The following is a 56,471-nucleotide window of genomic DNA, read 5'->3' on the forward strand; positions in this document are numbered from 1 at the left end:
GGGACTGGGAGAGGTTGGGGATAAAACAAACGCAGTTTGTGTCAAAACAGTCCGGGGGACTGTGAGAGGTTGGGGATGGGGGAAAACAGAGTTTTCCTCAATGTAGGAGCTTTTTGGAGTCTAAAAGACGAACAAAGTTGAGACTTGCTTTGCAAGTCCTATCCGAACCTCAAAGCAGTGATTTGAGCTGCCTGCGGCTCGTTTTCTAGTCTGTTCTTTGATTTTCATTGAGCAGCAATGAGACTATTATAGCATTTTTCTGAGCTGAAAACTATGATTTCCTCCTGCCTCATCTTCAAAAATTCTCTAGCCTTAAAATTGAAAAATCAGTCAGAATCTGCTATAATAAGCGTATTTTAAAAGCTCACTGCCGGTTCTTATTGCAGCGAAGGAGGAGCCATGAACAATCACCCATCTAAGAATCTCAAACTGGCTGAGCGGGGAGCCATCTTGGCTATCCTGACCTATCTGATCCTCTCCTCTGCCAAGCTGATTGCCGGAGCCAGCCTCCAGTCCTCCAGTTTGACAGCCGACGGTTTTAACAACATCTCGGACATCGTAGCCAATATTGCCGTCCTCATCGGCCTGCGTATGGCCCGCAAACCGGCCGACAGGGACCACCGATTCGGCCATTGGAAAATGGAAGATTTGGCCAGTCTGATCACTTCTTTCATTATGTTTTTTGTTGGTTTTGATGTTTTGATGGAGACTATCCAGAAGATTATTTCCAATCAGGAAACGCGGATTGACCCCCTCGGTGCCATCGTTGGACTCCTTTCTGCTATCGTCATGTTTGGGGTTTATTTTTACAATAAAGCTCTGGCCAAACGAGCCCATTCCAAGGCTCTGGATGCCGCTGCCAAGGACAATCTGTCCGATGCCCTGACCTCACTGGGGACCTCAGTCGCCATCATCGCCAGCGCCCTTAATTTCCCTCTGGTTGATAAGATTGTCGCTATCATTATCACCTTCTTTATCCTCAAGACCGCCTATGATATTTTCATGGAATCCTCCTTCAGCCTGTCCGATGGCTTTGATGAAAACCTGCTGGAAGACTATAAAAAGGCCATTCTGCAAATCCCTAAGATTACTTCTGTCAAATCCCAGCGGGGCCGAACCTACGGCAGCAATATCTATCTGGATCTGATTCTGGAAATGAATCCCGACCTGTCCGTCTATGAAAGCCACGAAATCTGCGACCAGGTCGAAGAAATGCTGCAGGAACGCTTCGGCGTCTTTGACACCGATATTCACATCGAGCCAGCCCCCCTGCCAGAGGAAGAGAGGCTGGACAATGTCGCCCAAAACCTGCTCATGCGTGAGCAGCTGGTAGATCAAGGCAGCCAGCTGGATAGCCTGCTCGCTTCGGAATTTATCTACATTTCCCAAGACGGCCGTGAGCTGGACAAGGCAGAGTTTCAGGCAGAAAGAACCGAGCAGACGCCTATCCAGAACTTCGAGCTCCTCTCAATCAGCCAAAAAACCAAGCTGATACGCTATGAAATGGACGGTATCATCCATACCAGTCTCTGGCGCCGCCACGAAAGCTGGAAAAATATCTTTCATCAGGAAACAAAAAAAGACAACTAGTCACAAAAAGGACCTGTTGTCTTTTTATTTGTCAGATTTTATTATATTTATTACTTGACTCTGTAATAGCCTCTCTAACCGCCGTTGACCATTGACCTTTTATGGCACTATCCAAAGTATCATTCACTCCTTGCAGGGCGGACTCCCCTTCTTTTGCAATTTTACTAATTTCTTGCTTTGATTTAGATTTAATAGAGTCACGCTTTTGAAGAGCATGCGGAGCATAGACATTTGTAATTAAAGTTTTCTCGATCTGTCTTTTGATGTCATTCAGACGAGCACCTAAATCATCTAATCCTCCGTTTGTAAAAACATCCGTAATATTTTCAAGCATTGTCTTTACCATTTTATATCACTTCCTTAATCTACCGCTCTTGATTTTCTTGATCAGCTGCTAAACGTCTGCGTCTAAATGCTTCATCCAAATCCTGATCCAGCTGCTTTCTTTTCTTTCGAAAAACTTTCTCCTCTTCTGAAACTTCTATCTCTAAGTCTCTTCGTGCCTGTACCAATGCCTCTTCCGACATCATTTGATAAGCTCCTATTTCTCTATTAAGAACTTCGTAAAAGCTCTGATCAGCATCCGTAGCCCTCAAATAGTACAACGTTTCCTCATATTTTTCATCAAGAAGTCCTTGTATTGACTGCCAAGCAGTTTGAAAATAGTCACTTTTAGCATCAAATTCTTTCAGTTTGGCTTGATGATAGTCTTCCAAGTCATCTAATTCTCTACTCTTCTTTTCAATTTCCCGCTGTGCTAATTCAAATTTGTCCATTGATTAAATTCTCCTGCTAAAGCCGCATCTTCCTCAAGTCGCTTATTAATACCAGCTACTATTTGTTCTTTCAATCGAGTTATTTCGTCTAAAATTTGACTAGCTTCATGACGCTTCTTTTCCAAAGAGTTTTCAACATTTTTCACGATAGTTTCATAACTCACTCCTCCCGCCAAAAAAGCTTCCTCAATCTCATAAGGACTAAGGGTGTTAATCATAAGCGGAGATTTAGTCGTTTCAAAAAGAGCTTCCGCTTCTTCCACCCCTCTTTGTTTTTCAATCTTAATCTGATCAAGAGTTTGCTGAGCCGCTTTGATTAATGCTTCTGCTCCAATTGCAGCCTGCTCGCTATCCAAAAAGATTTTCTCATTGCTATTTAGACCTCCACCGCTTTCTGTAAGCAGCGTTTTTAGACTATAATAGCGCAACATTTTGACTTTCGTTTCTGAGATTAGAGTATTGGCATTTCCTTTTGCAGTATTAATCACAACATTGCCATTTTCATCAATGAGCTGACCTATTTTATTGAATTGCCACGTATTATAACTATGATATTTATCTCCTAAGCTATAAATTCTATCCATCTTTTCTTGCCGCGAGAGCTTATCGTCTTGTAAAATTTGCAAAACTTCATCAACAAAACTCGCATCTGTCATATTTACATAGATGGCTACTCCCGTTTTATTTCCTAATATATTTCCTAAAATCATATCATTGGGATTTCTAAAATTTCGAAACTGCTCTGAATGCTCTTGCATATAAGCTATTTCCTCATCTGAAATAATATTATGAATATCCGGGCCATTAAACCCAACATTATTCCACCCCATTTTTAGAGCTGTATAAAGAGCCATAGATTCACCCAAAGAATGACCGTTCGTCGTTATAACAGCATTTGGATTTTCTTTACGAACTTTTTTTCCACCCTCTGGGCAAACTCTACCGCTGTCTTAGATTGGACATCAACTGTATTTTTAATTGTTTCTTTGCCAGTACTCTCTGCTACTCCTTCCCCGCTCAATATTCTTTTCCCAATATCCCACATTGATGGAAAATCCGTAAACATCTTATCCTGGAAACCGAAGCCAAGATTTTCAATATCATTCAGAACATCCAGCTTATCGCTAAAATTGGTCCCTACATAAGAAACCACAACCTGACTATAGTCCACATTCCCATTCGCATCAAGAGGAGCAACAGCCATAGCCTGCATACTGTTGTCCGTTGGCTCAGCAGAATTGCCAGTAGCATCGATAACTTGGAATTGACGGCCATCAATTTTAAAGATATCACCGACAACTCGTTGGTCATTTATGTCAAGATTCTCTTTGGGATCAAGTTTATAAGCCTCTACTGCTAATTTATTATATTCTTTATCAGTTATAACCGTCATTCATTCCCCTCTATAGTATTTTACTTCAACATTTTCAAGATTCTCAACTTTGGTTGGAATTTCTTTTTCCAATAAATGAAATTTATCAGGATCATAACCTATGACATACTCCCCATTTTGAGCACCAAATGTAATAGGCTTTATATAGGTCGTCGAATTAACTCTGACTGATATGGAACTCTCTGTCCCAAATCCACCTTTATAGAAATTTACAAACTCAATCTTTTTAACATCCTCATAGTGATTGAGTAGAAAAAGGGCTATTTTCTCTTCCTCTTTTCGTAAGACTTTCTTTTCCTCTGTCGTCAAGGTCACTTCCCTCTTCTGTTCTGTTTTTTTCTGCAGATTACAAGCACTAAGAATCCCTATAGCCAGAAATCCAATAAATGCTGCCAACAGCAACTTAGAAATTTTCATAAATACTCCTTTCTTTTATAGAGCATAAAGTTTCTGAATGAACTAACATGAGTATAGCATATTTTAGCAAAAGTTTTTACTTTTTACAATTTCATTATAGTCTTTTCATTTGCCTTTAGCAGTGAAACTGTCCGAGGGACCGTTTCAGTCTATCGCTTAAAATATAGGATGATAGGGCAGCGAGCTGCTCAAAGCACTGCTTTGAGGTTGCGGATAAAAGACCGTTAGGAAGTCTCAAAAGTAGGTCTGATGCAAGCTTCGCTTGCCTTATCTACAATCTCCAACAGCCTCCCAAGCTGTTGGAGCAAAGCTGATGAGGTGGGACAGACTCCCATCCACAACCTGAAATAAATAAGAATCTCGACTGCTGAACTAACAAAGTAATAAAAGTTAAACCAAATGACGATACCATAAGCGAAACTAAATCATTCATACTGCTATCCATTAACTCATCAATAGACTTGTTCGAAAACTAAAAATGATATCATAGAGGTCTGATAAGAATTTATAAAAAAACCAAGGCACTTTCACCTTGGCTGCAAATCAATCTTGGGTTTATTTATTTTTAATAAAGCCGAATTTGCTCAGCGGAGAGAGACGGAACTCAACGACTCCCTTAATCTGGTCAGCCTTAATCAGTCCAAACTCCCGGCTGTCCTTATTGTTCTCCCGCCGGTCATTGAGGACCAGATAAGAAGCCCGAGCTACCCTGTCTCCGTCTGCACCTTTGAGCTCCTGAACTGAAAAGTCGTGAGTATAATAGCCGGTGCTGGCGGCTGAAGCCAGGTATTTTTCCCGCATTTCTTCGATATACTCTTCCGACATGACCTGACCGTTCAGATAGAGCAGGTTGTCCATATAGGTTACCTGATCCTTTTCCAGAGCAATGACCCGGCCGACGTAGTCCTTGTCGTCCACCTCGTAGAGAACAAAATCTCCGCGCTTGATGTCTTGCTTTCTGGTCGCCAAGACTAGGTCGTTTTCTGCCAAGTAAGAATTGCTGTCTTGCTCCGTCACCCGATAAGGGGTATAAATGAAGATTCTCAAGCCTATAACAATAGCTGCAATAATTGAAAAAATAATAATATTTCTTAGTAAATCCCTTTTTACCATTCGCCTCTCCCACTTCTTTTGTTTTATTATACCATGTTTAGGAAAAATACACAAAGTCAGTTTTCTATCATTCTGATTGCAAAAAAATGAAATGCCGCAGCAAACAGCTCTAAGACAAAAAAACCTGCTGCCAGTCTTTAGCGACTGCCAGCAAGGTTTTCATCAGCAAATTAACGAATGGTGCGGATACGACGAACATCGAGCGAATGACTAACAGAACGGACAAAACCCCGTAAAATAAGGATTCAATAGAATAAAACCTTGTTCAAATTTTAGGATTAATTTACAAAAGTTTTAAACTTATGCCCCTTTTTTGCCCCTCTCAAAACACGCAAAAAAGCCCCAGCCATTTGGCCGGGGCAATGTATCAATCTTAAGAAAGAGCCTTTCTATTGTATTTTTTTTCTGTTTTATTTAAGGTTCAGACCTTTTGCGATTTCCTGCAGTTTGGCAGTGTCAAGGTTGACCGCGGCGATAACGCGTTCAAAGTCGGCATCTGGCAAGCTAGCATGTCCAGCCCCTGCTTTTTGCAGCTCCTGCACTGTCTCAATACTGCCAATGCCAAAAGCACTGTCACCAATAATTCCCACGTAACCTTGTTTACCTGATTTACTACGCATAACTAACATATCTTTTTGTCCTACTTTCTTTTGTTCTTCTTGTTGTCTCGGAGCGTTTGCTGGTGTCGCTCCTCCACCGTTTGCGATTTGCTGGGCCATACGAACCAGCCGGTCAATATCAATGCCGCCAGGGCAAGCCGTCGCGCTTACCTCGCCGTGCTTGATGATATGCTGCCGGTCAATCGGGATACCATAACGCTGGCAGATGTCTGCAATTAATGCCGCCGACCTCTGATAGGTTGCTTCTGCAATCGTCCAAGTCGGTGCGCCTGTCTCGTTTAGATGCTCAATTCCGATCGACCGCTGGTTCATCGGATAATTCCCAGCATGGTATGCGACCATATTTTCGCCCACGCAGCCCCAGAGCCTGTCAGGCGTTACCTGATAGTGCGCAGAAGTACCAGCCGCACCGCCCACATACCATGTACCACGAGCTACGGCATCATTAGTCGTAGCGTTGTGGTGGATAACGATATAGTCCACGCTAACCCGATTGCCATCCGCATTCATCACGTTAGGGTCTACATCGGTTATTAAGCCGCTGAAAATATCGCCATTGATATTCTTAGTTGGTAATGCCATGTTTACCTCCTATTCGTCAGATTCTGCGCCGTCATTGTAGTTTTTGCTGGAAATACCCAGCACTGTCCCGGAAAAGGTCGTAAACAGCGCGATAGTGCCTGTGATGGCTGTTGTATCGAACTTATACAGCGCACCAAGGCCAGTAATTAATGTGATTGCTGCTGGAGCAATAACGGTGACAGCTGTTTTGGCAATATCATATTGCCTGTTTGACAATTTCATTTCTTGTCCTCCTGATTATTAGTTTTGGAAAATTTTTCGATGAACTCTTTAAAAAGCAAAGTGTTAATACCGAGCTTATCAAAATTCTCCAGAATGGATTTGAGCTCAAAGAAAAGATAACCTAAATATAAAATCTGCAACGCTCCCAGCCCAATGCCTTCGGGCAGCAGGATAGAAAGCGGGATACAGAACGACAGCAAGGCAATACTGGCAATCTTACGAATAATACCGTTAATACCAGCTTTGCTCTTAAATTCGATGTTTGGATTGATTTTCGCTGCCAATGTCCCAGTCAGAAAATCAATGACCATAGCCCCCATGATGAGAGTCAAAGTAAAGAAAATCAGCTTATCTTGTGTGTCAACCATAGACCGCATAATCTGCGACCATTCAAAAAAAACGCTTTTTGGCATTATGTTCTCCTTTTTTAATTTAATTTCGGTACGATAACGGACAGCACACCGTCCTGTACCATTTTTTCAACTGTTTGTGATTTGTAGGTGTATCCGTCGCCTGCAGCCATAGCAAAGCGATAAATCGTCGGTGTACCTTTCGGCCACTTCGCATTGCCGTCTGCGTGGTATGGCATAGCAATCAAATCACCATTGCCATACCGCTTGTTAGTTACCAACGCGGGCAGCACTTTGGCAATTTCTGTATAAGTCGTCTGCGGAACATCACCATTAGCCACCAGATAGCCAATAACAAGCTCTGACAGCCGGTCCACCCTGTTGGCAACGGCCTGCACATCTTCCAGATTAGCAGCGTTGCTCTGGACTTTTTTTTCAAGCTCTTTGTGGGCATATGCCGTGTACTGCTCTTTAAAAAACTCTGCTTTTACCAGCGCCAGCAGGTCGTCTTTGTCTTTGCTGGTATGATCGCCGTCCAAGGGATAGGACGCAGTCGCAAAGTACGGCGTGGCCTGATAGATGTTGACAATCGTCTGTGTGACTTCGCCATTTTCGCCGTAGCGCCGCGACACATCTTTTACTTCAAAAGTCATTCATTGCCTCCTTGATTGATTTTAGCTTCTGTTTCGTCAAACAGTGTCTTCAGCTCCTCGCTGGAATCCAGCACTGATTGGATTTTCTGCAGTGTATCGGTCAGCTCTGCTTTTTGAGCCTCGGTCTGTTTCAGCAATGCCTGGTACTGTGCCGATACCATTTCGGCCGTGGCTAATTTGGTAGCCAGCAGCTGCAACGATTCCTGATAGGTTTGTTCATTCATATAGGTTCTCCTAACTAGATTCTATGTTTCGTCCATTCTGTGTGGATCGAGAGTTGTAAATTGCTGTCCGAAAGGTTATATTTAACATTTTTTGCGTGTTCCCAGATTGCCCACAATCCTTTTAAGGAAGCTATTAGCTGGGTAAGGGTATAGTTTTTGTCTAATTCTGTCACATTGATCGCAAAATTCCTATTCTCTGACATGTTTTGGGCTGATAATTGTGCATGCCTGAACACGGTTTTATCACCATAAATTTCAGTGTAGTCATGATTATCATCTGAACGGAAAGTTTTGATTCCTGCAAATTTAGACGATCCGGAATCCTGCCCGGCGTTGTGTGATGTAGTTCCTAACGCTGCATAAATGCTGCTTCCGTAATCGTTGAAATGGAGAAACGCTGTCACATCGTCTTTTTTGCGATATAAGGAATTTCGCGACTTTGTAAATTCTATTGCCGCTTCCTTATTGTAGGTTGTCTTGGCTGTGTTCAAATTAATCGACATGGCGTCGTTTAAAGCTTTGATCTCCCCGCCAATATAGGTCAGACCAGTGAAGGTGCCCGATGTTACGCTTTTGGCATCCATGTTGACGATATTAACAGTCTTAGCGTTCAGCGTCCCAGTCGTGATTTTATCTGCTGACAAATCCTTAATTTTCGCACTGGTAATCGCCGCGTCGTCAATCAAGGTCTGGCCAGTGATATGCACCAGCTTACCAGCAATCTTGACATTGCCGTCTGTCATATTGATTTGTGACACAATATCTCCAGCCCCGTTCAAAGATTTAACAGCCCAAGAGTTGTTCATTTGTGTTTGGACAGTGCTTGCGATTGATTGGATCCTTTCCGCGAATGAAGGTGCATAGTTCTCTGGCAAAGGCGTTATCCCCGCCGTAACAGATGGTTGAGCAAACGTGACACTGCCTGTGCCTTTGAAACCGATACAAAGATAAAGTTCTGTAATATTCACATCATTTTTTACTCGTGAGTAAGGTATCGTGACTGACAATTTCTTTTTTGTACTACTTCCTGTCTCATGTAGTAAAACGGCGCTGGTGGAAAAATAAGGATGGATATTAGAGATTTTTCTGTATAGATTTGCTGCAAATTCAAGTTCGCCTGTAAATATTACAGTAAAAGACAGAGTGACGCCCTTTTCGGCATTTTTTTCATCGATTGGATAAAGAGGCAGCAGGATCGCTTGATATTCGTCTGGTGTTTTTACGTCAACGAGAATGCCGCTGTACAACCCTGTCTTGTATTTCGAATCCAAAAATTTTGTTTCTGTGGTTTTGGAAGGTGACCAAAATTCGTAATCCCCCATCGTATACGGGTCCTGAACGTAGTTAGTCACTGCCAAACTTCTATCCACGACCTTGCTGACCTCCGTCTGAAAGAGACTGTCCGTCATGGTCATCCGGGCCAGATTAGACTTAATCTTATCCTCGGTCGTGCCAATGACCCGGTCATAAAGCTTGACTGTCTCAGACACGTTTTGAAACTCCGTCTTATTCGTGTAGACGTTGGCTAGCTCCGCAAAACGTCCGTCAATACCGGTGCGATATTCGGCTAATTGTGCACTGAGACGGTGCCCAGTATCTTCTGGAGCTTCAGAGTTTGCAGTCGCAAATGTACCATCTTCTAGTTGCGGAGCTAACACATCGAGATAGTCTCCTTTTTTACTTTGTACTAGATAGATATATCCAATCGAGATGTTGCCTGTGGTTTCTGTTTTGCTAGTAAATGTTAATCTGGTCCAGTCATTACTTTTTAAAGTGACAATCGGGCCAATACCAGTATTATCATTTGCCGACCAGTATCCTTGCAGCTTCACTTTTTGACCAGCAGTGCCTTTGACCCAGACTGACATAGTATAAGTCCCCGGCTTCATAGCGAAATTATCTTGGCAGATACCGATTTGCGATTTCGCGTCACTTGAGGTTACGCGAATGGCTTTTGCATACCCCACAACTGGCGAGGAGGCTATATCTACCGAAGCGATAGCCCCCGCCCCGCTTGCCCGAAAAGTAGCTGTAGACCATGCACCAGTTCCGATTGTCATTTCTTTCGAACCGCGAATATAATTCCGCCCACCTACACCGAAGTTATCAAACCTCTGCTTCACCCCCTGCAGGTCTTCGACATACTGGCTTTTGGCGACGAATTTATCATTCATCTGTGCCCGTACGATTTCCAGCTGCGAAGCTGTCTCGGTTCGGCTGTAAGCTTCAAGCTGACTGGTTAGTGCCGCTCGCAGCTCCCCGATTTTGCTCGAAGCAGTATGATTGATCTTCCGTGTCAGCTCTGCACTATCCACTATAGCGCCAGCCTTTTGCAGGGCTTCGGCAGCTTTTGCTTCATTCGACTTGATACTGTCTTCGATAGCCGTTACCTTGCTGTTGTATTCTTCCTTGAATTTTTCGAGGTCAAACCCCAGCGGTTCAAGCTGCCACTCCGACCCATTCCAAAAGTGCATCTCGGTCTTATCACCAACCTGCAAATAAAGCTTGTCGCCTTTGTTGAAGCGTCCCTTTGGCTTAGTGTCGCTGAAAAAGACCTTGCTTTTACCATCGGCAGACACAAGAGCCTGTGTAGCGATAGCGACTGCCTTTTCACTTTCTGCGGTAATGCCATTCATTCGCTTTGAAAGGCCGTTCATGGTGCTGGTGTGACGCTGTACGCTCCCGATGTCGTTACAGGTGACTTTGCGGTTGACTAACTGTCCTTTGATGTCATACTCGCTGACAAAGGACACGATGCGCACCCGTTGCTTAAATCCCAGTGTTTCGTTAATGGCCATGATGTAGTCACCCGCCACTGGCAAATCATAACGATAGCCTGCCTGGGCCAAATCTTCCATATCAATCTCTACTGAGATTTTATAAGATTCATCAACGTTTTTCTTTAGCCGTGCCAGCAGTTCGCCTGTTTCTTTGTAACGTTCGTCCACTACAGGCTCGCCCTCAATTTTACCGTATACCCGAGCCAGCGAGCTGGTGTATTCGGCAGTGTAACGCCCCTTGCTGTGGTCATTTTCGTCTTTCCAAGCCCCCAGACCGCGCTGACAAGTAATGAAATCATTGATATTCTTTTCAATCTTCAGCTCGTTCATATTGAAGTTCTTACGAACTACAGTAGACAAATCAGTACCAACTCGCTTCAGGATACGGACCACACGGCCGTGAACTGAAAACTCTAACCCCGCAGCTGTGATGATGTCGTTGAACAGCGAAAGCCGGGTTTTGTTATTAAAACCCTCTTTGCGGATAGCGTTGACATCTACTTCGAGAGCATATGAATATCCACTATCTTTGAAAATTGTCTCGAGGTAGGTTTTGTAAGTATGCGAGCCGTCTTCAAGACCTTCATAGACATTCGACTTGCCAAAGTCGTAGAAAAATTGATGCACTGCGTCAAATTCTACTTCAATTTGTCGTCCGGTATCGTTCGGCTTGGCATAAGTGACCCGGTAGATTTCATCATCCAGCTGAAAACGCCAGCCGCGATCAAGCCCCTGCAAGACTTTGTCGTTGGTGTAAATCGTACCGGAAACGGACCGCTCACCATTCACTGCATTGGTAACTGAGTAAGTAGCTAACGCGCTGTACTCTGCCCCTGATTCATCAATAAAAATAATCAAGCTATCACCTCCTTACTTATACAATTCTTTAAAGCCTAAAACTTTGACAGTCCCACGGAAATTCGTAGAATAGCGAACTTGCTTCAGCGGATTTGGCTTGATGACGAAGTACTCGTAATTTGTCCGAGCGTTGATATTCAGATCCGGCAGAGCAATACCTTTATAAATCCGACTTTCAACTCCAGTCAAGAGCAGCTTCTCACCCTCTTGGATCGGCGTTGCTGAGTGATTATAAGTCCATCGTCTGCCGTCGATTTCCAGAAAGAAACTGGTTTGGCTGGCGCTGGATGTCAGCTCGACCGTATAAGGTACTTCTAATTGACTGAAAGCAGCCGTGCCAGCATAAGGAATCATGCCGCCGGACAAAACAATGTCTTTGGGAATCGTTTCACCAAAGGGCATTTCAGCCGTTACTAGCTCGAAAGCAAGATTATACTTCAATCCTTGTTCGGACTTACCAATAAACGAAAACTCAATTTCATTGTTAAGATTAACCTTGTATCGGTATTTCCAAGCTGTGTGCGGAATAGTCAGCAAGTTCAAATCCCCTGTTTTCGTTCCAGGAAGCTCGAAACTGTACAGGTCGTCTTGGTCAGGATACATCTTAGTGACATAGTAGGGTGCATCACCACAGAGCAAACCAATCAAGTCGTCTTTCTTTTCCATAAAAGCCTGCAGGCCAGCGACCGCCAGCCTGCCTGTTACTTTTATCTTTTTCTGGCGCAGGGTCACACCATCGTGGATATATCCGCTGCGCCCCTTGACGGTTCGCCTGTCTATCTCGATAGAGGGCGAGCTATCGTCAATATTGATGTTGTAAATCCCTAGCTGTGATAATTTCACTTCATAGGAATCTTGTTTAATTAATAAATCCATAGTCCGCCTTTCTAAGTATTATAGACAAAGTAATCATCTTTGATTTTGTCGCGCGATTCTTTTTCTTTGACCGTCGTGTAAATTTTATCACCCACAATCTCGTTGTGGATTTCGAAAGTAGTATCTGACAGCTGAGAGTTTTGCACATCGTTGCTCAAGTCTTCCAGAGATGACCGAATGCCGCCGTTATTGACGCTTGCAGATGTCGTGACTACACTGTCTACACCGTAGTGTTGGTCAGTGATAGCCATAGCGTATTGCTTAGCTATGCCGTTTATCTGATTGACCCAATCAGCCATACCGTTGTACATTCCTTCGCCGGTGAAGCTACCGATAGCTGTTGTTACCCGTGAAGGCGAATGGATCCGTAACGCACTGCGCATAGTTGCTGCGATACCTCGAGCCATGCTTGCAGCTAAAGCGAACAGCGAACCTGCCATGCTGGCCAGCCCTTGATACATCCCCATACCTGCATACATACCGACAGCATACATCTGTCTAGCCATAGCGCTGAAAATACTAACGATTCGATTGCTGGCAGCGTGAGCCACGTTTGCTGCTCGATTCATGCCGTTGTTGAAATTAGTAGCAACAGCATTCATTGCTTGCTGTGTCAAAGACTTGACTTTGTTCATAGCGTTGGTTATCGTGCTGTTCAGCTTATTTCCGCTGGCATTTGCGGCTTGAGCAACCTTATTCATGCCGTCCGTAACGGCCTTGGCAACACCGTTCATGGCGTTCTGGGCGTTCATTTCGGCTTTCTTAAAGTTGTTGGTTACGCTGTTAGCTACTGCGGCAGAACTGTTCTGAGCGTCTGACTGCATAGTGTTGAGTGCTGCCGATGTACCGTTTTGCATGCCATTTGCTGAGTTGACTGCACTATTACTCATGGTGTTGTAGTTTGTAGCCACACCTGTAGCAGCCTGACTAGATGCCATAGTCGCTTGGCTTTGGACAGTCTGAAAGGCCGTGTTTGAAGTGTTCTGCAGATTGCTCATTGTTGCGCTGGTATTAGCGTCCAGGTTATTCAGATTCGCCGACACATTCGTGTTCATTGTCTGAGCCTGTGCGGTCGCATTCGTTTGCGCCTGCTGCATGTTGCTAGATACATTGGTATTTACCGCCTGCATATTAACACCAGTAGTTGTGACAAGCCCTTGCATGCTGGCGTCTACGTTAGTATTCATGGTGTTGAGCTTGTTCAGCGTATCAGTTCCCATCAAGGTCATGGAATTGCCAACACCCTGCTGCATTGTGTTCATATTCATCTGAACACCTGCAGCCATATCGCTGGTATTGGTCTTTGCGGCCGTGGACATTTCAGCCGTCTTGTTAGTGACAGACGCTGACAAGTCGTTCATAGTCGCCTTGGTCTTGCTGGCGCCTTCGTCGCTCTTGCCAGTCATCCAGTCCCAGATACCGCCAAAGAAGTCCTTGACACCGTCAGCAATCCCCTTGATACCTCCCAACAAAGCATTCCACAAAGCTTCAATCAGCTTGCCTGCTGCTTCGATAATTTTAGGAATACCTTGAATCAAACCTACCACTAATTGGACGATGAGCTGAATACCACCCATGACAAGCTGAGGTCCAGCCTTCATGATGCCTTCTATCAGAGAAACAATGATTTGTCCTGCTGCTTCAATGATTTTAGGCAAGTTGTTAATCAGCCCCATTACCAGAGACATAATCATCTGGATACCGCCTTGGATAAGCTGCGGTAAATTATCAACAATCCCTTGAATGAAGGAAGTGATAATCTGCACTGCAATATCAAGCAAGGTTGGCAATGATTGAATGATACCGTCAATCAGGTTTTGAAGGATCTGGATGCCGTTCTGTATGATACTTGGCATTTGCTGACCAAGGCCCTGAATGAAGGTCGTCACGGCCTGCTGTGCCGATTGCAGAATCTGTGGCAGGTTGTTTAGGACGCCCTGCACTAAGTCCGCGATTAACTGCACACCCATGCCCAGCAACTGCGGCAGCGCGCTAGCGATAGATTGGACAAATGTACCAATCACAGTCACAGCCGAACTAATCAGCGATGTGGCATTCTGCCCGACGCCTTGGACTAGGCTGCCGATTAAGTCCACCCCAGCCTGTACCAGTACCGGAAACATAGTTGCAAACGCATTGGCAAGCTTAGCAATTAACTGCGCTCCTGATGTAATCAGCTGTGGTATTTGGCTAGTAATGCCCTGTACCAGATTCTGGATAATCTGCGGGCCTTTGGTTGTGACTGTATTTAGCAGCTGGTCAATCTGACCACCAAACTGATTGTTGATGATTCCCAGACCTGCAACGACAAGTCCAAGGATAGCAGCCGGACCGATGGCAGCCAGGGCGACAGACATGACAGAGCTGATGCCCTGTGTCATCATACCCATGACTGACAATCCTTGGGAAGCTGCACCGCCCAGCACACCCGGAAGACCGCCAATCCTTGAAGAAAACGCTCCTACATAACCGGCAGCTGAACTAAAACCACTACCTAACATTGAACCGAATGAACTGATTTTAGGCCCCAGCCCGCCAATCACACCCCCCATTTTGCCGAAAGTTGATACTAACGGCATGATGGTTTTAATGGCGCTCTTGGGATTCATCAAAGCCCACGCTGCTACTGCTTTCATTCCCAAATTTGCTACAGTGCCCAAGAGACTATTCAGCGTCCCTTTGGTGACTGTACCTGTTTGCGAAAACTCTTGCAGCGCTTGATTGATTCTGTCAAATGTTGTCTTTATGATATTCAATCCGGAAGTATCGAAATGAAACATCGTTTTCAGCCGCGCCAGCGAACCGACGATATTAGGGACCATGGCAGTGATGTAAGCAAAGACTTTATTCACGCCTTCTTTTACTTTATCCAACATCTGGACAATCGTAGGCAAACCTTTAGCTTTGGCAGCTTCGTCCCAAGCTTGTATGATGTTAGCCACGCCTTTTGTGACAGCTGTACCAATATTTACAAATGAAGTCCGGATGCCAATTGAGTTAATGCGAGCCAATTCAGCGAAACCATTTACACCGTCGTTCAATTCAATCAGCTTATCGCTAAACTGATCGAAGGTAATGTTTCCTTCTTTCAAGGCTTGGTATAATTGACTTTTAGCAGCTCCACCTGCAAAACCAAACGCCTCAGCGGTCTTTTGCAGACCTACCGGCATCGTCTCTTGTAGAGTTCGCCAAGATTGCATGTCAACTTTACCATTTGACAGCATTTGGCTAAACTGGATAAGTCCACGGCTTGCGTCAGCCGCAGATGATCCAGAAGCCAAAAAGGCGTTGTTAAGAGCCAAGGTTAAATCTGTAGACTTGCCGAGGTCACCCGTCAGTAGGGTTAGTTGCTGAGTAGTCTTTGCAACTTCGTCCAGCGCTGTAGGCAGTCCGTCAATACCTTTTGACAACTTATCAATAGCACCTTTTGACTGTTCTGCCGAATAACCCCAGCTCTGCATCATCTTCGGAAATTTGTTCAGGGTATCGACCCGGTCAACTGCTCCGCCGATGGCATTCTTAATCGTATCCAACACTTTGCTGGCAATTGCAACCAGACCAAAGGCTGAAGCGATATTCCGGATTGCTCCAGTCAGCTTTTCGCCGGCACTGGCCGTGCTGGCAAATTTATTACTGATGTTGTTTAGCGCATTTGTCGCCCTGCTGCCTAAGTTGCTAAAAGCGTTCCCTAGACTGCTGGACACTTTGCTGGCAAGGTTGCTGACTTGACTGACAATCTTACCGCCAAAAGAATTGCTGACACGGTTCGTAAAATCAGTTGCGCTGCTGAACGCCCTGCTAAAAGCACTGGACAGTTTTTCAGTGATTGCAGATGAAACACTCGAAACCTTTGAAGTAATCGGTGACAGCGCGCTTGAAATTTTAGCGCTCAAGCTTTGGAATCCTGACAGAATTCTGGCTAGTCCCTGCTGAATAGGTTCAGGCAGACGCTGTCCGATGTTCGACGCAATCCGTTGTATTTCACCCAGAGCGATTCGCAGACCGCCGCTGAATCCTTGGCCAATTTTCTGGCCGAGTGTTCCGCTGTTCTGGGCTAGCTGGTTCATAAGCTGACCAATCTTCTGAATCATCTGATTAGAACTATTAACTGCCGCTTTTTGAGCGTCGTCAAAAGCTTTCTTCGTTGACGCTATAATCTGATTCATGGCTTTCTCGTAGTCCTTGGTATCCGCCCCAATCATGGCAAAGATAGAACCATCAAAACTCATGCGCACACCTCCTTTTCTATCTTTTTATCTGTTTGCAAACATCTCGCTTGCTTGTTGTAGCTTAGCGACAAAATCGCTGGCGTTCTTGATTTCCTGTTTGGTCTTCTTGTGAAAAAATCTCCTGACTTTCTCGCGGTCCTTGCGTTTGCTGAGCTTGTTGTTATCCACCTTTTTGCTGTTGAGGGTGTAGCGCATTTCCAAGGCAAGAGCTGATAAGTTTTCACGTTCATCGATCTGTCTGTAATGCAGCCCCTCAAGAATTGCGTCTAACTCCCACTTGTTGCAGCCAAGGATAGTATCTAAGTCAGTCAGACCAAGCCGGGCGCACTCGGTTAAGAGAGCGCGTTTTCCATCTTGCCAATAATTTCGGAAAGTGCTTTGGTTTGCATTTCTGCTGTCACATCGTTTTCCTTGGCTTGAGTTTTCGCTAATTCCAGCCCAAGTTTTAAGTTGTCGATATGTTTGAAAATCTTTTTCCTGAAAAAAGCAGACGCCACCATTTCATCTTGTACAGCTTCAAACAGTTCCTCTTGCGGATCGTCAGCGTCAGACTTTTCAAAATAGTCTTCAATAGCTTTCAGCGCTTCGTCTTCTGTCACCGCCTTGCCTTTCTTAGACCCGCAGTATTGAATTAAATCAACCAGCCCTTGATCATCGCGATTAACAATCTTGTAAAACAGAGTGCCGATGCCATTATTTGACGGTTGGCCGTTTTCGTCCTTGGTTGCCATTTCTTTGTCGATTTTGAACATCAAATGGTAATCAAACTTAATTTCAATGATTTTGTTTCCGATTTTAAATTCCATGTGTGGTTCGTTCTCCTTCATGCAAAATAAAAGGGCGACCCGCGACGGCCACCCCTCTAAAAGTTATGTTCCAGATTATTTCTGGATGTTGTCGTAGTCTCCGGTAGTTTCCCCCGGGTTTTGGTATTCGTAGATGTCGTTGAGTAAAGCCAGTTCTTCAGCAGAAAGCGGGAATTTGCCATCTTGCAGGCGGCCGACGATACCAGCGGTGTATGACAATTCGACAAATTCTTCTACACCGTCGTTGAACTCAACATCGTCAGTGATTTTGGCATAGCCAAACTTCGCAGGGTAAGCATCCTTTTTATTTGGGTCTTCGCCAATTTGAGATTTGACACTTTCATCAACAACGACACGCCAGATCTTAATAGAGTCACCTTTTGCTTGCGCATCTAAGATGACATTAACTGACGGATCCATTGGCGCGAAGTACTGAGTCAGTTCGATTGAATGCTCGTCACTTGATTTCTCAAGCAAGCGCCCTTGTTGCGTTTGCTCGTCCTGATACTCGCCGCCAAGGGTCATGCTGCCGTCTGTACGATATGCAGGCAGCAAAGCACCAGTTCCTTTTTCGGCGTGGATTGATTGAATGAAATAGAATACTTTTTTACCGACAATTGGCTTTGCGGTAGTAATCTTCACTTTTCCTTTTTCTTCAGTCATTTAAGACCTCCTTGATTAAAGTATTGTTTCGGTCATTCTGATTACGATATGATAGACTTCCCGACCGATAGAGTTGTCCATCAATATGCTTGATGTTGTCCGTGTGCTGCGGCCCAGCAATCGGATAGCCTGCGATTTGACATTTTCGGCATATACCCGGCTTTTACTTCCGGACAAGTAAATATCAATCTGCACCGTGCTATCCTCGATTATAAGACCCGTCTGCGCCGTTTTTGATGTGTCCGATGTAATTGCACCGACCACCGCGAAAGGCTCGGCTACGGACGCGCTAGGCAGCTTAAAATGGACTGGAAACCCTAACGGACCCAGCCGCTCTTTTAAACTTTTAAGTAATTTAGTTGTTGGTGAATCCATGACCACCTACTTTCTAAACATTTTATTGAGGTTTCTCATCAGTTTCGGTTCTTCTTCGCGCACTGCAGGCTCTAGAAACGGTTGGGCGTTCATCTTCCGCGTCCCTAGCTCAACATAAATTGAATAATAGACTGGAGAGATGACCTTATACCCCAGAGCGCTGGCCTGCATGCTGTAGATGCTTTCACTTAGCCAGCCTGTATCCCAAGGAGCATATAACTTGGCTGCTCGTTCAACGCGCAGACTGGAGCGATTCAGCTCCTGATTTACAGCAATTCGAGCTTTTCGGCCTTTTTGCTGCGTCGAACGGATGAATTTGTCAAGACCTTTCATTTTGTATGTCAAGCTCATAGGTAAATCACCGTGCTGTTCCTGTGGTATTTCTTTCCTTGGATATTGCGACGATGACCTTGGTAAATGACGCTGTGAAAATCTCGATGAATACCCTGTAAATGCAACTTAAAACTGTCAAGATTGTATTTTCCAAAGATTCCCAGCTGTTCATTGTTCGTCAAGGCTGCCCGCATGCAAGGCAAAGGGCCAATCTCTGCAGTCGTAATATCATCTTCCAGTTCATCCGCTGGAGCTGTTTCTTTGATTAAGATGACCCGGTCATTATAAATCATGTCGCACCTCCTAGATGAATCGAGCAATACCGCGAGCCCGCCGTTTAGTGGCCAGCGACATGAGGACCTGCCTATCATCTTCAGTCAGATAATCACCTTCCCAAGTGAAAGACCGCCCCTCTTCACTGTCTGCCTTGGCTCCCTCGGAATTGAGCTTATTAAACCGCTTGATGGCCACATCACGGACGATGTAGCCTGCGGTATTAGGAATTTCCGTCACTGATGTATCAGAGTAGCGATTGACAAAGGCAAGGATGCGCTCTGTGCTTTCTTTGATAGTCAAATTCAGCAAGTCATCCTGCGCTGTATCGCTTACCCCTTTCAGAAGCTTGATTTCTTTCAAAATCTCGCTTGTATCAATCGCTGCCATCTATTACCCTCCCGGTGTTGCTTTTGGTTTTTCGATAGTCGCTTCTACGACACCTTCAGGGATTTCCGCAAAGAGGACATTAGCACCGAAGAACACTGATTCGTAGGTCAGGTTTTTAAGTGCACGATCACGCGCAACGGCAATCAGTCCGGTTTCATCTGTAAAGTCAGCAAACAGTCCGCCCAAATCGCCAGTAGCAACGTTCAGATTGGCAAATACAAGATTTTCAATCGCAGTTGAGTAAATCTTGCCTTGCGGCACGGACGGCATAACGATGACATTCTGCATGCCCAGGAAGTTCTTGAGCAGGGTCAAACCGAATACATTAGAAGCGTCTGCGCCGACCCCAGCGCCGCCGAGATAGTCAGCTACATCAAGCGGAGAAACAAAAGAAACAATCGGAGAACCTTCGAACTCATTGAATGTAGCCAACTTAGACCAAGACTGTGCAAGTGCAGCCTGCAGCCCTGTACCTTTCACTTTGGTAGGGTTTGCTTTCAGGAAAGTAAAGAATGATTCCTTGATGCCATTTTGGATTTCGCGCAGCAGGCGATTGTCTGCTTCAGTGATAGCGATAGACGCACCGTGACGTGCAATCGCTTCAGCAGAAACAGAACGGCGCTTCTTAAACCACGCCACTTGATGCGCTTGGTCTTTGGCGCGTACCATTTGAGAAAGCGGAATGTCTTCACCTTCACCCGGATTAGTCGCATTTACATCTGCAGTCCATTTGTAGGTTTGAATTTTAAGGTCATTTGACAGCTCCTGGCGGCGGGTCACGCCAAGCAGCGCCAAAAGGTCGTTGATGTTTTTAGAAAACTTATTGACAAAATCAATGGATTTGATTTCGCCCAAGTTGTCCATAGTCGTTAATTTTTGTTCAGCCATATTTTAGCCCTTTCTAAAAAGTTGGATATTTTCAGCAATCGCACGTTCGCGTTCTGCATCGTCTTTGATTGCCATGATTTCTGCCTTGGTCACACCTGAAGAAGTGCCAAGACGCGGCGTCTTCTGAACCAATCGCTCATTGACGCGTTTTTCAACTTCATCATCAAATACACCGCGCAAAGCCGTAATCTTCGCTTGCACTTCTTCTGCAGTTGGTGCCAGCACATGATCCAGAAATTCCTGTGGCAGCCCTTCGTCAGCAAGCAGGGTTTGAGTAGCCAGTCGCATTTCACGCTGGGCAATGGCTTGCTCACGTTTTTCGAGTTCGGCCATACGCTTAGCCTGTTCTTCTTTGGTGCGTTCGTCCTTGGTCAGCTTAGCCAAACGTTCACCCTCGCTTCTTGCTTCATCAAGCGCCGTTGCTTGTTCAGCTTCCCACTTGCCTCGCTCAGCAGCTATCATCTTGCTGAGCTCAGCCCGAGTGAAAGTTCGCTCGTGCTTTTCGCTGTCTGCATTTGATTCTGTACCTGCTGCCTTATCGTTTTGAGTGTCGACAGTCTCAGCCTGATTCCCAGCCGATACAGTTCCGTTGATTTCTTCTGACATAAGGTTGTCCTCCAGCGATTACGTCGCCACTCGATAGTCTCGCTTTACGCCCGGCGGCGAAACAGTGCAGCTTTTAACGCCATCCGCAAAGTCTGGGCAAGATAAAAAGCCGTAAAATTACGACTTGTGTTTGTATATGACATTTCTAATACCTTCGATTAGACCGGCTATAACTATATAGCCTAAAATCAGCAAAATAAGCAGTACGATAACGCCTGCTGTGATAGATACTAAATTCCAAATAAACATTCTTTCTCCTTTCAGGACAACAAAAAAGCGCCTAGATAATTATCTAAGCGCAAACAAGATAGGCGGGACCGCCGAATGTCGCCCGCATTTCTCGACCCACTAGCTAAGTGGCGCGTTGGAGGCGGATACTTTTCAACCTCTATCTTTACCCTAAGTATATCACATATTGTCTTTAGAGTAAAGTATTTTTTGCTCACGCTTTAATTTATTCAGTTTTTGTTTCTTGATTTTGTGGTAATGGATGATGTAGCTGCCGTCGTCTTTTGGAATCAATGCTGCTTCCATTAGGTATTTCAAGCGTTCAGGCACTTCTTTGTATAACAAAATCGAATTATTGTGATGTTTTGTATTGTCCGCGATGTAATCAGGACTGCTGACTAATTCTTCAAGCAATAGCATTTGATCCAAGGGGAACTCGCTGCCGTGTTTTTCTAACGATTTAGCCAAGTCGCTGTTCGTCATTACAACGCGCTTTATCATTTCCCTCGTGCCTGCAACGTTGGGCAGCTGGCCAATGACGTATTTATCGGCAAGATTGCGCTTAATATCATCATAACCCATGCTGCTACCCGAGACGTCATCCCAGATTTTTGATAAATCATTGCTCAGCTCGCTGAAATCACTATCAGATTCTGCGATGTCACCATTCAATTCCTCTTCGTCCGGTATCACTCCAGACCGGCAGTTGAAATGAAACGGCGGCGCTGTGATACCCGGTTCTATCTCGTCAATCAGATACCGTTTGTCATCCGCAGCTATCTTCCGGCATATTTCAGTAGTCCGGTTGTCTAAGTGCACCAGTATGCGGTAGTATTTCAGCCCTGCGTCCTTGTAACGCTGGACAGCCGCCCGATTGACAATCATAGTGCCGTCGGTCCGGACTAACGTTTCTGCCCTGCTGTTAGCCACCTTGTACTTTCGTGCTAAGTCCCGCGCCATTGTCCGCGGGTGATCCCCGCGAACAAAGCCAGACTTCAGAACCTTTTTCAAATCCTTTATCAGATTGTCTGTATTGCCCCATAGCTGCTGACTGTAGTTGTAGCCATTAAATGGCGTTTTGACAAGCTCCTTGAGTGCTGGAGCGTTGATAGTACCAGACCGGCCGCCCATAGCCTTTTTGTAGCCCATAAGCGCCATTTTCTGCAAATAGCTATCAAACTTATCAGCAATGATTCCTCTGGCCACTCCCATACGGAAAAGTATATCCAACTGAAGACTTTCAAGACGGCTGGCTTGTGCTGACGCGTACTGTTCATTCAGTCTTTTAAGCAGTTCTGGGTCTTTCTCGGCCTGCTCGCGGTACTTTTGAGCGTTTGCCTGATAATCAGACAGGTCGGTGCCTTTCAAACGCTGCAGGGCCTCTTGATAGCCTATCGATCCATCTTCGGAATACTTGCTGACAAAATCAAAAAGAGCCTTCTGCATTTCCACAGCCTGCTCTTGATAAATCTGATTCAGCTCCTTGAAAAAATCTACATCCTTGCGGTCCAAGTAACGAAAGATGTCATCTGACCGGGCTGACCAGTAATCAAGATGATTCTGATTCTGTTTCTTCTTCATCATCTATCACCTCGGCTCCCTGAACTGGTTCCAGCCGTGGCTGTGGCTGTTCTTCCGTTGTTTCTTTTTTCAATCGCTCCAGCTCCATTTCTGCATCCACACCAGTGACTTGATCCAACAATTCAAAAACCGTCTGATCGCTGACAATGCCATATAGAGATTTAGCAATGTTTGCGAGGTCGTTTTCGTTCTGCGGAATATTCGGAGTGAATACAACAGCCGTATCATTGATTAAGTCATAAGCAGTGTTTTCATTCCCTTTGATTCTCCAAATGTTGACAGCTAGACGCAGCCGACGCATAAGGCCCGCCTCAAATAAATCTTGCTGTTGTTCGCGGTAGTTGTCACTGGCCATCAGCTTGTATTTCATCGATTCGCCGGACTGCGTACCAGAGAAGTTGTTATCCAGCGTGTCAGGCGTAAACGTAAACCGCAGAATATCATTGACCAGACGCTGCTTGTAAGCTTCTGCGCCTGTGCTGTCGTACTGCTTGACTAAATAAGACGCGTCCGGATTAGCCCCGCCGGGGTTAGGGTTATCATCTAAAATAAGGACCTGTGCTTTTTTATAAGCCTGTGACACATACAGCCGACCATTCGGATTGATACGGCCGTCGTCGAAGAAATCCTTTTCGTCTGCTCCAGTATACGGATTGCCCTTAATCATCAAGATGGCGTCATTGCTATTCTGCTGAAAATTGGCCAGTTCGGACTGCGAAAGGTCGTAAGCGTCAATATTGTCCAATACGGATTCAAACGACCCCAGCTGCTCCTCGTTGTTGCTGTATTCGTTCACTGGCACACCGTTGAAATAGTGCTCCAGTTCGTCAACTAGCTTCATGCTGTCCGGCTTCATGCTATACCATTCGTATGTATAGATGCGGTTCGCAGTATAGACCTTGATGATTGTTTTGCGTTTGCCGTCGCCGTAGTCAATATCGTAGTAATTGACGGCCATTAGCGAGTTTTGCTCGTAGGTATCATCGTAGATAACAAATGTCTGCTCTGGCCGCAGCTTATACAGCTTAACAAAAGCACTGCCGGATCGTTCTGCGACGACTAGCAGTTCATAGGCCCGGCCGTAGACGCAAAGGTCTTTCTTGATAGAGCTGTTATGTTTCTTCTCGTTATTCTTGGCTGAAAAATCCTTAATCAGTTCAAGTATAGCAGTGTTTTCGTTTTTATACTCAACCGGATTCCCCAGCATGTAACCTTGCTCAAAAATGGTGATGTACTTAGCAAAATCGCTGGAAATGCGATTGTCTGCTGCTGTATCATCAGTCTTCGCGGCTCGGTACTTAATGTTGTTATCGCCTTTGTAGTACCGAGCCAGCTCTTTCAGCCGGGGCAGCTGTTCCGCTTTGTGCCGATTGACATAGCGTTTTAGCTGCTCGATCCAATTATCCGAGCCATATTCGATAGCGTCAAAGTCTTCCTGCAGCATGACGAACTGCTCATTTGACTTGTCACCAAATCGAAAACCTTTCAAAAATTCTACTGACATTCTGTCTCCTTACCTGAAATAATAAGACGCATTCTTCATGCGTTCTTGTGTTGATTTATTCTGCAGTATTCTGTCCTGCAGTGCATAGCGTATCGCGTCAATACAATGATTGTAGCTGTCTACCGGCTCGTTGATGTACTCGTTTGTCTTCTTGTCTTTCTTCCAAGTGTAGTTTTCAAGTTCCTCAATCAGCTTGACACAGCGCTCATCCACCACCCAATCATACTGCAGCAGGTACTGAATTCCTTGCATGACAGATCCAGGGTCTTTCTGTGCGTCGATGACATAACGGATACCAGAATTGCGCAGCTCCTGGTTTGATTTCTTTTCAGCAGAATCGGCGCGTATCTGCTCTTTCGCATAGCCAAGGTCTTTGATAGCTCCAGCTATTTTATCGTTAGTCAGGCCTTTTCTGACATATTCCTCGACAACGTACAGCTTTCTATTTGCGTCGTCTATCCTGATGTGCATAAATGCCGACGGGTCATTGATAAAACCGTAGTCAAGCCCAAAATAGGCCGGCAGGTGTGCCAGCTGCTGCTTATTCAACAGCTTCTTTTCGTACTTCGGAAATACCAGCTTGTCCAGTGTGGCAAACTCACCAAGAGCATATATCTTGTAATAAGCTTCGTTCCGATTTGCTAACTCCTCAATGTTTTCTCTAGTCAGTTCGTCCAGAAAACGATTATCTTTGTAGGTCGTTTGGTAGACTGCTGTATTTTTCGGCGACTTGACAAAGAATGCATTATATACCCAGTTGGCCTTGCTGACCGGGTTGAACATTAAAAATATCTGCTTGAACTTATGCTTCTTTTCCCGCAGACGCAAAGTCAGCTGCGTATAGTCGTCAAGCGTGAACTCTGACGCTTCTTCCATGACCACATCAGCCACACCCTTGATTGACTTGATTTTTTCCGGGTTGTCCATGCCCTTAAAGACAAATTCTGCGCCGTTCGGCAACTCAATGCGATAATCAGAATTGTTGATTTTGCAGAGGTCAAGAACTTTCCAAGCCGACAGACACTGCTTGACGTCCTCGAAAATAGAATCCCGCAGCGTGGCCCCGACCTTCCGCAGAAAGAGAACCTTACGGGGATATTTCCAATCTGACAGAGCCTTGAAGACGACCTTTTGAATAACGCCGTGGGATTTGCCGCTAGAAGCACCGCCATAGTGCACTTCGGTAAAGTTGGTATAATCAGTCAGCCGGTCATAGATGTGTTTATTAAAGACCCTGCTAGGCCTGTCAAATGTGATTTTAATGCGAGGTCTAGTCTTCGTCGTCGTCATCCCAATCACCTACCTTGATTTCAATTGTCTGATTCACATTGACCTCAAGTGGCAGCGGATAACGTTTCATGATTTCAGACCCAGCTCGAATGACTGTAGTATTATCAGCTTTCTTCGTAGTTCGTACTACTCCGCCGCCTGCCGGATCCACAAACACAACTTCTTCAGGCCGTTCGCCACGCAAAATAGATGTCCAGACTCTCATGACTTCTTTTTGGTCTGCGATGGCCGCTTCGTCAAGCTTTTTCAAACGTTCGTCTAAGTAATGCTTGATGGCTGGTTTTGTTAAGTTCTCCTGTCCGATGTTTCGCGCAGTCTTCTTCGAATACCCGGCTTTTATTGCCGATTGTGTCGCGTTTCCGCTGATGATGTACTCGTCAGCGAATTTCTTTTGCTTGATAGTCAATTTCATGATTTTCCATCACCTCGGTTCTATTTTTACGCAAGCAAAGAGGACGCGATTTGCGTCCTCGTTTCGGGGAATAAAAGAGTTTTCGAAAAAGGGGCGAGTTGTGCGGTTTCAGCAAGGGAGATTAAAAAAACGAAGAAGGTTTTCACTATGGCTCCTCGCCTCTATTTCGACACTACCATAATATCACTTTTAAAGTGCAGGGGGGTGCAAAGTGTGCGAGATTTTTTCTTCCGCACTTTCTTTTGTGTAAAAAATCGCCCTGCGGCTTAACGGCAGCTCTCTTTCAATTTCCTTGATGGAATGTCCGTTGATGTAATAGAGCCTCATGATGAGATTTTCCACTGGGTCGTCCAGCGCTTCGATAGCTTTGACTAATTCATCGCGCTCTTTGTAGAGCTGCTGGATTTCCCTGTAGATTTTTTCGGACTTATCGATAATCAGCACATTCAATTCTTCGGACCGATTGACTGGACTTTCAGCTTTTGGCATGTCGTTATATTGCTGGCTGCGCAGGATACCGGATTTGAGGCTGATTATTTCCTGATGTTTTGACTTGGCTTTGATGTCGATGTATTTGAGTGCCTTTAGCCTGCGTCTGATGTCGATAGTCATATCACACCACCTTGCCGTCGAATACCAGCGTAATAGTCCCTGTACCGTCCTTATGGTCGCTGACAAGTGCTTTACAGTCTTCGCTGTAATCAAAACCGTTAATTGTCACTTTTCCATTCTGGACGTGAATAATAGCATTTTCAGTAATTACTCGCATTGATCTCCCTCCAGTCTTCTGATTTGTTCGTCGCAGTTCTTGATGCGTTCTCTCAGCCAGCGTCTGCGTTGTGCCATGGCACCGAGGCCGAAAGCACCCTTTATTTTTTTCAGGCTGTCTTCGCTTCCCTGGTCTTGGTACCAGTCTCTTACATGTTTCCAGTGCGATAGTTCATTCAGTTTATTCATCTTCGAACTCCTTGATTAGCCAATCTAAGTTCTTGCGGGCCTTTTTTAAATCTTCAAGGCCGTTCTTTTTCTGGAAGCGCAGCATATACTTCATAGCGTTGCCCCAATAGAAGCCTTGTACTGCGGTTAGGTCACCGGCAAAGTTCCGGACCACATCGATTGCCTCAAGGCCGAACTCGCCTTGGTAGTGGCTTGGTTTGTTCACGACATCAGCCACGCTGAAATCAATTCCTAGATTGCGTTTGCTGTCGTGTTTTTCAGCTTGTTCTAACACCATTAGTTATTACCTCCTGCTTGTTTCTCCAGCCAGCTGAATAGCAGACTGAACTGCTCGGTTACCAGCTTATCGTCGTTGTATTGTTTGCATACCTGCCCCATGGATTCGACTGCCCACATCCAGTAGGCATCTGAACCAAAACCGACTTCTTGGCTTTTTTGGTTGCTGGCCTGCATCCACTCCGGGATGACCCGGCTGAAAAAATCGATATAATCAATTCTCATGGCAGCTCCTCGATTTTGATATAAATCCCCACAGTATACGCCCAGAACTTTTCTGCGATTTCACTTGCTACTTGCGCATCGTCTTGCCAATAGCCTAGCTGCGTCATGCAGTCCTTGAGCAGTTTTTGCAGATTGTCCGTATCTGGCTTAGTGGTCTTGTACTGGCCATCGTAGCTTTTATTGATACGAGGAAAGCACCACTTAACTGTGAGACGGACTGCGCCGGTATACTTTTCAGGCGGCACATGCTGGGCCAGTAGTGCGAGAAATTTCTCTCTGGCAGCTTTCAGGCTTTCGGGCTCGTAGAACCGTGGTTTGCCATTTACCACGGCTACCTTTTTTTGTTGGTGCGTGGTTGTCGGTATTTTTTGCATTGGTAGAAAAAATTCAGTCATAGTCCTGCCTCCGCTCAGCAACTTCCCAATCATACATGTCTTGTAGACTTGGCATTTTGTCTTCTTCGTTTTCGTCTAATATTCCAAGACTTCTGTGTATTTTACCTAAAATACTTGCATGGGATAAAGAAATCAGAATAGGAGCACTTTGATAACTCAAAAAAATTTTAGAGCATTTTTCATTTACCTTTTCAACCATAACTATATGATTGACGTTTATAAATTTCCCCTGCACTGTAATAAACATTTTTATTTTACCTTTCTTTTTTTACTTTATTTTTTCGCGCTTAGTCCATGGGCCATGTATATGACAGGGTGCGTATTTAGCAACCCTGTCAATACAGGCATGGACATGATGGCCGACAGGACATTATCTATATATATAATATATAGTTGTCTGTCGCACGACACCACCACGATTTTATGGTGTTGTCGCACTTACGACACGACCATAATTTTATGGTGTTGTCGTCGGTTTGACGATAGGGATGATATTCCCTGTGTTTTTATCTATTTGGTATTTTTTAGATGTTTTCATTCGTCTTTCAACCGTTCTAACACTTATACCCAAGTAATCTGCCACATCTTCTTTTGAGGGTAGTTCACCATAATTCGCATTTTCGATCGCTTCGTCAAACTCTATAAGTTTTTGTTTTTTGTCTTCCTTTGCGTTCTTTTTGCGAGTTTCTTTGGCTCTTTGCCAGTTGGACTTATTTTCTTCAAGTTCAATATCCGCCAGTACACCGCTGTCATCAAGCGCATGTACTGGATAGCTGAACCACATATTGACTGGCTTGAACTTGGCGAACTCTCGGAGTGTGCCTTCCACACGCCATGCGGTGGCTATCTGGATTTTGTTACGGACTTCTTCGAGCTTGTCAGTGTAGACTGCCCGGTCCATTACGCCGGGGATGCCTTTTTCAAAGTGCGTCCGCATTTGTGCTGCACTCAAGAGGTCATCCAGTCCGACATGCTGCTGGTAGTAGGCCTTGTTGCGTTCTTGCAGCGCTTCTTGGTAAACCTTGCAGGCTGCTTGATTGAGACGCTGCGTCAGCAGTTCTTCCGTCACATCCAGTTCTACTAAGTCGATAAGCGCATCAGGATCCCGAGCGAATACACCGGACCCGCTGGCACGGTCCATGGACTTCTTACCACCCTGCGCACCTTTCGAGTGGTGGTGACAGTAGATAACGCTAGAGCCTAGCTCTGTGGCTACTTTGTCGAATTGATTGGTAAAGTGGGCCATCTGGTCTGCGCTATTCTCGTCACCCGTCAGAACCTTGTAAATAGGGTCGATGATGACTGCGATGTAATTCTTCTTCAAAGCTCGACGGATGAGCTTAGGCGCCAGCTTGTCCATTGGTACGGTTTTGCCCCGCAGGTTCCAGATGTCGATGTTGTGGATATTCTGCGGCTGCAGCCCCATAGCTTGGTAAACATCTCGAAAACGATGTAGAGCTGACGGCCTGTCCAGCTCCAGATTAACGTAGAGGACTCGGCCTTGTGTACATTCCCAGCCTAGCCATTTCTCACCCTCAGCAATCGCAATCGACATCTCAATCAAAGCGAATGACTTACCTGCTTTAGACGGTCCAGCAATCAGCATCTTGTGACCTTGACGCAGAACGCCGTGAATCAACTCAGGAGCCAGCTCTGGCAGGTTGTCCCAGCTGTCGGCCAACCCTTCAGGATCCGGCAGGTCATCGTTCAAGTCTTCGATGTACTGGTACCATTCGTCCCAGTCAGCCTTACCGATGTTAGTATCTACTAGGAATTGCTTCTGACCGTTTCGGACAAAGCCCGGCATGCGTGATAAACGGCTTGGATTGCGGTTTTGCGTGTCCACGATGATACCGTTTTTTTGGCAGATTTTATAGAGATAATCCACCCGCTTGCGGTACTCGTCGTAGTTGCCGGCGTCTACTTTTACGATAGCGTGCAGGGATTTGTTGCCACTGTGGACCAGCGCAGCGATTGGCAGCTCCAGTTCCTTGTAGATGGCATTCTGTTTGTCTATCGGCATGCTGTCTGATTCGACCAGTGCATAGCGAAAATCTGTCACATTTTCATTTTTTGCGCCTCGTCCGTCCATCGGATTGAAGCGAATCCATGCTCCGGCTTCTTCCTTGTAGTCACCGAGAACAGCTCCGATGTCGCCATCACATTGGCTTAGCTCTTTAATCAACTGGCCAGCTGTGCGGTCATAAGCCCCCTTAGTGGGCAGCCATTTCTCAATCTCGCCGGTTTCCTCGTCCACCTTTGGCCATGTTTCTGTTACGTAGCCGACATTTTCGCTGGCTTCAAAAAGCGTTTCTAGGTATTTGATGATTTCCTGTACCGGATTCCAGACAGTCGGTTCGTGGATTTCCTTGCCTTCTATCCAGTTCTTATCAATGACCTTGTAATCACGGTCGATGGTATCGTTCCAGTCCAATTCATGCGCATTCTCGCTGTCGTGGCTGTATTGCGATACCCAGCCGCCTTCTTTTGCCAGCTGCGTGATAGTCGCTCCTGTGACGACTGTGCCTGCCTCTTCGTTAAAGGTGTCCCACTTCTTGAAGCATTCAAATTTCTTGTACCGGCTGTCAGCCTGCGACCAACTGTCCCAGTCTGCTGCCGTGTAGCCCTCGTGTTTTAAGGCCATGCCCACATTTACCCATGTCTGGTAGTCTACCGTGGCAGGATTGATATAATCCAGCAACGGTAACAAATTAAAATCATTCTCTGCCACTTGTTATCTCCTTTGTGTTTATTTTAACTCCTTCGCTATCGCCTCAATCACATTGACTGTGACGCTGTTTCCAGCCTGCTTGTATAGCTGGCTGTTACTGTCGCCAGTTACAAGGGTATTGGCCATATTCTTGCCAATCCGCCCCCTGCGAGTGGCAGAATTTGGGTGCGATAGATTGACACTATCTCCCGCCTCTGCCTCTGCATAGCCTACGGATGTCGCTTCTTTGATTTTGATTTTCGGCTCTTGGCCACCACCTTGCATTGTGGATAGAGTAGGCGCTAGGCTTTCGGTATCGTATACTCTTGAACTCTGGCCATAGCTGCCTTGCAGGTTGCCAGCAATTCTTATCTTTGGCCCTTCTCCCTTGTTCGTCGTCAAAGTCGGCGACAGTCCGTCGGATTGATATACTTCTCCGTTCATCCCACGGCCAGAAGGATTGACATTCCCGATACTGGTCACTTTCTGATCGTTAATTTCCGCAGAGCTACTTCCGAGAGGAAATACTCCTCTGGTACCTGCTCCTCTAAGATGTCCGATAATGAACACTCGCTCCCTGTTTTGGGGGACACCAAAGTTTTTGCTGTTAAGCACTTGCCATTCAGCGTCATACCCCAGCTCTGCCAAGGTTGCGAGTATGGTTTCGAAGGTATCCCCCCCCCGTTGTGGTTGAGTAATCCTTTGACGTTCTCAAGGAATAGCATGCGAGGTCTGAGAATAGATGCGAACCGTGCGATTTCAAAAAATAAAGTTCCTCGAGTATCCTCGAATCCTCGCCGCTTTCCCGCAATGCTGAAAGCCTGACACGGAAATCCACCGCAGATAATATCGACGTGTCCGATGGATCGAACAGCGTCATCTGGTACGGCTGTGATGTCATGCAGTTCTATCTCTCCTTTCGTGTCGTGTATAGCTTTGTAGGACTTACGAGCGAACTTGTCAATCTCGCAGAAACCTACGCACTCATGGCCGGCTGCTTCCATGCCTAGACGGAAACCGCCGATACCGGCAAATAGGTCTAAAAATTTCATTTTATTCCCTCAAAATAATAGTGTTTGAACTGTGTGTTTATCAATCCTGTCTAGAGCTTTCTCGTAATACTCTTGACTGGTCTCAAAGCCGAAGAAGTTCCGGTTAGTGTTAAGGCAAGCAATCGCAGTTGTGCCGCTTCCCATGCAGTTATCCAACACCAGCCCCCCCTCATTTGTATATGTTTTAATGAGATATTCAAATAAGGCGACTGGTTTCTGCGTGGGGTGGAAATTATCTTTTTCGTTTTCAAAAAACAACACGCTTCTAGGATAACGATAGCCGTCGTTTACGGTTTCGATATTATCCCTTTGATTCCCGTAGTTGCTGCTATGTGTGCTATATGTAGCTTTGTACGGTTTTCCGTAAGTAAACTGCGGATTGTATGTCGGCAGTTCCTTGTAGAACACTAAAATATTTTCGTGTGATTTTAACGGCATTCGGTTAGCGTTAAGGTGTCCTGTTGCGTTCGATTTCTCCCAAATCCATTCATAACGCAGAAGTTTGGGGTTGCTTGCGCCAAGGATTTTGTCAAAAGGCGTCTGTGCAGTGAGTACAATCGCGCTATTATCCTTGATAATTCGTTCGTACTGTTTCCAAAGCTCATCAAATGGCAGCACACTGTCCCAAGCGTTTCGGGTTGTTCCGTAAGGCAAATCGCATAATATCATGTCAATAGACTTGTCAGGTATTCGTTGCATACCAATTAAGCAATCCTCGTTGTAAATCGTATTCAATTCCATACATCACCCCGGCACATATTCTTTCGGTCGTACGCCAGCAGGCAATCGCCAGCCGTTCGCTGCGATACGATCAATCATATTTCTAGCTTGGTCAAATTGCCACATGCCCACATCTTTGAAGCCACGACCTTCCAAAAACCGAATCTGTTTTGGCGTGGTCAGTCCTTCTGATTGACGCTTGTGCAGTCTGTCCAGTAAGAGGTTGGCCTTCCCTGCGTTGCCTATTTCGTCGGTAAAAATGCCGTATTTCTCAAGTGCTTTCAGCTGCTTATCACTGGCAGGTGCTTGCTCCCATCCGAAATTAGGCACATAGTTCGACAAATCTTCAGCATGGATAGACATTTCAAACTGCAGCGGATCCACTAGCTTGCGCTTGCGTTTGCGCATTTCTTCCAGCTGCTTGGCTAGGGCTTCCTCACGTTGCGCAACTACATCCTCGGCAGCCTTGACTTCCATATCTTCCAAGTCCAGCAGGACGCCGGTTTCTTCTTCCATGTTCTCGACCATCTTCTGCGTTACTTCTGGAGATTCACAGATGAGGTGAGCTGGCCGGCATAATTCATGGCGTTCTGTGTGCCAGAGGAAGTCTAGTAAAAGCAGTTCTTCCTTTCCTGGATGCAGGCGAGTACCCCGGCCGACCATTTGACTGTAGAGCGCCCGCACCTTAGTCGGCCGCAGGACCACCACACAGTCAACTGATGGACAGTCCCAGCCTTCGGTTAAGAGCATAGAGTTGCATAGGACATTATACTTATCATCTTCAAAGTCTTGTAGCACCTCCGCCCGATCCTTAGATTCACCGTTGACTTCAGCAGCTCGGAAACCTTTCTGATTGAGAATGTCCCGAAACTTCTGCGAGGTCTTGACCAGCGGTAGGAATACGACTGTTTTGCGGTTTGCGCATTGCTTGACCATTTCATCAGCTATCTGCTCCAGATATGGATCTAGGGCAGTGCCTACATCGCTGGCTTTGAAGTCGCCGGCTGACATGCTGACATTGGATAGGTCCAGCGTCAGCGGGATAGTGATAGCTTTTATCTTGGATAGGTAGCCTTCTTTGATGGCCTGTACTAGCGAGTATTCATAGGCCAAGCTGTCGAAGTATGTGCCAAGGTTACGCATATCGCCACGGTCTGGCGTTGCTGTTACCCCGAGGACATCTGACTGTTCAAAGTAGCCAAGGACACGCTGGTAACCGTCTGATATAGCGTGATGAGCTTCATCGACTACGATGGTATCGAACCAGTTAGGTGGGAATTGACTCAGTCGTTTTTCTCGCTGCATGGTCTGGACTGACCCGACGACAACCCGATACCAGGACCCTAGAGAGGTATTTTCTGCCTTTTCCAGCGCAGTACCTAATCCAGTAGCGGTCTTGAGTTTGTCGCTGGCCTGTTCCAGCAGCTCGGACCTGTGAGCAAGGACAAGCACCCGCTTGCCCTCCTTCACTTGGTCTTCGATGATTTTTGAAAAGACGATTGTTTTTCCGCATCCTGTTGGCAGAACTAAGAGCGTGCGCTTGCGACCTTGAGACCATTCGGCTTGTACGGCTTCTCTGGCTTCCTGTTGATAAGGTCTTAATTGCATCCCTTACCTCCTAAAATTGCCCGGCTTGGTATCCACCTTGCGCAGGTTGCTGCGGTTGTTGCGGCTGTTGATAGCCAGCTTGACTTGATTGTGGCTGACTGTTCAATACTTTGGTGTAATCCACATCTTCAGGGTAGAGCATGGATTTTACTTCGTTGTAGTTATTGCCATTGTATTGACGCGTACCAATCTTACATACACCAGTCGCGCCGATGATAGCGTTCCAGTTCATGCGCAGCGGCTCGCCCTTCTTCTTCTGGCCAATTGCAGCGAAGAAAGCGGACAGCATTCCTTCAGTTGTGCTATGCAAGAATAGATTGTGGCGCAATTCTGTTTCGCCTTCGTTCGCTACAATCTTGATGCTGACGATAGCCTTGTTACAAGCTGGCAATTTGCCGGGATTTTGTGGATTTGGTGTGTGTCGTGCACGTTCCATGCCAACGACCGTAAAGTGGTACAGTCCGTCTGGCAGTAGGATAAACTCTGAATCTTTTTCGATTGTATCGTCCCAGCCAAGTTCACGCTCAAAATTATTGTATTGTTGTGTCATGTGTTTTTCTCCTTTGTTTCTTATGCTAAAATTGTGATTTTGTCATTGCCAACAAGTTCTTTTGTCAAGTAGCTTGCGATGTTGCTGATAGCTTCCAGTTGCCACTTGCCTCCATCTGCTTCAAAGAGGGCCAAGTCTGCCAGTTTGTTGATCCGGAAGATAAACTGACTGGCTGGCTGTTCTACTTCGTTAAAGGTCCGATATGGACGTAGGGTCACTGGGTTCGGTGTCTTCGCTTTAGAAAGACTCGCCACACCATCTCGGACGGTTGCCATCTGGCTAACACCATTGTCTTGGACTTCTGCACCTTTTTCGATTTTTAGATGACTAGCAAAATCAAGCACGATACTACGGTCTGCATCGTCAATGAACATAGATTGTAGCATGATATTAAATTCTTCTTGATCGTGCCAGTTATCAAACGGAATGCGTGGCACAGCAGCTTGTACATAGACAAGCTGATTGCGTCGGCCGTAGTCGAAATCTACTTGGTCATATACAGATACCTTCTGCGGACTTTCCACTACGACAAGGACACGTTTTGAATTGATGATGTCGTTGTCAGACTTGAGGTAGTCTACCAGACTGCGCAGCGTGTGCAGATTGAGCACCGGCGCATATTGGCGAGGATTCAGCTCACACAGACTGTGACGGTTGCTGTCGTAGTATTCCTTACCTGTTTCGGACTTAATGATTTTACTTTCCTGATCTGCCAATTCAACTGCATAGGATAGTGCGTCTTTGATGTTTTCTGCCATGTTTAGTTACCTGCTTTCTTTTGGTTGTAATCAATGATTTTAGAGTTTTCCTGTTGTTCCACTTTTTCGATAAGCTCACCGGTGTCAGTTCGCATGTCGCCGTTGTCGTCAAAGTACGTTTGACCCGGTATGCCGCTTTTAAGCTCGTTGGCGTGGATTTTTCCTGCTTCATCACGACCGACAATGACAGTTGTTGCGACGCCTTTTTGCGGCGCCAAAGTGGACTTGACTTCCATTCCTGTCTTGACGACAGTTCGCTCATCGTCTGTTGACATAGTTAGCGTAATAGTGACTTTACGGGTCGCCTTCGCTTCTGTGTTGAGGTCTAGGATATTATCTAGGACCTTTTCGAGTTCCTTGTCTACCTTTTCCTGCAAGGCAGTATTTGCGATTTTTGATAAATCGATTTTGATTGTTTTGTCTGTCATGTGTACTCCTTGTTATATTTTGCAATTAGTTCCAATTCCCAGAATCTACGACATCGTAAAGGGTAGTTCTGGATCTGTGCGTACTTGATTTTTGATAACGTCCAGCGTTTCGCGCCAGTGGGCTACAATCATATCCCAATAATCAGGCGGGAAGTTTTCAATAGGCGTTCCCAGCGGGAAATGTCCCCGGATATAAGCTACTTGCTTCAGCTCGTCTTCAGTTGCATTTTCCTGCTTCATCAGGTCCGTCAGGCTATTTGGTAAGCTGGCGCTGTATTGCTGCTGTGTGGGCTGTGTCTGTTGCGCTGGTACCTCTGCTTGTGGTTTATCTGCAACCTGTGACATGTCGATTGGCAGTTCTGTTTGTGCTGGTTCTGGGTCTTTCTGAGGGGTTTGCTGAGGTGTTGGTGTTGGTTGCGGTGTTGCTCGTGGTTCTGCTTGCGGTGTAGGCTGCACAGTGGCTGGCGGACTTACAAAGATATGAGCGATGCCGCTGTAGTTAAATGGCAGTTCATCTGGTAAGCCGTGACGATTCTTTGCGTCCCATGCCGGCCGGTGATTGGTGTACATGACCCGCTCGCCGCCTTGAGCCTTTTTCTTGCCGTTTTCGGCCGTCATGACTAGGGTCTTGTAGTTGGCAAACAGGACCATATCCGCCCATTCCTTGACTAGCGGCGCTGTCTTAGAGCCGGTTTTCTGGCCAAGTTTTAGCTCATAACGGTCGTATGACCCTAGTTCGTCTGGCTGTTCAAACTTCTTGATTTGAGCGTGCGCAGTCAATACCACATTGATCCCCATATCCACCAAATCAGACAAGCTGTTTAAGAAACGTCCGATTTCTTCTTGGACATAAGTGTAGCCCTTTCCCCAGCCGAAATCTTCAATCCCTTTCTTGCCATGCTGAGCGCAGACATCAGCGACCGCCATAGATTCCGCCCAGTCGATCGTATCAATGACGAGTGTTCCACACTCGGTCGGATTGGCCTTGATAAAGGCTACTTCATTGTTTAGCATGGTCCAGCTAGTCGGTTTGTCCAGCCGTGCCACGTCCATGTTGTCCGTTGACCCCTCCGTGTCGATAAAGACCGGGTTCGGGAATTCTGCTGCAAAGGTAGATTTGCCGATACCCTCAGGGCCATAGATAACTACTTTTTGAGCTCGTGCCCGTTTTCCTCTTGTAATTTGCATTCTTTTATTCCTTTCTAAAATCCTCCTTGCCAGCCTGACGGTTGACTGACTTCTGGCTTCACGCTATAGCCATCTTCTATCAAAATGCTGCACTCCCCGCCAGTTGATACTCTGGTCGCAATCGCCTGCAGTTTTTCACGTTCCAGCCATTGGCCGAACTCTTGCAAGGTCACTTGGTCCATCTGCTCCAGCTTGTCAATCAGGACAAAGCCGCATTCCGGCTTGAGCTTGCGGACAATAGCCGTGGCCACTTGCAGTTGTTGGCTGCCTGACATGTTATCCCAGCGTTGACCAAGGTAGAGCAATTCACCATCATCGACTGACAAACCTTCCAATGGCAAGTCTGCATTTGTCAGCAAGTCTGTTTTCTTGCGACGGATTTCGCTGATAACATTATCCAATTCTTTGTACTGCGCACGGTAGCCCTTGGCATCGTCCTCCGCTTTGTCCTTGTCCAGATTAGCCCGGACCTTGCGATTAATCTCGTCAATTTCCGCGATGTTCTTCTCAATTTCTTCAGTAGATTCATCTTGCAGATCCATGGCATCTGTTTGAGCAATTTCTAGATCTTTGGCAAATTCGGCCTGTTTTGCTCTTGCGTCATTCAGCAGCTGCTCCAGCCGTTCAACTTCAGCATTGGCGGCGTTGTATTGATTTTGGATGGCTGCAGCGTTTTGACGCTTGCGGGCATTTTCGCCGTTTCTGGCTAAAATTTCCTGTTGTTGCTGGATTAGCTCGGCAATGCTGACAAGTTCTTTTGGAGCGTCAGGATAGTAAGGCTGTTCTTTGGCAAACTTTTCTTTCTGGTCAGCAATCACACCGATTGCGTGGCGTTCGTCATATTTTGCCTTTTCTTCCATCTCCAGCTCTGCCAGCTGCGGGCCTACGCCGATAATCTGCAGGAGCGTAGTCGCCTTATCCTTGCTAGATGATTCCATAAATTTTGGCAGGTCGATAGCCAACTCTTCCACAAAGCTGTCCAGCAGTTTTTGACCGGCCTTGTTGCCTTCTGGGTCAATGACCTTGAGGGCGCTGTTTTTGCCAGTGCGCTCTACTACAAGGCCGTTTGACATGGTAATTTTTAGTGTCGGCGGGATTGTGCTGCCTTCGCGTTGCGCTTGGCTGGGTTTGTACTTGTTACCGCCCAGTGCCCAGGCAATTGCATCTAATACACTAGTTTTACCTTGGTTGTTGTTGCCGCCTACGATAGTCAGACCTGTTGCAGACGGCTCTAGTTTAACCGCTTTAACCCGCTTGACATTTTCGATTTCAAGTTTATTGATTGTTACCATTATTTTTTCTTACCTTTCTTCTTGTTTTCGAAAATCACACCTAAGCAAATCAAACCGCTGATACCCAAGATTGACAGAAATGTATTGCTTACTGTACCGGTCTTTGGTAATTCGTCCGTATTAGCGGTTTTTTCAGCTGTCACAGCAGTTGTTTTTGCTTCTGGTACAATCTTACCGCCGGAGTGTTCAGGGACGTTTTCAGGCGTTTTAGGCGTGTCTGGTGTGGTCGGTTTTTCTGGTTCTTCCGGCTTTTCCGGTTCAATTGGAATATCCAACTCTGGAAGATTCAAAATCGGTGGATCGTTTGGAACAACCCCGCCTTGCCATTCAGGTTTGTCATGAACCGGCGGGTCTAATGGAACGGCGCCTCCTGTGTACTCAGGGATTTCGTGAACTGGAGCTGGTGGAACTTCCCACACAAATGGACGTACGTTACCTTTAGCACTTCCTGTAGCGTTTGCTACTTGGATTTCCCGTTCGAATGAATATTCCTGTCCCATCGCGGTGAAACTCAGCACGTTTACTGGGTTCTGCAGCTTATTCTTCAGCCGGGTTTTATATTCCAGACTGAGAATATTCTTCAGGTAAGGCATATACAGCTTGAACCCGTTTTTGTAGAACTGTACCCCAGCTTCTGACAGAGGGATTTCACGAATACCCACCCAAGGTTCTGCTGATGACAATTCAAACAAGCGCATAGAACCCTCTACATACTCATTATTATCGTCCCAAGTGTCGGATACATTGACATCAGTGAGCTCATGCTTCACAAAGTTCACCCGGCCTCCCCATTGCACAAGAGATGGATCATCTTTGTCTTGCCAGCCCCACTTGGCGACAATTTCGGTAGGATTGGCACTGCCCTGCTGCTTCACTTCAACGTTTTGCACAATAGTACCGTTAAAGTTAAGGTCATACTTTTGATTTTCTGTGACCACCTCTTTTTTCCACATTGTCTTCAGCGTCATGTCAAATTGCTTGTTCAACGGGTTGCGCTGGAAGTAGTCGTTAAAGGTAGTAGTAACAGCCTGTGTCTCATTCGAGGCTACAGCGTTGCCGACTACCTCCCCCTCAGGGCTTGTTACATCAAACTCCTGTGTAGTTGTCCATTGCAATTGTTCAGGGAGGTTATAAGTCAGCGTATCCCCGGGGTTGATTTCAACCCCATCTGGAATCTCTGTGTGATAAGTCAGATCCTTATTCACGTAGGTTTCAGCAGCCTCTTGGCTATATGCAACCTCTGGCTCTGTGACTACAATTTCAGTCCCCTGTTTTTCAACTTCAGCAGCTAATACTGCTTGCGAGATTGCAACAGTAGACAGCAGCGTAACACCTAACATCATTAATTTTGTTTTAGTCATTTCTTCAAATCCCCCTCTTTCACGAAAACCCCATCAACCATCTTTCCTTTTCGGTCTTGGATTTCATTCCAAGCAGCTTCTAGACAGTCTTCAAAGATTGTATTTTTGTCAACTAATCTCAATCCAGCGATAATCATTTCGATTTCGTTGGCTACAAGGTGCGGGTCATATCCGTTTAAAATCGCTTTTGAAATGAAGCTGATACAGATTGCAACATTGTGCATCATGTCATCGCCATGAATTTGATAGCGAATATCATTCAGCTCAGTGATCCCTTGCTGCTGCGCTAGGATAATCAGCACAACAACCACATCGCCGATACTATCTTCGATGACTTCCTGATTCCCTTTGGCAATTCCGGCGGCCAATTCCCCAAATTCCTCATAGAGTTTCAGCAGCTGCTTCTTACTGTCCGCCTTGTCCAGTCCCCGGTCCTTAGACCATTGCTGAACGTTTTCAATTAGTTCTTGTAGTTTCATTTTTTCCTCCTTCGTATATCACTTTCAAGCTCCATAGGTACTTGATAAATTTCACTTTGTCATGCTTCTTGTACCAGGCAAGTTTCTTTTTTTCGTTGACTGACGCATAGTAAAGTATGGCAGTCTCTAATTCCGGGATCGTCATACCAACTCCCCTAGCGGCTCATGATACCGGCTGATTGTCTTCCGAGCTTCAGCCATCTTGGCAGCTTGCTCCGCTGCATAGTGTTCTTGAGCCATGATGATATAGTGTGCTTCTTCGTCGATTTCCTGAACTTTCCGACGCTCAGCTAATTCGTTTCTATGCCGCTTGATGTCATCAGACAGATTGGAAACAAAGCCGGCGATGATAAAGACACCTACCAGTGTTACTGCTCCGAAAAACTCACTCATGGCTATCACCTTCCTGCATTACTTTTGCGACCAATTCCCGCAGTTCCTGCTTGTCGATGGCTTGGTCCTGCATGTACTTCTGGTTAAATTTGTCAATCATACGCTCATGCCGTTCATTGACAAATTCTAAGCGGCTGACTTGGCTCTCTAAGCCCCAGATGCCGATAGCGGTAGTAATAACCAGGATAACCAATGTAGCGCAGGTGTACTGCAGCACTAATACTTTTTCTTTTAAACTTAACCTCATTTTTTAAACCCCTTTTTTAAAAGTAAATTTCTTGTTGTGGTCGATGATTTGCGACCCTTTGTTTTCGATTCTGAAAGTCACGTCTTCATATTCTTTGGACAGTTTATCAAGCTCTGCCTGCACAACCTCTGTTGACTTTTTAGCCAGTGCGTTTTTGTATTGGCTGCCCAGCATAAAGTGCTTTCGCTGCCAGTCCATGATCAGGCGCATATTTTCAGTTTTGTTTGCCATAAGCACCTCCTTTGTGCTATACTTGAGATGGTTTAGAAGCCTAACTGCTTCGCCATGGCCTCGTCAGCTTCGATTTTTGCGAGGCTTATTTTTTTGGCCCGGTAGCGATTAGCCTGTTTCCATTTCCAAAACTTGCGGAAACCTTCGTAGTCTACAAACATCAGTTTATGCGTCGGGTTGAACACATATTGTTCAAACTCTGGATTGTCTCGCATTTCCTTGATGAACTGCTTAGCCGTTGGTATGGTCAGACCTTCCCAGCGTTGGCACAGGTGTTTATAGTCCCCTCCGGTCGGTTGTTCCGTTCCGTCAGCTGGTGTATAGATGACTTCCTTGATTTTGACCTGTGGCACGATTGTCAAACCTACCTTTCTTCGAATTTTACCCAGCTTTCGCTGATGTTGAGCTTCTTCTTGATTTCAAGCTTCAGCTCGTCACTGCCGTGTCCGGTCTTCATTAGCTTGGTAATCATTGCCGGACTGACCCCGATGACAAACGCCAAATCAGACCGCGACCAACCCTTTTCATCAAGTCGCTGCTCAACCAGTTCAAGCCATTTTTTGTGTTGTTGGCTCATACGCTCTACCCCTTTCAGTTAATTTATAAGTTAAAGAATTAGTTAAATTTTATAATAACGCTTGACAACTATTACACTAAGGTGTAAAATTAAAACGTAATTAAAAAACTTGATAAAACGATATATCTATCAACTTTCTTGCTCGCCAAAGCTATTGTTTTTTAGATAAGTTTTAACTAGTTTTTTGACTAACTCTTTAACTTACAAAAACTATTTTACACTTAAGTATTATTTTTGTCAACAGAAAATAACACTTTTTTATAAAATATTTTTTGTCATGCCTTAGAAAGGTTGATATGACAATGTTTTCAACGCTTGAAAAAATAAAGGAACTTGCTCTAAAACGGGGGATAAATCTTCAAAAAGTTGCTGAAGATTTAGGCTATAGTGTAAATTATCTCTACACTTTGAAAGAAAAAACTCCTAAATCTGACCGTCTGCAAGAAATCGCTGACTACTTTCACGTTTCCACCGATTATCTACTAGGTCGAACTAATAACCCGGTAATAGCTGGCGAACCTGCTTCAGAGCAAGAAATAGACATCGACGATTTGGACGGCCGTATCATGGTATTCGACGGTAAACCTCTATCTGATGATGACAAGCGAGCTATCAAAGGTATTATCGAAGGTTACCTTAATAGTAAAAAGTAAAAGAGGTGGGAGATTATGAATGAAAAGGAATTGCTGGAGCACTATCAAGTATCACTTCAAACTTTTGACCCTGACCAGTGGTCAAGGAATGGCTTCTACGATGCAGGGACACGGACTATTTTTATTAATAGTGCTTTGTCCCCAGAGAAACGGCATCAGGTTCTTTTACACGAACTTGGGCATTTAGGACATACTAGTACGGCCTACAATTATGCTGCCACACGCTGCGAAAACGAGGCTAACCGCTTTATGATTAGGCGGCTTGTGCAGGAAGAACTAGCCAAGTATGACGACTCTGCAACATTCAACTGGTTTAATTTTGCTAAAAAATATAATTTAAAAACGACCACTGACGAGCTGATGATACAAGATGAGTATCTGAAATTCGCCGAAGGTCTTTAGGAGGTTTATTATGGACTTTGAAAAGCTCAAAGGGTTCGCAAAGACAGCGGTAGATAAAACTGCCGAAGGCATTGGCGCAGCTAATAAAAAAAGAAAAAAAGCAGCTGCTGAAACAAAAATCACACTGCCAGCAAGCAATCAATTTGCCAGCTCTACTACTGTTAGAAAAACTGTAGATGGTCAGTATTACATTGGATTTTATACCGAGGATCCAGTGTTATATGAATTTGTTGGTTTTGAGTTTGCAGGATCTACAATAAAAGAACGGACAAAAACGACCGGAAAAACTAAGCAGCAAGGCCGAAGCGGCAGTGTTGTAGGCGGTGCCGCTATCGGTACCGTGTTAGCTCCCGGGGTAGGTACGATTATAGGCGGCATGGCCGGCGGCGCACGAAAGAAAAAGGGTACTATCAACTCTACTTCTGTCACTACGCAAGAAGAAAAACCGGGGACTGCAAAGGTCATGCTGCGTAACGCAGTTACTGGTGAATTGAAAACCATAAAGACTAAGCTGACCAATGCTGAAGCAGGAAATATAGATCGATTCTTTAGATAAAATAAAAAATCCCCCACGCTCGCCGTCGCCAAACTTAGAGCATGAGGGTGTTGTTAGGATTCGGAAAACAAGCCATTCAACGGGCCGTTTTCTTGTACCTATTTTACCAGAATATAGGAGATTTTACAATGTGGTCAGAGCAATTAGATAACGGAAAATATAAATTTTTTGAGCGATACAAAGACCCTTATACTGAGAAATGGCGCAGGGTATCTGTTACCTTGGCCAGTGGCTCAAATCGCGCAAAAAAAGAAGCGCAAAAGCTGCTGAATAAAAAGATAGAAAAGGTTATCCAAAAGTTATCATCATCAGATAGATTTTTCAATGACATCTTAGATGAATGGTGGGGGTGCTATCAAAAAACTGTCAGAAGATCCAGTGTCCGGGCACGCACTCCAGCCTATAAAAGACTGTCGGAAAATTTCGCTCCTGGTGTCCCGATTCGCAACATCGATGTCGCTTATATCAAAAAATACATAACTGATACCAATTACACAAAATCACAGTTGGACCATATCAAAGTGATTCTGAATGGTACTTTTGATTATGCCCAGGAGTTGAAAATCATAACAGACAATCCTGCAAGATCCACCACATTGCCTAAACGCCCTCTCACGATTGATGAAATGCAATCTGCCGCCGATAAGTATCTGGAAACCGATGAACTTAATCCACTTTTAAAAGAACTATATCGAATACCTCGGACTTACAGAGCCGGGCTGCTTGCAGAGTTTATGTCATTAAACGGCTGTCGTATTGGTGAAGCGGTAGCTATTCAAAAGCATAATTACCGTAAAGAAAGCAGAGAGCTGGATATTCACGGCTCTTTGGACAGTGTTGATAAAAACGCTAGAAAAGAATTGACTAAGACGGCATCTAGTTACAGAACTACCTACTTAACCTACCGTGAAATAGAAATCATAGACGAGCTTCTGGAGCTGAATGAATTGGCTGCTAGCTCTGACCCGGATTGGTCAAAGACAGATTATATCTTTCTTAATAACCGAGGTAAGCCAGTCCAAAGAAATTCTTTTAACATAACTTTGCAGAAGGCTAATTCCAGGTTAAAAAATCCAATTCAAAAAACACTTAGCTCCCACATCTTCCGCCACACCTTGGTCAGTATGCTTGCCGAAAAAAATGTCCCCCTAAAAGCAATCATGGCCAGAGTAGGTCATAAAGATTCACGGACTACGATGCAGATTTATACCCACGTCACTAGGAACATGAAAACGAATGTCGCAGATATTTTAGACGCAATCGCCAAGGATAGAAAATAGATTTTTGCCCCTTCCATGCCCCTTTTGATAAAAAAAGACCTTGCCAACAACTGCGAAACGTTGATTTAGCAAGGTTTTTATTTTGATATTAACGAACGGTGCGGATACGCATTGTGTTGGTACGGACTGCTTCACCAAGCGGCACACCGGCAACGATAACGATGTTGTCGCCAGATTCTACCAGACCTTGCTCAACCGCAATCTTTTCAGCGATTTCAAACATGTCATCTGTATTAGAAGGACGCTCAGTCGTCACAGGAATCACACCCCAGTTCAGCATGAGACCGCGCTGTGTCAGCTCGTCGAAAGTGATGGCCAGGATATCAGCATCCGGACGGTATTTAGAAATCAAGCGAGCAGTATGACCGGTCTTGGTCAGGGTCACAACCAGTTTAATATCCATTGAAGTGGTTGCATCCTTGACCGCTGAAGCCATAACTTCTGTCTTAGAGTTGCGGGCAAATGTCGTAGAAGACAGACGGCCGTACTCATTGAGCAGTGTCTGAGCGTTCTTGTCAATGGTTGCCATTGTGCGAACAGACTCAAGCGGGTACTTCCCGTTGGCAGACTCGCCTGACAGCATGGTTGCATCAGTACCGTCAATAACGGCATTGAAAACGTCAGATACTTCAGATCGGGTTGCACGCGGCTTTTCAGTCATGGTTTCCAGCATGTTGGTTGCAGTGATGACTACTTTACCAGCAGCATTGACCTTGGTGATGATCATCTTTTGGTAAACTGGAACCATCTCGAACGGTACTTCAATCCCCATGTCACCACGCGCAATCATGATACCGTCTGCAGCTTCGATGATTTCATCCAAGTTGTCAATCCCTTGTTGGTTTTCGATTTTGGCAAAAAGCTGAACATGGCCGTTGCCTGTTTCTTCGCAGATGGCGCGCACTTCATTGACGTCCTTTGCAGTACGGACAAATGAAATCGCGATGAAGTTGATGCCCTGCTCCAGACCAAAGCGAATGTCGTCGTTGTCACGTTCCGCCAGTGCCGGGAAAGGAATTTTGGTATTTGGAATGTTGACACCTTTTTGCTTAGCAATGATGCCGTCGTTTTCAACTTCCACTTCAAATTCGCGAGTCGCATCGTCTTTGGCAACCACGCGAAGACCCAATTTACCATCGTCAACCAGCACCTGACGGCCCACTTCAACATCATCATAGATGTCCAGCCCGCCGGCAACATTGAGGGCAATTACTTCGCGGGTAGACTGGATACCTTGCTTAGTTGCAACGCGGATCTTTTCACCCGTTTTGTAAGCATACTCTTTGGCATCGCCTTCAAAGAGCTCTGTACGGATTTCCGGACCTTTCGTATCAAGAAGGAAACCTACTTTTTGACCGGCAATTTCTTCTGCACGCTTAACAGTTGCCATGCGCTCTCCCTGCTCAGCATGGTCACCGTGTGAGAAGTTGAAACGGAAGGTATTGGCGCCGGCTTCAATCAATTTAGCGATATTCTGTGCAGATGCTTCAACATCAAGTTTTTCGCCCCAGTATCCGTCATCGCCGAATTTTTTACCGCCACGGATCTCTACCGCAGGACCTAATGTTGCAACAATTTTTACACGTTTGTTCATGATTTTTATGAAACTCCTTCTTCTATTTTGGCCTTGAGGCCTGTAATAACAAATAAATAATAATTAAATAGTAATGCTGCGGTTGAGCTCAGCCAGCTCCAAGTCGGCCTTGTGCGGATTATTGACCACAATCTTGCCGTCAGCTGTCAGGCTGAAGAGTGCACCTTCTTCTGCTGTTCCCAGAATCGGGCTTTCTACCATCTGCTCATTGCGGATGCCGACAGCAACACCGCCGATTCCCTGCTTGAGCAGAGAAACGGCATGGGCTCCCATGCGGGAAGCCAGCACACGGTCACGCGCAGTCGGTGAGCCTCCGCGCTGAATATGGCCCAGCTCAGTGACACGTAGATCGCTCATATCGCCCGCTTCTTTCAGCAGCTTGGCAAATTCATCCGCTGACATCACCCCTTCTGCCAGAACGATGATATTATGCTTCTTGCCTTTTTCATAGCCGCCCTTGATGCTGGAAACAATGTCCTCAATCTCGAAGCCTTCCTCAGGAACGATGATCTCATCTGCACCAGAAGCAATACCGGCCCAAAGAGCAATATCACCGGCATTGCGGCCCATTACCTCAATCACGAAAGTCCGGCGGTGGCTGGATGAGGTATCGCGAATCTTGTCAATAGCGTCCATCGCCGTCGTAACGGCTGTATCAAAGCCAATGGTAAAGTCTGTCCCGACAATATCATTGTCAATGGTGCCCGGCACACCGACAGCTGGGAAGCCGTGCTCTGTCAGACGCATAGCACCGTGGTAAGAACCATCGCCGCCGATAACGACCACGCCTTCAATACCGTGCTTTTTCAGTTGCTCAATCCCCTTTAACTGGCCTTCAAGCTGGGCAAACTCAGGGTAACGAGCGGAATGAAGGAAGGTCCCGCCACGAGAAATAATGTCGCCGACTGAGGTTGCGTCCAAGGGATAGATTTCCCCGGCAACCATTCCAGCGTAGCCATCATAAATTCCGTAAACTTCCATTCCTTCGGAAATTGCTTTACGAACGACTGCACGGATAGCAGCATTCATACCAGGGGCATCACCGCCGCTGGTCAAAACAGCAATACGTTTCATTTCGCTTTTTGCTCCTTCTTCTTTTTAACATTCTTATAGATTATACCACAATCGGCAGGAAAATTCTCTTATTTTTCCATATTTTTTAGCGAAAAATCGTTTTCATGCTGTATTTTTTCAATTCCTCCTGCAGGTGGTCAGATTTTTCTACCCGAAAATGCGGTGTTGCGACCGTCTGCTTCTCCTCTTCATAGCGCAGGACCACGGGAATGCTGCCCGGATAGCGCTGCAATATCTGAGAAATGGCTACATCATGGTCGTGATTGGCAGTCTGGATCCAGAAGCGCTCGGAGCTGGCTTCCTGTAGGTCTGACAGGATCATCTGCAGTCGGCCGTCCCGCTCCTGTACCCTGCCGGTCAGATAGTAATAGCCTTTCTCTCGGATACAGTCCGCTAACTGGCGGTAAGTCTCTGGAAAGAGGGTCACATCCAGCTTTTTCTTGGTATCAGAGACCTGCAGAAAGGCCATGTTTTCGCCTTTCTTGGTGCGAATGACCTTGATGCTCTGCACCTCTGCCAAAATCGTCGCTCTGCTATTTTCCGTCAGCTCACCAATCCAGCTGAAAGGCTGAGCGGACTGCTTGGCCAGACGGATCAAAGGATGGTCGCTGAGGCCGGCCCCGATAATGCTCTGCTCCAGCTCAAACTTCTCGGCCTCGCTGAAATCTTCTGCCTCAGTCCAGGAATAGCTGCTATCTGCAAAGAGGCTGCCCAGTTCGTCAGCAAAGACAAAGAGATTGGGCAGATTGGCCAGAATCTTCTGGCGGTTGGGCTCAAAGCTGTCAAAGAGGCCCAGCTGTACCAAGGGAGTCAGAAGCTGCACCTTGTGATAGTTCTGCGGCAGACGCAGGATAAAGTCTTCCACGCCGGAAAAAGGAGCCTGCTTGCGCTCCTCTAAAATCCAAAAAGCTAAATCCCGCGGCAGACCCTTGATATTTTTCAGACCCAGAAAAATCTGCTTCTCCTGAAATTTATCATGATAGGGAATCGTATTGATATCGAGCGGTGCCAGCTGAAAGCCAAAGTTCAACGCATCTGTGATATAGTCGCTGCTGGAATAATTGAGCATAATATCAAAGAAAACATCCGGATAATGTGCCTTGAAATAGGCCAGCTGAAAGGCCAGAGCTGAGTAAGCATAAGCATGGCTGCGGTTGAAGCCGTAGCCGGCAAATTTCTCCATAATGGCAAAGACTTCCTTGGCTTTCTCAGCTGTGTGGCCGCATGCGACCGCACCGGCTACAAACTCCTCTTCCATCCTGTGCATCTCGGCAGCATTTTTCTTGCCCATGGCGCGGCGCAAGATATCGGCCTTGCCCAGACTGAAGCCGCCGAAGCGCTGAGCCACCTGCATGACCTGCTCCTGATAGAGCATGATGCCATAGGTAGGCGCCAGAATATCAGCCAGACTGTCATCCAGCAGCTCCACCGGCTCTTGGCTATGCTTTCTCTTGACAAAGTTATCAATGTAATCGCTGGCACCGGGCCGGTTGAGCGAGGTCGTAGCCACCACTTCCTCAAACTGCACCGGCTGGACCCGCTTGAGCAGGCTGATGGCTCCGGGCTGCTCAAACTGGAAAATCCCCTTGGTATCACCAGCTGCAAAGAGCTTGAGCGTTTCTGCATCTTCCAGGTCAATAGCAGCAATGTCAATAGCCACTTCATGCTTTTTCAGGGCTGCTTCCTTCATGCGCTGGACAAAGGTCAGATTGCGCAGGCCCAAAAAGTCCATTTTCAACAGACCGTTGCTTTCGACACCGTGGGCATCATACTGGGTGATCAGCATGTCTTCGCCGTATTTGAGAGGGATATGGTCGGTCAGATCATTGTCGCTCATGACGACGCCGGCCGCATGGATAGAGGTCTGGCGCGGATTGCCTTCGATTTGCTTGGCAATGTCAAAGGCCTGCTGGTATTCGGGCTTGCTGTGGATAATCTGGCGAAAGGCCATGTTCTTCTCATAAGCCAAGGTCAGACTGTCTCCAAATCGGATTTTTCTGGTGATATTGGTCAGCTCATACTCGGGCAGGCCGTACCGCTTGAACACATCGCGAATGGCCTGCTTGGCCCCAAAGGTCGAGTAGGTGACAATCTGAGCCGCATGCCAGCTGCCGTAGCGGTCACGGACATAGCGGATAAACTCCGGCCGGTAGACATCCGGAATGTCAATATCAATATCAGGCATGGTATAGCGCTCCAGATTGAGAAAGCGCTCAAAAAGCAGGTTTTTCTCCACTGGGTCAATACCGGTAATTTCCAGTGCATAGGCCACCAGACTGCCGACTGCAGACCCCCGGCCCATGCCCATATAGTAGCCCTGACTGCGGCCGAAACGCAGCAAATCCCAGACGATGAGAAAATAATCATCAAAGCCCATCTGGTGAATGACAGCCAGCTCCTGCTCCAGCCGATCCGCATACTGCGGCCCGTTCAGGCCGCGCTTGAGAAGACCGGCCTCGGCCCGCTCCCGCAGCTCCTCGGCTGCCGGCCGCTCCGGATTAAAGCGGGGCAGTTTCAATTCTGTATTGATGTCATAATGGACATCTCTGACAAGCTGTTCCAGATTGCTCAGGCTTTCAGGAAAGCTCTGCTCAAAAGCTGCCGCCAGAGCCTGGGGCGTCAGCAGCAGCTCATGGCTGGCAGGGCTGCCCGCCTCCCGCAGGCTGACATTGTCCCGGATGGCCCGCAGCATCTGCAGCGTCTCCAACTCTCCTGTATGGAAATAACGGACTGTATGCAGGGGCAGGGTCGGCCGCTCAAAGCTCTGCCGGGGCGTGTCCGGAAAGACACCGATATAAAAATCCTGTCCCAGATCCAAGTCTTCCACACCGGCAAAAGCTGGTACAATCAAAGCCAAGCCCTTAAACAGATGCTGGAAATCCTCCCAGTTTTTGCTGCCGGTCATCTTGCGGGTGGAGACCTTCATCAGATTGCGGTAGCCCTGACTGTTCAGAGCCAGAAGCCGGATATTCAGCTCCTGCCCCTCTCTGATGACCGTCAGCTCCAAGCCCAAAAGCGGCTGAATGCCCGCTGCTGCCGCTGCTTCCAGAAAATGATAGGCACCATAGAGATTGTCCACATCCATCATGCCCAAGCGGCTGTAGCCCAGCTCCTTGGCTTTCTGCACGTATTTTTTGATAGAGATGAGACTGTCCATAAAAGTATAAACCGTCTTGGTATCTAACTGTATCACCACATTTTTCTCCTTGAACATGCTTTGCTTCTTCTTATAACTATTATACCGCAATTCGGCCAATGTGGGAAATGGGAGTTTGGCAGAGAGGGCTGTTCCGGCCATCCTTGCTGGCTTTTTTTGCTATTTTTTAAAGGAAAAGGTATAATGTGTGTAAACGGAATTTAATATAAGGAGGCACTCATGAATCAGTATCCTCTGGTCTATCTCGACCACATCTTTAAAAACTATGGCGAAGCCCCGGCCCTGTATGATGTGAGCTTGAACATCCAGCCTGGCAGAATTATCGGTCTCCTGGGTCCCAACGGCAGCGGCAAGACAACCATTATCAAGCTCATCAACGGACTCCTGCAGCCAACCTCCGGCCATGTCTATCTCAAGGGGGCCGAGCCTTCCCGAGACAGCAAGCGCTTTGTCTCCTATCTGCCGGACACCACTTATCTGAGCGACAATTCAAAAGTGAGCGAAGCGATAGCCTATTTCCAAGATTTTTACGAAAACTTTGACAGCGCCAAAGCCTTGCAGCTCCTAAAGGATCTCCGTATTGATCCGCAGGCCCGCATCGGCAGCCTGTCAAAAGGGAACAAAGAAAAAATGCAGCTCATTTTGGTCATGAGCCGCCATGCGGACCTGTATATCCTGGACGAGCCAATCGGCGGTGTCGATCCGGCAGCCCGTGACTATATCCTGAGAACCATCATCCAAAACCGCACGCCTCAGTCTTCGGTCATCATTTCCACTCACTTAATTGCAGATATTGAGCCGATCTTGGATGAAGTCATCCTGATCAATCAAGGTCAGATTCTGTTGCATGAAAATGCTAATCAGCTGCGCCAACAGTACAATCAGTCTATTGATAATCTCTTCCGCAGCCAGTTTCGCTTTTACTAGGAGGTCTCTGCTTTATGTTCGGAAAACTGTTTAAATACGACTTTAAGTCCAATTACAAATGGTACTGTATCACCTTTGCCATCTTTTTAGGCCTCTCGGTCTTCATGGGATTGTTTGCCGGCAGCGTGCTAAAGCCGGATCAGCTCAATTATTTTAGTGATTATCCAACTTCTACTGCTGGCTTTGTCATTATTTTCTATTTGCTCTTTCTGATGATTTTTTCAGCAGCCTGCGCTGTCTTTCTGTCCAATACCATCATTATTATCCGCCGTTTTTATAAAAACGTCTTTGGACGCGAAGGATACCTGACTTGGACACTCCCAGTCACGCCGCACCAAATCCTTCTCTCCAAGCTCCTCTCTGCCTTTATCTGGAGTCTCTTGTGCATGCTGACCATGCTTGTCGGCGGCTTCCTGATTTTTGGAATTGCTCTGCCTATCGTCGGCTATTCCTTGCAAGAGCTGTTTAAATACCTTGACTACATACCCTCTTTCTGGCTCTGGCTCATCAAATTTGGATTCATCAATCTGCTGCAAACCATCTCTGGCATTCTCTTCTTCTACCTCGTCATCTCCATCGGACAGCTCTTTAAGAAGAATCGGATTATGATGGCTGTCCTCTTTGGATTTTTGATTTGGACTGTTTTGGCAGTCTTCTCTCTCTTCCTGCCGACTCCATATTCTGTAACCAACTTCCTGAATCTTTATGATGATAGTTCTAGTTACGATGACTTCTACCTAAGTTTTAGTCAAATGCTGGATATCTCCCTGATTATCCGGAGCATTTTTGAACTCGTCAAGATTTTCGGCTTCTACTTTACCGTCTACGCCATTGTGAAAAACAAGCTGAATCTTCAATAACCATCAAACTGACTGAAACCTTTTGGTTCAGCCAGTTTTCTTTTTTTACTTCAGAATAATCGCTGCCACGATAGGGCTGACAAGGACATACATAAGGCCCGTCACACCAATCGCAAGTCCTGCCATGGCCCCCGCGACCTGACCGTATTTAAAGGCAGTTCCCGTTCCCACTGCATGGCCGGTCCCGCCTAGAGCCAGGCCAACGGCGACAGGATCTGTGATTTTTAGAATCTTTAGAAGCGTCGGTCCCAAAACACTGGTCAGAATGCCGGTCGCTACAACGACAACCAGCGTCACTGCCGCAATCCCCTGCAGCTTGTCCGTAATGCCGACAGCCATGGCTGTGGTGACAGACTTAGGAAAGAGAGAAACAGCCAGAAAAAAGTCCATGCCAAAAAACTTAGCCAGCAGAGCAGTGAAGCAGGTATTGACCACTACTGCCGCAAAGGTCCCCAGCAAAATACTGCGGGCATGGTGCCTCATGAGGTGAAAGGTCTTATAGAGCGGGATACCTAAGGCGACTGTAGAGGGGACAATCAGACTGTTTAAATAGGAGCCGCCGACATAGTAATCCTTGTAGGAAATCCCGGTCAGCTTCAGAAAGGCAATGACCAGCACCGCCGCCAGCAGCAAGGGAGTGGTCAAAGGATGGGGAAATCTGCGGAAAATCAGAAGGCCAATCAGATAAGCCAGAATAGACAGAGCCAGGCCAAAGAGAGGATTGCTCCATAGATCAGACATGGCTGCTCCCTCCTTTCTCATAATCGCCTTCAAAACGGCTCTTCACCAGCTGCACCACCACTGCCATCACACAGACATTGAGCACGATGGCTCCCACTACAATCAGGACAATGGGCAGCAGATAAGGCGCAATGACCTGAAACTTATCCATGATGCCGACTGCCGGAGGCAGGAAAAGAATGGTCATATTGGCCAGGAGAAAATTGCCCACCATGCTGATATGGCGCAAGCGCAAAAGCTTGAACTGCAGGGCTGAAAACAGCAGGAACAGGCCGATAATACTGCCCGGAACAGGCAGGCGAAACACCGATGAAATGCCCTCTCCAATGAGGGAAATCATCAAAATAATCATCAGTTGAACATATAATTTCATGCAAAACCTCCATCTCTTCTATCTACAGTTTACTCCTTTTCGGAAAAATTTCAAGAGAGTTTCAGAAATAAAGGCTATTTGAATTTCAAAAACAGACTTGTTTTGAAGTCCTGGGTTGAAGACAAGGCGGTGGGGCAGACTCCCATGATGGCTGCGACCTCACCCACAGAGGGAGCTATCTTCGGGAAGATACCGAATAAGACTCTGCCCCACCGCCACTACTAAAAGCAAAGGAAAAGGCTGTAAAAGATAGACAAAATGATGATAAAAAAGAGCTGGGACAATGCATGTCTCAGTCTCACTTTGTTATCGTCATTCATTCTCAGGATTAGAGAGCCTGAATCATAAAGTAAATCAGCAAGGCAAAGAGGGCCAGACTGGCCAAGAGGACCGACAGCTTCATCACGAGGTCGGTGTCCCAGTAGCCGGATTTGCCAATAGAGCTGCTGTCCTGAAAAAAACGCTGGCTCTCACGAGGCAGCAGGCTGACCAGCAGGATGAGAGTCAGCGCTGCGCCGGCGGTCAATAAGATTAATAAAGTCTGCATACTATCTCCTCAATGCTCCAATCAGGGTAAAAATCAGCCCAATCAAGATGACCAGACCCAGTGCAATGACAAAGGCCTTGTTGAGCTTTTCGCCCAGACTGGCTTTTTCTTTTTTGGGCTGGCCCTGTTTAAGACTGTCTAACTTTTGCTCCACATCCTTGTAAAATAAGTCTTTCTTAGTCATGCTGACCTCCTAGCACCCTCTGAAGGGTTTCCTGATACAGACTGAGCGGAACGTCATTGGCATGCCGGCCCTGAGCCAGAAGCGCTGACCGCATCCCCTCAACATCAGCCAGTGCCTGCTCAATCGCTGCCACCAGCTGCTGGGGCTGACTGCTGTCAAAAATATGCTGGCTGGCGATGTAGCGCCTGTCATGAACCGTCTGCTCAAAGCCCAGCAGCAGCAGATTGCTGTCAAAAGCCCAGCGAACGGCCTGCAGAACCTGCCCGCCCTGATTGATATCCAGATAGAGGTCTGCCTGCAGATAAAGCTCCTCCAGCTGCTTGAGACTGGCATTCTGATAGAGCACGACATTCTGATAAGAGAGCATGGACAGGAGTTTGGGCGACATCTCAGTCAGAGCAGCGATGCGAAAGACAAGCTGGGGCAGGGCGGTCACCAAGGTTTCCAGCTGCTCGATCTGATCTGAATGTGTCAGTATCAGAGCATCCTTGCGGAGATAATTGTCCCGCTTGAAATCATAATGATAGCCCAGATGCAGGAGCTTGTGCTGCTGCTCCGGTCCAGCCAGACTCCTGGCTTTTTCATAAGTCGCTCGGTCTGGAATGACAATGGTCTGCGTCCGCAGCTGATCCTGCTCTAAAATCAGCTGCATATTGCCCGGCAAAGCATCACCGATGGGCTCCTGCCAAAAGAGAATGTCCTGTCCGGCCTGACCAGCCAAGCTGTACGACAGCAGGAAGGAATTGGCCAGAGAGTTAAAGAGGATATGGTCCAGATCATAGCCCATCCGCTCCAGAAAGAAACGCAGGAAGTCGACCCGGTTTTTCAGGATGCGCAGGGGCTCATTTTCCAAGGTCAGAATCAGGTCGCCTGTCTGATGATTCTCCACGATCCGCTCCTGCCGGTCATCCGCATAATAGGTCGTCGTCAGGGCCTGCTGACCGGCATCATAGGCTGTCTGAGCAAAGCGGCGGCCATACTTGTCATAGTGATCGGTCAGGCGCCGCTGCCCTTTGCTGTCCAGCCAATCCACTTCTTTGACCAGACGGCCCATAGCCTGATCGGCATAGCGGATCCGGGCTTTTTCCTGTCCCATATCAAGGACACGCGCTCCCTGATGGTCGCCGATGATTTCCCAAAAGGGCGGCCGGTCAATCTGATTAAAGAAGCGGGCCTTGCCAGATGGCCTTTCCTCACTCAGCAAGTGCAGATAAGGCGAAATCATATCATCCGGCAGAAAGCCATTGGCCTCAAGGACAATGGTCGGACAGTCAAAGCCCGCGGCCTGCAAGGAGTCATGCAGGTCCTGGGTTTCCTGACTGTAAAGGTCAAATAGCTGAATCATGTCCCACCTCCTCAATGAGCTCTTTCCAGGCGGCCTCCACCCGGCTGGTCAAAAAGTCTGCTGCAATCTCATAGGATTTTTGGCTCATGGCCGGCTGCTGCCCCTGCTCAAAGAGCTCCTGAATCTTGGCCGCATAAGCGGAGATAATCTGCTCCTCCACCTGACTGGCAGAAGCCGGCAGCAGATAGCCATTCTCACCGTCCTTGATAAAGGTCTGATTGCCATAGCGGACATCAAAGCCAATCAAGGGCAGACCGGAGCCGACGGCCTCCATCAGGGTCAGGCCGAAGCCTTCGCTGGTCGAAGCCGTCAGATAGAGCTCATAGTCGGCATATACTCGGCTCAGATCAGCATGGCCTTTGAGCCGGATGTAGTCCTGAGCCCCGCCTTCTTCGATCAAGCGGCGGAGCTTGGCCTCCTCGCCTCCCTTACCGTAAATATCCAGAGTCAGATCCGGCAGGGTCTTATGGGCCTCCATGGCCGCCCGCAGCAGCCAGTCGATATGCTTTTCCGTCGCCAGCCGCGAAGCGGTAATCATAGAGAAAGGCCGACGCGGATGCTCAGGATAAATCAGCCGGTCCAGGCTCCCCACCGGAATGGTGACAATCTTAGGCCGCTGGTCCGAATAGCGCTCAAACTGCCGGGTCAGAATGTCCCGCTGAGCTGCAGTCGCCACGATGAAAAAGTCCACCTTGTCCGCATTGGTAAACTGATAGTCATAGAAATTATTCCAGAGAATATAGTCCTCACTGCTGGCATTTTCGCTGAAGTGCTCGGCATGGACCACCACTCCCAGCTTAGCCGGCCGGCATTCCTCAAAGACCACCTGACCGATACCGGTTTCCCGGTCCAGGATCAGGATGTCCTCCGCCTGCAGATCGAGGCAGCGCAGGAAATAGCGGACCAGCTCGGGCTTAGAGTAAAAGATGCGGTCAGGAAAGCGGTAGAGCTCCTCCTGGCCGTCCTGCAGCAGCATATCATAAGCCACCGAGCCGTCTTCATTGTAAAAACGGCGCTGGTAGAGGGCTGCTGCTCCCTCATGAGGAGCAAAATACTCGCTGGCATAGCGGACATAGGAAAAATAGTCCTTGCGAATCAGCCGGCCGCGCGAAACGTACTCTGCATGCTCCACAAAGTCCTGATCCTCCTGCCGCAAATAGCAGGTGATAAAGACATCCTCCTGCGAATAGAAATAGCGGACAATCCGGCCCTCTCTTTCTGAGCGGTCGGGCCGGCCGGCTACTGAAGCCAAAAGGTCATCCAGTGTCACCGTAGTCGGCGCCAGCTTGACATCTGTAA

At 46.5% G+C, this 56,471-nt stretch carries 64 protein-coding genes and 1 pseudogene (1 of these 65 running past the window's edge); 7 read left to right on the forward strand and 58 right to left on the reverse strand.

What is annotated here, in order from left to right:
- Positions 1-399: 399 nt before the first annotated feature.
- Positions 400-1,590 carry a cation diffusion facilitator family transporter gene (locus tag DHL47_RS07005; protein ID WP_209551356.1) on the forward strand — a complete coding sequence of 397 codons (1,191 nt, stop codon included), beginning with the start codon at positions 400-402 and terminating at the stop codon, positions 1,588-1,590.
- 31 nt (positions 1,591-1,621) lie between these two features.
- Here the strand turns inward: DHL47_RS07005 and DHL47_RS07010 are convergent, their stop codons facing one another.
- The 49 genes and pseudogenes from DHL47_RS07010 to DHL47_RS07245 all read right to left on the reverse strand — a co-directional run bounded on the left by DHL47_RS07010 (position 1,622) and on the right by DHL47_RS07245 (position 41,479).
- Entirely contained in the window at positions 1,622-1,936 is a 315-nt protein-coding gene (locus tag DHL47_RS07010; RefSeq protein WP_209551357.1) for a hypothetical protein, read from the reverse strand.
- Positions 1,937-1,955: 19 nt separating this feature from the next.
- Positions 1,956-2,366, reverse strand: coding sequence for a hypothetical protein (locus tag DHL47_RS07015; RefSeq protein ID WP_209551358.1), 411 nt, complete (start codon positions 2,364-2,366; stop codon positions 1,956-1,958).
- Complete coding sequence (locus DHL47_RS13385; protein ID WP_245335574.1) at positions 2,348-3,220, reverse strand: hypothetical protein; 873 nt, start codon at positions 3,218-3,220, stop codon at positions 2,348-2,350. The genes DHL47_RS07015 and DHL47_RS13385 overlap by 19 nt, the downstream gene beginning before the upstream one ends.
- 29 nt (positions 3,221-3,249) lie before the next feature.
- Positions 3,250-3,759, reverse strand: a complete 510-nt coding sequence (locus DHL47_RS13390) for a hypothetical protein (RefSeq protein WP_245335575.1) — start codon at positions 3,757-3,759, stop codon at positions 3,250-3,252.
- A complete protein-coding gene (locus DHL47_RS07025) occupies positions 3,760-4,176 on the reverse strand; it encodes a ubiquitin carboxyl-hydrolase (protein WP_209551359.1) in 417 nt (138 codons plus the stop codon).
- A gap of 555 nt (positions 4,177-4,731) precedes the next feature.
- Positions 4,732-5,289, reverse strand: a complete 558-nt coding sequence (gene lepB / locus DHL47_RS07030) for a signal peptidase I (protein WP_209551360.1) — start codon at positions 5,287-5,289, stop codon at positions 4,732-4,734.
- A gap of 410 nt (positions 5,290-5,699) precedes the next feature.
- Complete coding sequence (locus DHL47_RS07035) at positions 5,700-6,491, reverse strand: peptidoglycan recognition protein family protein (RefSeq protein ID WP_209551361.1); 792 nt, start codon at positions 6,489-6,491, stop codon at positions 5,700-5,702.
- Between the two features lie 9 nt (positions 6,492-6,500).
- Positions 6,501-6,713, reverse strand: coding sequence for a phage holin (locus DHL47_RS07040; protein WP_209551362.1), 213 nt, complete (start codon positions 6,711-6,713; stop codon positions 6,501-6,503).
- On the reverse strand, positions 6,710-7,126 hold the full coding sequence (locus DHL47_RS07045; RefSeq protein WP_245335576.1) for a phage holin family protein: 417 nt from the start codon (positions 7,124-7,126) through the stop codon (positions 6,710-6,712). Before DHL47_RS07045 ends, DHL47_RS07040 begins: the two co-directional genes overlap by 4 nt.
- 14 nt (positions 7,127-7,140) lie before the next feature.
- Positions 7,141-7,716, reverse strand: coding sequence for a hypothetical protein (locus DHL47_RS07050; protein WP_209551363.1), 576 nt, complete (start codon positions 7,714-7,716; stop codon positions 7,141-7,143).
- Positions 7,713-7,940, reverse strand: coding sequence for a hypothetical protein (locus DHL47_RS07055; RefSeq protein ID WP_209551364.1), 228 nt, complete (start codon positions 7,938-7,940; stop codon positions 7,713-7,715). The genes DHL47_RS07050 and DHL47_RS07055 overlap by 4 nt, the downstream gene beginning before the upstream one ends.
- A 14-nt stretch (positions 7,941-7,954) precedes the next feature.
- A complete protein-coding gene (locus tag DHL47_RS07060) occupies positions 7,955-11,578 on the reverse strand; it encodes a phage tail protein (protein ID WP_209551365.1) in 3,624 nt (1,207 codons plus the stop codon).
- A gap of 12 nt (positions 11,579-11,590) precedes the next feature.
- On the reverse strand, positions 11,591-12,454 hold the full coding sequence (locus tag DHL47_RS07065; RefSeq protein WP_209551366.1) for a phage tail family protein: 864 nt from the start codon (positions 12,452-12,454) through the stop codon (positions 11,591-11,593).
- Positions 12,455-12,465: 11 nt separating this feature from the next.
- Positions 12,466-16,683 (reverse strand): tape measure protein, encoded by a 4,218-nt coding sequence (locus DHL47_RS07070; protein ID WP_209551367.1) that lies wholly within the window; start codon positions 16,681-16,683, stop codon positions 12,466-12,468.
- Positions 16,684-17,015: 332 nt separating this feature from the next.
- Positions 17,016-17,489, reverse strand: coding sequence for a tail assembly chaperone (locus DHL47_RS07075; protein WP_209551368.1), 474 nt, complete (start codon positions 17,487-17,489; stop codon positions 17,016-17,018).
- 75 nt (positions 17,490-17,564) lie between these two features.
- Complete coding sequence (locus tag DHL47_RS07080; protein ID WP_209551369.1) at positions 17,565-18,152, reverse strand: phage major tail protein, TP901-1 family; 588 nt, start codon at positions 18,150-18,152, stop codon at positions 17,565-17,567.
- Between the two features lie 15 nt (positions 18,153-18,167).
- Entirely contained in the window at positions 18,168-18,527 is a 360-nt protein-coding gene (locus DHL47_RS07085; protein WP_209551370.1) for a hypothetical protein, read from the reverse strand.
- A gap of 6 nt (positions 18,528-18,533) precedes the next feature.
- Positions 18,534-18,878: an HK97-gp10 family putative phage morphogenesis protein gene (locus DHL47_RS07090; protein WP_209551371.1), complete on the reverse strand. Its 345-nt coding sequence runs from the start codon at positions 18,876-18,878 to the stop codon at positions 18,534-18,536.
- Positions 18,875-19,153 carry a hypothetical protein gene (locus DHL47_RS07095; protein ID WP_209551372.1) on the reverse strand — a complete coding sequence of 93 codons (279 nt, stop codon included), beginning with the start codon at positions 19,151-19,153 and terminating at the stop codon, positions 18,875-18,877. The genes DHL47_RS07090 and DHL47_RS07095 overlap by 4 nt, the downstream gene beginning before the upstream one ends.
- Positions 19,154-19,163: 10 nt before the next feature.
- Entirely contained in the window at positions 19,164-19,523 is a 360-nt protein-coding gene (locus DHL47_RS07100; protein ID WP_245335577.1) for a phage head-tail connector protein, read from the reverse strand.
- A gap of 3 nt (positions 19,524-19,526) precedes the next feature.
- Positions 19,527-20,411 (reverse strand): phage major capsid protein, encoded by an 885-nt coding sequence (locus tag DHL47_RS07105; protein WP_209551373.1) that lies wholly within the window; start codon positions 20,409-20,411, stop codon positions 19,527-19,529.
- A gap of 3 nt (positions 20,412-20,414) precedes the next feature.
- Entirely contained in the window at positions 20,415-21,017 is a 603-nt protein-coding gene (locus DHL47_RS07110; RefSeq protein WP_209551374.1) for a DUF4355 domain-containing protein, read from the reverse strand.
- A 408-nt stretch (positions 21,018-21,425) separates the two neighbouring features.
- Positions 21,426-22,829, reverse strand: a complete 1,404-nt coding sequence (locus DHL47_RS07115; RefSeq protein WP_209551375.1) for a minor capsid protein — start codon at positions 22,827-22,829, stop codon at positions 21,426-21,428.
- On the reverse strand, positions 22,795-24,330 hold the full coding sequence (locus DHL47_RS07120) for a phage portal protein (RefSeq protein WP_209551376.1): 1,536 nt from the start codon (positions 24,328-24,330) through the stop codon (positions 22,795-22,797). The genes DHL47_RS07115 and DHL47_RS07120 overlap by 35 nt, the downstream gene beginning before the upstream one ends.
- A gap of 9 nt (positions 24,331-24,339) precedes the next feature.
- On the reverse strand, positions 24,340-25,620 hold the full coding sequence (locus DHL47_RS07125; protein ID WP_209551377.1) for a PBSX family phage terminase large subunit: 1,281 nt from the start codon (positions 25,618-25,620) through the stop codon (positions 24,340-24,342).
- A complete protein-coding gene (locus tag DHL47_RS07130) occupies positions 25,601-26,032 on the reverse strand; it encodes a terminase small subunit (protein WP_209551378.1) in 432 nt (143 codons plus the stop codon). The genes DHL47_RS07125 and DHL47_RS07130 overlap by 20 nt, the downstream gene beginning before the upstream one ends.
- 189 nt (positions 26,033-26,221) lie before the next feature.
- Positions 26,222-26,644 carry a DUF1492 domain-containing protein gene (locus DHL47_RS07135; RefSeq protein ID WP_209551379.1) on the reverse strand — a complete coding sequence of 141 codons (423 nt, stop codon included), beginning with the start codon at positions 26,642-26,644 and terminating at the stop codon, positions 26,222-26,224.
- 1 nt (position 26,645) lies between these two features.
- Entirely contained in the window at positions 26,646-26,801 is a 156-nt protein-coding gene (locus DHL47_RS07140; protein WP_209551380.1) for a hypothetical protein, read from the reverse strand.
- Positions 26,792-26,989 carry a hypothetical protein gene (locus DHL47_RS07145; RefSeq protein ID WP_209551381.1) on the reverse strand — a complete coding sequence of 66 codons (198 nt, stop codon included), beginning with the start codon at positions 26,987-26,989 and terminating at the stop codon, positions 26,792-26,794. Before DHL47_RS07145 ends, DHL47_RS07140 begins: the two co-directional genes overlap by 10 nt.
- A complete protein-coding gene (locus tag DHL47_RS07150; RefSeq protein WP_245335578.1) occupies positions 26,982-27,266 on the reverse strand; it encodes a DUF3310 domain-containing protein in 285 nt (94 codons plus the stop codon). Before DHL47_RS07150 ends, DHL47_RS07145 begins: the two co-directional genes overlap by 8 nt.
- Entirely contained in the window at positions 27,266-27,490 is a 225-nt protein-coding gene (locus DHL47_RS07155; protein WP_209551382.1) for a hypothetical protein, read from the reverse strand. The genes DHL47_RS07150 and DHL47_RS07155 overlap by 1 nt, the downstream gene beginning before the upstream one ends.
- Entirely contained in the window at positions 27,487-27,885 is a 399-nt protein-coding gene (locus DHL47_RS07160; RefSeq protein WP_209551383.1) for a RusA family crossover junction endodeoxyribonuclease, read from the reverse strand. The genes DHL47_RS07155 and DHL47_RS07160 overlap by 4 nt, the downstream gene beginning before the upstream one ends.
- Positions 27,878-28,132, reverse strand: coding sequence for a hypothetical protein (locus tag DHL47_RS07165; RefSeq protein WP_209551384.1), 255 nt, complete (start codon positions 28,130-28,132; stop codon positions 27,878-27,880). The genes DHL47_RS07160 and DHL47_RS07165 overlap by 8 nt, the downstream gene beginning before the upstream one ends.
- A gap of 210 nt (positions 28,133-28,342) precedes the next feature.
- Entirely contained in the window at positions 28,343-30,616 is a 2,274-nt protein-coding gene (locus DHL47_RS07170; RefSeq protein ID WP_209551385.1) for an AAA family ATPase, read from the reverse strand.
- Positions 30,617-30,634: 18 nt separating this feature from the next.
- Positions 30,635-31,647, reverse strand: a pseudogene (locus DHL47_RS07175) (DNA cytosine methyltransferase).
- A 9-nt stretch (positions 31,648-31,656) separates the two neighbouring features.
- Positions 31,657-32,388 carry a DNA-methyltransferase gene (locus tag DHL47_RS07180; RefSeq protein WP_209551386.1) on the reverse strand — a complete coding sequence of 244 codons (732 nt, stop codon included), beginning with the start codon at positions 32,386-32,388 and terminating at the stop codon, positions 31,657-31,659.
- A 3-nt stretch (positions 32,389-32,391) separates the two neighbouring features.
- Complete coding sequence (locus DHL47_RS07185) at positions 32,392-33,975, reverse strand: DEAD/DEAH box helicase (protein ID WP_209551387.1); 1,584 nt, start codon at positions 33,973-33,975, stop codon at positions 32,392-32,394.
- A gap of 10 nt (positions 33,976-33,985) precedes the next feature.
- Positions 33,986-34,525, reverse strand: a complete 540-nt coding sequence (locus DHL47_RS07190) for a hypothetical protein (protein WP_209551388.1) — start codon at positions 34,523-34,525, stop codon at positions 33,986-33,988.
- Between the two features lie 20 nt (positions 34,526-34,545).
- Positions 34,546-35,283, reverse strand: a complete 738-nt coding sequence (locus tag DHL47_RS07195; protein ID WP_209551389.1) for a hypothetical protein — start codon at positions 35,281-35,283, stop codon at positions 34,546-34,548.
- Between the two features lie 2 nt (positions 35,284-35,285).
- Positions 35,286-35,711 (reverse strand): hypothetical protein, encoded by a 426-nt coding sequence (locus tag DHL47_RS07200; protein ID WP_209551390.1) that lies wholly within the window; start codon positions 35,709-35,711, stop codon positions 35,286-35,288.
- Between the two features lie 45 nt (positions 35,712-35,756).
- A complete protein-coding gene (locus DHL47_RS07205) occupies positions 35,757-36,899 on the reverse strand; it encodes an ATP-binding protein (RefSeq protein WP_209551391.1) in 1,143 nt (380 codons plus the stop codon).
- Between the two features lie 14 nt (positions 36,900-36,913).
- Entirely contained in the window at positions 36,914-38,191 is a 1,278-nt protein-coding gene (locus tag DHL47_RS07210; RefSeq protein ID WP_209551392.1) for an AAA family ATPase, read from the reverse strand.
- Positions 38,191-39,552, reverse strand: a complete 1,362-nt coding sequence (locus DHL47_RS07215) for an SIALI-17 repeat-containing surface protein (RefSeq protein WP_209551393.1) — start codon at positions 39,550-39,552, stop codon at positions 38,191-38,193. Before DHL47_RS07215 ends, DHL47_RS07210 begins: the two co-directional genes overlap by 1 nt.
- On the reverse strand, positions 39,549-40,031 hold the full coding sequence (locus DHL47_RS07220) for a MazG-like family protein (protein WP_209551394.1): 483 nt from the start codon (positions 40,029-40,031) through the stop codon (positions 39,549-39,551). The genes DHL47_RS07215 and DHL47_RS07220 overlap by 4 nt, the downstream gene beginning before the upstream one ends.
- A gap of 141 nt (positions 40,032-40,172) precedes the next feature.
- A complete protein-coding gene (locus DHL47_RS07225) occupies positions 40,173-40,424 on the reverse strand; it encodes a hypothetical protein (protein ID WP_209551395.1) in 252 nt (83 codons plus the stop codon).
- On the reverse strand, positions 40,417-40,671 hold the full coding sequence (locus tag DHL47_RS07230) for a hypothetical protein (RefSeq protein WP_209551396.1): 255 nt from the start codon (positions 40,669-40,671) through the stop codon (positions 40,417-40,419). Before DHL47_RS07230 ends, DHL47_RS07225 begins: the two co-directional genes overlap by 8 nt.
- Positions 40,672-40,674: 3 nt before the next feature.
- Complete coding sequence (locus tag DHL47_RS07235) at positions 40,675-40,902, reverse strand: hypothetical protein (protein ID WP_209551397.1); 228 nt, start codon at positions 40,900-40,902, stop codon at positions 40,675-40,677.
- 32 nt (positions 40,903-40,934) lie between these two features.
- Complete coding sequence (locus tag DHL47_RS07240; RefSeq protein ID WP_338060099.1) at positions 40,935-41,255, reverse strand: excisionase; 321 nt, start codon at positions 41,253-41,255, stop codon at positions 40,935-40,937.
- A gap of 11 nt (positions 41,256-41,266) precedes the next feature.
- On the reverse strand, positions 41,267-41,479 hold the full coding sequence (locus DHL47_RS07245; RefSeq protein ID WP_209551398.1) for a helix-turn-helix domain-containing protein: 213 nt from the start codon (positions 41,477-41,479) through the stop codon (positions 41,267-41,269).
- 302 nt (positions 41,480-41,781) lie between these two features.
- Between DHL47_RS07245 and DHL47_RS07250 the strand changes: the two genes are divergently transcribed.
- From DHL47_RS07250 to DHL47_RS07265, 4 genes are all read left to right on the forward strand, one after another.
- A complete protein-coding gene (locus DHL47_RS07250) occupies positions 41,782-42,132 on the forward strand; it encodes a helix-turn-helix domain-containing protein (protein ID WP_209551422.1) in 351 nt (116 codons plus the stop codon).
- A 15-nt stretch (positions 42,133-42,147) separates the two neighbouring features.
- On the forward strand, positions 42,148-42,534 hold the full coding sequence (locus tag DHL47_RS07255) for an ImmA/IrrE family metallo-endopeptidase (protein WP_209551399.1): 387 nt from the start codon (positions 42,148-42,150) through the stop codon (positions 42,532-42,534).
- Positions 42,535-42,544: 10 nt separating this feature from the next.
- Positions 42,545-43,090 (forward strand): hypothetical protein, encoded by a 546-nt coding sequence (locus tag DHL47_RS07260; protein WP_209551400.1) that lies wholly within the window; start codon positions 42,545-42,547, stop codon positions 43,088-43,090.
- Positions 43,091-43,218: 128 nt separating this feature from the next.
- Positions 43,219-44,370 carry a tyrosine-type recombinase/integrase gene (locus DHL47_RS07265; RefSeq protein ID WP_209551401.1) on the forward strand — a complete coding sequence of 384 codons (1,152 nt, stop codon included), beginning with the start codon at positions 43,219-43,221 and terminating at the stop codon, positions 44,368-44,370.
- Positions 44,371-44,458: 88 nt separating this feature from the next.
- Here DHL47_RS07265 and pyk read toward each other — a convergent pair whose 3' ends face one another.
- From pyk to DHL47_RS07280, 3 genes are all read right to left on the reverse strand, one after another.
- Positions 44,459-45,964, reverse strand: coding sequence for a pyruvate kinase (gene pyk, locus DHL47_RS07270; protein WP_209551402.1), 1,506 nt, complete (start codon positions 45,962-45,964; stop codon positions 44,459-44,461).
- Between the two features lie 63 nt (positions 45,965-46,027).
- The gene (gene pfkA, locus DHL47_RS07275; RefSeq protein WP_128837291.1) at positions 46,028-47,038 is read right to left on the reverse strand and encodes a 6-phosphofructokinase; all 1,011 of its coding nucleotides are present in this window, start codon (positions 47,036-47,038) and stop codon (positions 46,028-46,030) included.
- Between the two features lie 85 nt (positions 47,039-47,123).
- Positions 47,124-50,234 (reverse strand): DNA polymerase III subunit alpha, encoded by a 3,111-nt coding sequence (locus DHL47_RS07280; protein ID WP_338060097.1) that lies wholly within the window; start codon positions 50,232-50,234, stop codon positions 47,124-47,126.
- A 180-nt stretch (positions 50,235-50,414) separates the two neighbouring features.
- Between DHL47_RS07280 and DHL47_RS07285 the strand changes: the two genes are divergently transcribed.
- Both DHL47_RS07285 and DHL47_RS07290 read left to right on the forward strand, forming a co-directional pair.
- A complete protein-coding gene (locus DHL47_RS07285; RefSeq protein WP_209551404.1) occupies positions 50,415-51,122 on the forward strand; it encodes an ABC transporter ATP-binding protein in 708 nt (235 codons plus the stop codon).
- Positions 51,123-51,136: 14 nt separating this feature from the next.
- Positions 51,137-51,982, forward strand: a complete 846-nt coding sequence (locus DHL47_RS07290; RefSeq protein ID WP_209551405.1) for a lantibiotic ABC transporter permease — start codon at positions 51,137-51,139, stop codon at positions 51,980-51,982.
- A 45-nt stretch (positions 51,983-52,027) separates the two neighbouring features.
- Here the strand turns inward: DHL47_RS07290 and DHL47_RS07295 are convergent, their stop codons facing one another.
- The 6 genes from DHL47_RS07295 to gtfA form a co-directional block, all read right to left on the reverse strand.
- Entirely contained in the window at positions 52,028-52,723 is a 696-nt protein-coding gene (locus DHL47_RS07295) for an LrgB family protein (protein WP_209551406.1), read from the reverse strand.
- On the reverse strand, positions 52,716-53,096 hold the full coding sequence (locus DHL47_RS07300; protein ID WP_209551407.1) for a CidA/LrgA family protein: 381 nt from the start codon (positions 53,094-53,096) through the stop codon (positions 52,716-52,718). Before DHL47_RS07300 ends, DHL47_RS07295 begins: the two co-directional genes overlap by 8 nt.
- A 328-nt stretch (positions 53,097-53,424) precedes the next feature.
- Positions 53,425-53,643, reverse strand: a complete 219-nt coding sequence (asp5, locus tag DHL47_RS07305; protein WP_128837294.1) for an accessory Sec system protein Asp5 — start codon at positions 53,641-53,643, stop codon at positions 53,425-53,427.
- A gap of 1 nt (position 53,644) precedes the next feature.
- Positions 53,645-53,827 (reverse strand): accessory Sec system protein Asp4, encoded by a 183-nt coding sequence (asp4, locus tag DHL47_RS07310; RefSeq protein ID WP_128837295.1) that lies wholly within the window; start codon positions 53,825-53,827, stop codon positions 53,645-53,647.
- A complete protein-coding gene (gtfB, locus tag DHL47_RS07315) occupies positions 53,820-55,172 on the reverse strand; it encodes an accessory Sec system glycosylation chaperone GtfB (RefSeq protein ID WP_209551408.1) in 1,353 nt (450 codons plus the stop codon). Before gtfB ends, asp4 begins: the two co-directional genes overlap by 8 nt.
- A protein-coding gene (gtfA, locus tag DHL47_RS07320) for an accessory Sec system glycosyltransferase GtfA (protein ID WP_209551409.1) crosses the window boundary here: on the reverse strand, positions 55,156-56,471 show its 3' portion. The gene runs 205 nt beyond the window's last position; the window shows 1,316 of its 1,521 coding nt (coding positions 206-1,521); the start codon falls outside the window, past its right edge — the gene reads right to left on this strand; the stop codon is at positions 55,156-55,158. The genes gtfB and gtfA overlap by 17 nt, the downstream gene beginning before the upstream one ends.

Source organism: Streptococcus panodentis (assembly GCF_017884005.1).
In the GTDB taxonomy this organism is placed as follows: domain Bacteria; phylum Bacillota; class Bacilli; order Lactobacillales; family Streptococcaceae; genus Streptococcus; species Streptococcus panodentis.

Bases quoted from the DNA above. Each gene is read 5' to 3' on its own strand.
- DHL47_RS07225 (WP_209551395.1), bottom strand. From the start codon at position 40,424: ATGAGTGAGTTTTTCGGAGCAGTAACACTGGTAGGTGTCTTTATCATC.
- DHL47_RS07180 (WP_209551386.1), bottom strand. From the start codon at position 32,388: ATGGAATTGAATACGATTTACAACGAGGATTGCTTAATTGGTATGCAA.
- DHL47_RS07115 (WP_209551375.1), bottom strand. From the start codon at position 22,829: ATGATGAAGAAGAAACAGAATCAGAATCATCTTGATTACTGGTCAGCC.
- DHL47_RS07035 (WP_209551361.1), bottom strand. From the start codon at position 6,491: ATGGCATTACCAACTAAGAATATCAATGGCGATATTTTCAGCGGCTTA.
- DHL47_RS07095 (WP_209551372.1), bottom strand. From the start codon at position 19,153: ATGATTTATAATGACCGGGTCATCTTAATCAAAGAAACAGCTCCAGCG.
- DHL47_RS07085 (WP_209551370.1), bottom strand. From the start codon at position 18,527: ATGGATTCACCAACAACTAAATTACTTAAAAGTTTAAAAGAGCGGCTG.
- DHL47_RS07065 (WP_209551366.1), bottom strand. From the start codon at position 12,454: ATGGATTTATTAATTAAACAAGATTCCTATGAAGTGAAATTATCACAG.
- DHL47_RS07255 (WP_209551399.1), top strand. From the start codon at position 42,148: ATGAATGAAAAGGAATTGCTGGAGCACTATCAAGTATCACTTCAAACT.
- DHL47_RS07165 (WP_209551384.1), bottom strand. From the start codon at position 28,132: ATGTTTATTACAGTGCAGGGGAAATTTATAAACGTCAATCATATAGTT.
- lepB (WP_209551360.1), bottom strand. From the start codon at position 5,289: ATGGTAAAAAGGGATTTACTAAGAAATATTATTATTTTTTCAATTATT.
- DHL47_RS07125 (WP_209551377.1), bottom strand. From the start codon at position 25,620: ATGACGACGACGAAGACTAGACCTCGCATTAAAATCACATTTGACAGG.
- asp5 (WP_128837294.1), bottom strand. From the start codon at position 53,643: ATGCAGACTTTATTAATCTTATTGACCGCCGGCGCAGCGCTGACTCTC.
- DHL47_RS07150 (WP_245335578.1), bottom strand. From the start codon at position 27,266: ATGGTGTTAGAACAAGCTGAAAAACACGACAGCAAACGCAATCTAGGA.
- DHL47_RS07285 (WP_209551404.1), top strand. From the start codon at position 50,415: ATGAATCAGTATCCTCTGGTCTATCTCGACCACATCTTTAAAAACTAT.
- DHL47_RS07265 (WP_209551401.1), top strand. From the start codon at position 43,219: ATGTGGTCAGAGCAATTAGATAACGGAAAATATAAATTTTTTGAGCGA.
- DHL47_RS07155 (WP_209551382.1), bottom strand. From the start codon at position 27,490: ATGAGAATTGATTATATCGATTTTTTCAGCCGGGTCATCCCGGAGTGG.
- DHL47_RS07210 (WP_209551392.1), bottom strand. From the start codon at position 38,191: ATGGTAACAATCAATAAACTTGAAATCGAAAATGTCAAGCGGGTTAAA.
- DHL47_RS07090 (WP_209551371.1), bottom strand. From the start codon at position 18,878: ATGAGCTTGACATACAAAATGAAAGGTCTTGACAAATTCATCCGTTCG.
- DHL47_RS07130 (WP_209551378.1), bottom strand. From the start codon at position 26,032: ATGAAATTGACTATCAAGCAAAAGAAATTCGCTGACGAGTACATCATC.
- DHL47_RS07045 (WP_245335576.1), bottom strand. From the start codon at position 7,126: ATGCCAAAAAGCGTTTTTTTTGAATGGTCGCAGATTATGCGGTCTATG.
- DHL47_RS07195 (WP_209551389.1), bottom strand. From the start codon at position 35,283: ATGGCAGAAAACATCAAAGACGCACTATCCTATGCAGTTGAATTGGCA.
- DHL47_RS07245 (WP_209551398.1), bottom strand. From the start codon at position 41,479: ATGAGCCAACAACACAAAAAATGGCTTGAACTGGTTGAGCAGCGACTT.
- DHL47_RS07110 (WP_209551374.1), bottom strand. From the start codon at position 21,017: ATGTCAGAAGAAATCAACGGAACTGTATCGGCTGGGAATCAGGCTGAG.
- pfkA (WP_128837291.1), bottom strand. From the start codon at position 47,038: ATGAAACGTATTGCTGTTTTGACCAGCGGCGGTGATGCCCCTGGTATG.
- DHL47_RS07105 (WP_209551373.1), bottom strand. From the start codon at position 20,411: ATGGCTGAACAAAAATTAACGACTATGGACAACTTGGGCGAAATCAAA.
- DHL47_RS07140 (WP_209551380.1), bottom strand. From the start codon at position 26,801: ATGCGAGTAATTACTGAAAATGCTATTATTCACGTCCAGAATGGAAAA.
- DHL47_RS07025 (WP_209551359.1), bottom strand. From the start codon at position 4,176: ATGAAAATTTCTAAGTTGCTGTTGGCAGCATTTATTGGATTTCTGGCT.
- DHL47_RS13390 (WP_245335575.1), bottom strand. From the start codon at position 3,759: ATGACGGTTATAACTGATAAAGAATATAATAAATTAGCAGTAGAGGCT.
- DHL47_RS07295 (WP_209551406.1), bottom strand. From the start codon at position 52,723: ATGTCTGATCTATGGAGCAATCCTCTCTTTGGCCTGGCTCTGTCTATT.
- DHL47_RS07300 (WP_209551407.1), bottom strand. From the start codon at position 53,096: ATGAAATTATATGTTCAACTGATGATTATTTTGATGATTTCCCTCATT.
- DHL47_RS07235 (WP_209551397.1), bottom strand. From the start codon at position 40,902: ATGGCAAACAAAACTGAAAATATGCGCCTGATCATGGACTGGCAGCGA.
- DHL47_RS07160 (WP_209551383.1), bottom strand. From the start codon at position 27,885: ATGACTGAATTTTTTCTACCAATGCAAAAAATACCGACAACCACGCAC.
- DHL47_RS07075 (WP_209551368.1), bottom strand. From the start codon at position 17,489: ATGGAATTTAAAATCGGAAACAAAATCATTGAAATTAAGTTTGATTAC.
- DHL47_RS07205 (WP_209551391.1), bottom strand. From the start codon at position 36,899: ATGCAAATTACAAGAGGAAAACGGGCACGAGCTCAAAAAGTAGTTATC.
- DHL47_RS07040 (WP_209551362.1), bottom strand. From the start codon at position 6,713: ATGAAATTGTCAAACAGGCAATATGATATTGCCAAAACAGCTGTCACC.
- DHL47_RS07200 (WP_209551390.1), bottom strand. From the start codon at position 35,711: ATGACAGACAAAACAATCAAAATCGATTTATCAAAAATCGCAAATACT.
- DHL47_RS07005 (WP_209551356.1), top strand. From the start codon at position 400: ATGAACAATCACCCATCTAAGAATCTCAAACTGGCTGAGCGGGGAGCC.
- DHL47_RS07260 (WP_209551400.1), top strand. From the start codon at position 42,545: ATGGACTTTGAAAAGCTCAAAGGGTTCGCAAAGACAGCGGTAGATAAA.
- DHL47_RS07190 (WP_209551388.1), bottom strand. From the start codon at position 34,525: ATGACACAACAATACAATAATTTTGAGCGTGAACTTGGCTGGGACGAT.
- DHL47_RS07250 (WP_209551422.1), top strand. From the start codon at position 41,782: ATGTTTTCAACGCTTGAAAAAATAAAGGAACTTGCTCTAAAACGGGGG.
- DHL47_RS07070 (WP_209551367.1), bottom strand. From the start codon at position 16,683: ATGAGTTTTGATGGTTCTATCTTTGCCATGATTGGGGCGGATACCAAG.
- DHL47_RS07290 (WP_209551405.1), top strand. From the start codon at position 51,137: ATGTTCGGAAAACTGTTTAAATACGACTTTAAGTCCAATTACAAATGG.
- DHL47_RS07135 (WP_209551379.1), bottom strand. From the start codon at position 26,644: ATGACTATCGACATCAGACGCAGGCTAAAGGCACTCAAATACATCGAC.
- DHL47_RS07185 (WP_209551387.1), bottom strand. From the start codon at position 33,975: ATGCAATTAAGACCTTATCAACAGGAAGCCAGAGAAGCCGTACAAGCC.
- DHL47_RS07230 (WP_209551396.1), bottom strand. From the start codon at position 40,671: ATGAGGTTAAGTTTAAAAGAAAAAGTATTAGTGCTGCAGTACACCTGC.
- asp4 (WP_128837295.1), bottom strand. From the start codon at position 53,827: ATGACTAAGAAAGACTTATTTTACAAGGATGTGGAGCAAAAGTTAGAC.
- DHL47_RS07100 (WP_245335577.1), bottom strand. From the start codon at position 19,523: ATGGCAGCGATTGATACAAGCGAGATTTTGAAAGAAATCAAGCTTCTG.
- DHL47_RS07055 (WP_209551364.1), bottom strand. From the start codon at position 7,940: ATGAATGAACAAACCTATCAGGAATCGTTGCAGCTGCTGGCTACCAAA.
- DHL47_RS07010 (WP_209551357.1), bottom strand. From the start codon at position 1,936: ATGGTAAAGACAATGCTTGAAAATATTACGGATGTTTTTACAAACGGA.
- gtfB (WP_209551408.1), bottom strand. From the start codon at position 55,172: ATGATTCAGCTATTTGACCTTTACAGTCAGGAAACCCAGGACCTGCAT.
- DHL47_RS07015 (WP_209551358.1), bottom strand. From the start codon at position 2,366: ATGGACAAATTTGAATTAGCACAGCGGGAAATTGAAAAGAAGAGTAGA.
- pyk (WP_209551402.1), bottom strand. From the start codon at position 45,964: ATGAACAAACGTGTAAAAATTGTTGCAACATTAGGTCCTGCGGTAGAG.
- DHL47_RS13385 (WP_245335574.1), bottom strand. From the start codon at position 3,220: ATGGCTCTTTATACAGCTCTAAAAATGGGGTGGAATAATGTTGGGTTT.
- DHL47_RS07080 (WP_209551369.1), bottom strand. From the start codon at position 18,152: ATGACTGAAGAAAAAGGAAAAGTGAAGATTACTACCGCAAAGCCAATT.
- DHL47_RS07050 (WP_209551363.1), bottom strand. From the start codon at position 7,716: ATGACTTTTGAAGTAAAAGATGTGTCGCGGCGCTACGGCGAAAATGGC.
- DHL47_RS07215 (WP_209551393.1), bottom strand. From the start codon at position 39,552: ATGACTAAAACAAAATTAATGATGTTAGGTGTTACGCTGCTGTCTACT.
- DHL47_RS07145 (WP_209551381.1), bottom strand. From the start codon at position 26,989: ATGAATAAACTGAATGAACTATCGCACTGGAAACATGTAAGAGACTGG.
- DHL47_RS07120 (WP_209551376.1), bottom strand. From the start codon at position 24,330: ATGTCAGTAGAATTTTTGAAAGGTTTTCGATTTGGTGACAAGTCAAAT.
- DHL47_RS07220 (WP_209551394.1), bottom strand. From the start codon at position 40,031: ATGAAACTACAAGAACTAATTGAAAACGTTCAGCAATGGTCTAAGGAC.